Genomic DNA, 54,920 nt, shown 5'->3' with positions numbered 1-54,920 from the left:
ACTGTAGGGGGTGGCGTGTTCGGTCAGTTGGGCGTGATGCAGGATGGTGCGATTGTTCCAGGCGGTGGTCGAGATCGAGGTGCCTACCGCCCCGCAGAAGACCCGCACGAAGGACGACAGTCCGGCGGCGGCCGGGATGCGCTCCGGTGGCAGGCCCGAGAGCAACAGCACCGTCAGCGGCACGAAGAACATGGCCGTGGGGATGCCCTGCAAGAGCGTGGGCAGGATCACCGTCATTTGGTCCACCTGCAGGTTGTAGCGCGAGCGCAGCCAGAACACGATGGCAAAGCCGATAAAGGAGGCGGTGGCCACCTTGCGCGCATCCACCAGCGGCAGGAAACGCCCGATCAAGGGCATCAGGATCACCGCGAAGATGCCGATCGGTGCCGTCGAGAGCCCCGAGTCGATGGAGCGATAGCCCAGGTATTGCTGCAGCCATTGCGGTAGGATCACCAGGTTGCCGAAGAAGACGCCATAGCCGATCGAAATGGCAATCGTGCCGCCGGCGAAATTGCGTCGTCCGAACAGGCGCAGGTCCACCACCGGATGGTCATTGTTGAGTTCCCATACGACGAAGTAGGCAAACGCCACCAGCGCGATCAAGCCCAGGGTGACGATGGTGGGCGAAGCGAACCAGTCCAGATCCTTGCCCTTGTCGAGCATGATCTGGAAAGCTGCCACCCAGGTCACCAGCAGCGCCAGCCCGATCTTGTCGATGGGCAGCTTGTGGGTGGGGGTCTCGCGCGAGCGATAGATGGCCAGCGTGACGCCAGCCGCAATCAGGCCCACCGGGATGTTGATGTAGAAGATCCAGGGCCAGGTATAGCTATCGGTGATCCAGCCACCCAGCGCTGGCCCGGCCACCGGCGCCACCACTGCGGTCATGCCCCAGAGCGCCAGCGCGAAGGAGGATTTCGATTTGGGGTAGGCCCCCAGCAGCAGCGATTGCGACAAGGGCACCATGGGGCCGGCCACCAGGCCCTGCAACACGCGCGCACCCAGCAGGATGGGCAGCGTGGGCGCCAGTCCGCACAACCACGAGGCCAGCACGAACAGCAGCACCGAGGTGACGAACAGGCGCACCGCCCCCAGCCGCTGGGTGAGCCAGCCGGTCAGTGGAATGGAGATGGCGTTGGCGGCGGCAAAGGAGGTGATGACCCAGGTACCTTCATCGACAGACACGCCCAGGTTGCCCGAGATGGTCGGGATGGCGACGTTGGCAATGGAAGAGTCCAGCACGTTCATGAACACCGCCAGCGACACCGACAAGGTGCCCAGCACCAGGTTGGCGCCGCTCAGCGGTGGCGGCGGTGTGTAAGGCTTGGGGGGAGTAGGGCTGTTGGCCATGGCTTAAGTCATTGTCCAGTGAAGGCAGCGGTCGCCGATCAGGTGTGCGGCACCATCACCGGTGCGGCGCTGGCCTTGCCCTTGCGCGCCTGCGGCAGGCCGCTGGCGTTGTCGCTGATGATGCGCTCGACGATGGCGTCGGCCTGCTTGTCGAGGTCGTTGTAGACATTGGTCTGGTAATTGGTGGGCACCGCTTCCAGCGTGCGTCCGTCGCCATGGATGTCGACGGTGGCGGTAGTGGACAGGCCGATGCGCAGCGGATGGGCGCGCACCTGCTCAGGATCGAGGGCGATGCGCACTGGCACGCGCTGCACCACCTTGATCCAGTTGCCGGTGGCGTTCTGTGCCGGCAAGAGCGAGAAGGCGCCACCGGTACCGGCCGAGAAGCCGATCACGGTGCCCTTGTACTTGACGCTGGAACCATAGACATCGGCGATCACTTCCACTGGCTGGCCGATGCGGATGTGCTGCAACTGGCTTTCCTTGAAGTTGGCATCAATCCAGATCTGTTCCAGCGGCACGATGGCCATCAACGGATTGCCGGCGGCGATGCGCTGGCCGACCTGCACCGAACGCTTGGAGACGAAGCCCGAGACCGGCGCCACGATGTTGACGCGGGCGTAGTTCAGGTAAGCATTGCGCACGGCGGTGGCGGCCTGCAACACGTTGGGGTGTTCGGTCACGCTGGTGTGGTCGGTCAGGGCGCGGTTGGCGGCGGCAGCGGCACGTGCCTGGTCGAGGGCGGCGCTGGCGCTCTTGAGGGCATCGCGGGCGTGCGAGACGTCTTCTTGCGAGACGGCGCCGGAGGACAAGCCGGCCTGGCGGCGTTGCAGGTCTTCGCGGGCGCGCGCCAGGTTGGCGTCGGCGGCAGCCACGTTGGCCGCCAGCGTGTCATTGTTGAGGAACAGTTGGCGGGTCTGGCGCACTGCCTGGGCCAGCGCGGCCTGTGCCTGGTCCAGGGCCAGTTTGGTGTCGGCGGCGTCCAGCGCCACCAGTGGTTGGCCGAGCTTGACCAGTTGGGTGTCATCGGCCTTGACGGCCACGACCGTGCCGCCGACCTGGGCCGAAATCTGGACCACGTTGCCGCCCACGTAGGCGTCATCGGTTTCTTCGAAGAAGCGCGCGTGCAGGAACCAGTACAGGAAGCAGGCGGCGGCCACGATCACCAGGACCACGGTCAGCAGGATCAACTGGCGGGTGCGTTTGCCATTACCGTTGCCGTTGGCCTTGGCGGGCGGATTGTTTTGGGTGGTGCTGTCACTCATGGAGGACTCCGTTCTATCTCTTTGTAGGCGGTCAGTCGGCCTGGCTGTTGGAACAGGCGGCCGTCCCGGTCACCGGCGGCACGGTGGAGAGGCCGGTGGCGGGATGGATTGGGTTCAAAACTTCACTTCTGGCGCAAGCATTGGTGCCGAGCATGGCCCATCAGTGCGGCGGGGCGGCGCTGTAGGCCAACCCGGCCTGCTGGGCGTCGAAGCCGCCGCCCAGAGCCTTGTAGAGCGCAACCTGCTGCTCGCGGCGCTGCGCCTGCAGGGCTACCAGCGACTGGCGCTGGGCTAGCACACCGGTCTCCGCAGAGAGCAAGGTCAGGTGCGATATCAGGCCCAGCCGATAGCGTTCGCGTGCCAGGTCATGGGCGCGCTCGGCCGCTTGCAGGGCTTCGCGACGGATCGGCAACTGGCGCTCGGTCGAGTGGATCGCCGCGATCTGGCGTGCTACGTCGGCATAGGCATCGTTCAAGGTCTTGTTGTAGATGGCCACGGCCAGCTCGTAGTTGGCGTATTCCCCCTTGAGCCCGGCGCGCAGCGCACCGCCTTCGAAGATCGGCAGCGTGATCGCCGGGCCGAAGGCGATGCTCTTGCTGGCGGCGGTGAAGGGGTTGCTGTCCATGAGGCTGTCGAAGCCGATCATGGCGCTCAGGTTGATGTCCGGGTAGAAGCGGGCCTTGGCCACGTCCACGCCACGGCTAGCGGCTTCCACCTGCCAGCGCGCGGCCACGATGTCAGGGCGGCGACCCAGCAGGTTCAGCGGCAGCTCGGCCGGCAGGGCAGGGGTGGCCAGGTTCTGCAGGGTGGGCGGCGCCAGTTGCAGGCCGCGGTCGGGGCCGCGGCCGGTCAGTGCGCCCAGTTGCTGGCGCAGCAGCACGATCTGGCCGGCGCTCTGCTCCAGTTGGGCGCGCGCATCGGCGCTGCTGGTGCGCGACTGGTTGCGTTCGATCTGGCTGTCCAGGCCAGTCTTGAGGCGCTCGGCAGTGATGCTCTCCAGGGCGCTGCGTTGCTGTACGGTGCGCTGCAGGATGTCCTGCACGGCATATTGCGCAGCCAGTTGGCTGTAGACCGAGACGATGGAGGCGGTCAGCGCCAGGCGCGCTTCCTGTTCACTGGCCTGGGCGGCTTTTTCGCTGGAGATGGCTTGGGCCAGGGCGGCCTGGTTCTTGTTCCACAGATCCAGTTCGTAGCCGACGTTGAGTCCCGCCTTTTTCTCGTTGTACCAGTTGCCACCATAGGGCGGCGGGTAGATCGAGGTGCTGGAGAACTCGTTGCGGATCACCGAGGCTTGGGCATCCACACTGGGCAGCAGCGGTGCCCCGCGTGCTTCGACCAGGGCCGCGGCGGCGCCGATGCGGGCGCGCGCCTGTTGCAGGTTGGGGCTGGAGGCCAGGGCTTCCTGGATCAGCGCCGTCAACTGGGCGTCGCCGAACTGCTGGACCCAGTCGCTGCCCGGCCACTGGCCGTCGGGGGCGCCGGGATTGGGGTCAGACAGGCTGCGCTGGGTGTTGAAGTCGCGCGCCTGCGCCAATTGCTTGTCGCTGCCGATGCCGTCGAAGCTGGCACAGCCAGACAGGGCAAGCGCGCCGATCAGGGCGGCCAGCACGGCGTGGGTGGCGATCACCCGCGGCCGGGAGGCGGGCGACGTGATGCGTTTCATAGAGTTCTCCACGAAGAGTATTGGCGATACGAGTTCTTTTTTTGCGTTTCGCGACCCGCGCCCGGCTGGATGATGGGCAATCGGCCTAGAGGTCTTGTGGCACTAGCCTGATGCGGCGCAATGCGCGGGACCGGATTTACGAGTACTATCCTGGGGTCGGCGAGTAAAAACTCATCTTTCGTATTATACTTGGATATACGAACAATCACTCACGTTGAGAATTCGCATCGGGGGCGGGGCGAATTCCTTATCAAAGCTGCCAATGAAACTGCAACCCAGAAAAGAACCTCGCCAAGCACGTTCGCGGGCGATGGTCGATACCATCCTTGATGCCATGTCGCGCGTGCTGGTCGAGCGCGGTTATGCCAAGACCAATACCAATCTCGTGGCCGAATCGGCGGGCATCAGCGTCGGTTCGCTGTACCAGTATTTCCCGAACAAGGATGCCCTGATCTTTGCCCTGCGCGAGCGCCATGCCACCCGCATGTTGGCGTTGTTCGAAGACGTGGTGGCGCATATCGACGACTCCGGTACGCTCTCCAGCGACTTCGACAAGTTGATCAGCGCGCTGGTGGCGGCCCACCTGTTGGAGCCGGAATTGAACCGCATCCTGGAAGAGGAATTCCCGGCCTACAACCTGCCGGTTTCCACCGAGATTCGCCAGGGCTTCTTCGATGCCATCCGCCGGGTGCTGGAAAAGCATCGCCACAGCATCACCACGCCCGATATCGACGTGGCCACCTTCGTGGTGCAGCGCATGTTGAAGGCGCTCATCAAGGCCGTAGTACTGACCGGCCCGGGCGGGGTGTCGCCGGGCAGCGTGCGGCCGGAGATCCTGCCGGCGGTGATCGGTTATCTGACTGCGCAGCGCAGCGATGCTTGAAGAACTTCAAGAACTTTCACAGGCATAATTACCTAAGTGAAGGTTTGGGCGGCAAACGGCCAGGCGGCCCCGAGATTGGGTTGCCTGGCCGTTTGCGTGTATATTGCCGTGCAACAATTCAGAAACATCCCGATATGAAGGCCAAGGGGCTTGCGTATAGTGCAGGATGCATGATCTGCCTGCCATGCATCAAAGTCCTCGAACCCATTTTCAGTGACAGCAATATGCAGAAAAAGAACATGAGACACGCCGCCGCCAAGTCCGTTTTCCTGATCTGGGCGGCGGCCTGGAGCCTGGGGGCGCAGGCGGCGGAGGTGGCGGTGCAGGTACTGGATAACGCCGGCCAGCCGCTGCCCAATGCGGTGGTCTACGCCGAACCGGCAGGCGGGGCGCCGGCACCGGCCAAGCCGCGCCAGGTCGAGATCGAGCAGAAGAACAAGACCTTCATGCCGCTGGTTACGGTGGTGCAGACGGGGACGCCCATCCTGTTCCCCAATCATGACACCGTGCGGCATCACGTCTATTCGTTTTCGCCGGCCAAGACCTTTGAGCTGAAACTCTATTCCGGTGTGCCGGGCAGTCCGGTGCTGTTCGACAAGCCTGGTACGGTGGTATTGGGCTGCAATATCCATGATGAGATGGTGGCCTATGTGCAGGTGGTCAATACGCCTTATTTCGGCGTCACCGAGCGCAGTGGGTCGGTTCGCTTGGAGAGCTTGCCCAATGGCCGTTATACGCTCAAGGCCTGGTACTTCACCATGGGGCCGAACCAGGCGGCGCTGGAGCAGCCGCTGGAAGTGCAGGGCGATGGTCGGGCCGTCATCAAGCTCAATGTCAAGGCGGTGCCGCTGTAAGGCGCGCATCGCCCATCATCCAGTCAACAGGAAACGGGGCCCGGGTGCGTCTATACCGTTTGGAAAGCAAGATCGTCGCGCTATTCATCATCCTTATCGTGGTGGTGCAAGTGGCCGGCTTCGTGGCGATCAGAACCGCCATCGATCGCAATGCGCGCAGCGCCATCAGTGACGAACTGGTGATCGGCGAGCGCGTCTTCACGCACCTCTTGGACCAGAACGCCCAGAAGCTGACCCAGGGTGCGCGCCTGTTGGCCTCGGACTTTGGATTCCGCCAGGCCATCGGCACTGATGACCGCGACACCATCGCCTCGGTGCTGGCCAACCATGGGGCGCGCATCGGCGCCACCATCGGGATGCTGGTCGGCACCGATGGCCGCATCCATGCCTCCACCCTGGAGCTGGCCGACCCCGAGCTGCAGCGCGTGAGCCTGGAGCTGGTGCGCAAGGCTGGCAATGGCAACGCCAATGGCGCTGCTGAGAGCGCCGTGGTGGGGGACAAGCTGTTCCAGATCGTGGCCGTGCCGGTCAAGGCGCCGGTCACCATCGCCTGGGTGGTGATGGGCTTCCCGGTGGGGCCGGCGCTGGTCAATGACATGCGGGCGCTGTCGCAATTGCAGGTCTCGATCCTGGTGCGCCAGCGTGACAGCGGCAGTTGGGGCAGCGATGTCTCGACCCTGCCGGTTGCCCAGACGCAAATGCTGGCCAGCCAGGCCGGCCACACCGACATGGGCCTGGCCGGTGCCACCGACCTGCAGATTGACGACAACCAGTACCGCGCCCGCATCCTGCCGCTGGCGCGTGCCAGCAATGGCCAGGAAGCGGTGGCCGTGCTGCAGCGTTCGGTCAGCGAAGCCGTGGCGCCTTATCAGCGCTTGCAACTGATCCTGCTCAGCATCACGGTGCTGGGCGTGCTGGTGGCGGCGCTGGCCAGTGCCGTGATGGCACGCCGCATCACCAGCCCCTTGCGCGAGCTGGCGGCGGTGGCCAAGCGTCTGGGGGAGGGCGACTACAGCGAAGGTCTGTACCTGCGGCGCCAGGATGAAATCGGCCGGCTCGGCGCTGCCTTCGAGACCATGCGTTCGGAGATCGCCAACCGCGAACTGAAGATCAGTCGCCTGGCGTACCAGGACCATTTGACTGGCCTGCCCAACCGGGTGCAGTTTGCCGATCTGCTCAAGGAGGCGATTGCCCAGGTCCAGCGCAGTGGCGGGGGCAGTTGTTACATCCTGATGATGGATCTGGACCGCTTCCAGCAAGTCAATGACGTGCTCGGCCACAGCTTCGGCGACGATCTGCTGCGCCAGGTCGCGCTGCGCCTGTCCGGCCAGTTGCTGCACGCGGGCGCCAAGATGGCGCGCCTGGGCGGCGATGAATTCGCCATCCTGCTGCCCGAGGTCGATCTCGATGGTGCATTGGCCCAGGCCACGCATATCCTGCGCGTGCTGGAACAGCCCTTGTCGCTGCAGGAGCAGACGGTGGACCTGGGCGCCGGTATCGGCGTAGCCGGCTATCCCGCGCATGGCCAGACCAGTGGCGAGCTGCTCAGTCGTGCCGAGGTCGCGATGTACACCGCCAAGCGCAAGGGTAGCGGCGTGGTGATCTACGATCCGGCAATCGACCAGAGCAGCCAGGAAAGCCTGTCGCTGTTGTCCGAACTGCGGCGCGCGCTGGAACGCGATGAATTCATGCTATACCTGCAACCCAAGCTGGAACTGGGCACCGGCGCGGTGATCGGGGCCGAGGCGCTGGTGCGCTGGGTACACCCGGAAAAGGGCTTCGTCGGCCCGGACAATTTCATTCCCTTTGCCGAAACCACCGGCTTCATCCGCATGTTGACCCTGTGGATGATGGAAAAGGTGGCCGGCCTGTCGGCGCAATTGCAGGCGCAAGGCCTGTCCTTGAAATTCTCGGTCAATCTCTCCACCCGCGATTTGCTGGACCAGGAGTTGCCAGTCGCATTTGCCGCGATGCTGGAGCGCCATCGCCTGACGCCCGACGCACTCTGCCTGGAAATCACCGAAAGCGCCATCATGGATGATCCGGGACGCGCCCAGAACACCCTGGAGCGACTCTCGGCCATGGGCTTTGCCTTGAGCATCGATGATTTCGGCACCGGTTATTCCTCGCTGGCCTATCTGAAGAGCTTGCCGGTGGATGAACTGAAGATCGACAAATCCTTTGTCATGAAGATGGCGCAGGACCAGGATGACGCCAAGATCGTGCGTTCCACCATCGACCTCGGCCACAACCTGGGGCTGCGCGTGGTGGCCGAAGGGGTGGAAAGCGAGGAAGTCTGGTTCCTGCTGCGGCAGATGGGTTGCGACCAGGGGCAGGGTTATTTCATGGGCAAGCCGATGCCGGTGGAACACTTCCTGGAATGGCGGCAGCAATGGCGCGTACCGCACAGGTCGGCGTTGTCCGGTAACCTGGTCGGCTCAACGCAGCGTCCGGGCATAGCCGGGACGACATGATAATCCCAAGGGGTAGGGGCAGAATGAACAAGACCAACAACAGCGCCGGTTGGACGCTGCTGGCACCGACGCAGCCCGACGCGGTCACGCGTTAGAAAAATATTTTCCGGGGACGGGAATAAAGCTGGACCGCCCCTCGTATACGTCGGCATGGGTATGGCATGACGCGCAACCCGACCACGAAAGGAAATGACATGAGACTGCTCGCAACTTCCCTGCTGGCCTTGGCCTGTGCCTCGGCTTCGTTCACCGCATCGGCCCAGGGGGCAGGTGTCAAGACCATGGATGGCATCCTGGTTGATGCCCACGGCATGACCGTCTACACCTTCGACAAGGACAGTGCCAACAGCGGCAAGAGCGTCTGCAACGGCCCCTGCGCCAAGCTGTGGCCGCCCGTGGCGCCGATGGGCACGCCCGCCGCCCCTTATTCCACCGTGACCCGCGACGATGGCAGCGCCCAACTGGCCTACCAGGGCAAGCCCTTGTACCTGTACGAATCCGACAAGAAACCGGGTGACCGCACCGGTGACAACGTCAAGGACGTCTGGCACATCGTCAAGCCCTGAGGCACCCGGCGCTCGCCATGTTCGGACGTACCACCCGGCAACAGCGACAGCAGCACGAACGTCAGGCCGATGAGCAAGCCATGCTCGCCTGCCTGCCGCGCCTGCGTCGCTACGCCCGCGCCCTGACCGGCGCGCGCGATAGCGCCGACGACCTGGTGCAGGACACGCTGGAGCGCGCCTGGCAACGGCTGGACAGCTACCAGCGCGGCAGTGATATGCGCCCCTGGCTGTTTGCCATCATGCATAACCTGCACGCCGACCAGCGCCGCAAGCCCGCGCTGGCCACGGTGGAGCTGGAGCAGGCCGACGAGGCCAGCGCCACGCCCTTGCTGCCCGACCAAGGCTTGGCACTGGATATGGAAGCCGCACTGCAACGGCTACCGGCCGAACAGCGCGAAGTGCTGCTGCTGGTCGTACTGGAAGAAATGCGTTACGAAGACGTCGCGGTTACCCTGGGCATTCCGGTTGGCACCGTGATGTCGCGCCTCTCGCGTGCCCGTGAACGGCTGCGGCAGTCGATGGATGGGCCCGGTGGCCGTGGCGAAGCCGGCTCGACCCTGAAGGTGGTGAAATGAAGACCCCGGCTGTTTCCGAAGAAGAGTTGCACGCCTATGCCGACGGCCAGTTGCCGGCGGCGCGTGCCAGCAAGATTGCCGCCTGGCTGGAACAGGACCCGGCTCACGCCGACGATCTGCAACGTGTGCGCGCCTGGCGGGCGCAGAACCGCGTTTTGCACGCCCATTACGATCCGGTGCTGGAAGAAGCCCTGCCACCAAGGCTGGCCGCCGCCGTGCTGGCCGGTTCTGGCGACCCCGCGCAACATCGTCGCCAAGCGCCTGCCAATCATTCTTCCTGGTGGCGTTATGCGGCCATGCTATTGCTCACGCTGGCCGGTGGCCTGGGTGGCTGGGTTGCCCATGACCTGGCCGGCAGCGCCAAGGTGCGGGGTGCGCAGGCCTCGGCTCCGGTATTGCTGGCGCACCAGGCGGCGGTGGCGCATACGGTATTCAGCGCTGATATACGGCGGCCGGTGGAAGTTGGCGCTGACCAGGAGCAGGCCCTGGTGACTTGGCTCTCGCGCCGCCTGGGCGCCAACGTGCGCGCCCCCAAGCTGGCCCCGCTGGGTTACGACCTGATCGGCGGCCGTCTGCTGCCGGGCCAGAGCGGACCAGTGGCGCAATTCATGTACCAGGACGCAGCCGGTCAGCGGATGACCTTGTATGTCTCGCATGAGCAGGTACAGAACCGCGACACGGGTTTCCGCTTCGCCCAGGAAGGCAAGGTCAACGTCTTCTACTGGATCGATGGCCAGTTCGGATATGCACTGTCTGCCGGTATCCCCCGCACCGAACTCTCGCGCATCGCCAGCTCGGTCTACGAGCAATTGGCCCCGGTTAGCCCAGCGGTGCGCTGAACGTCGGGCCTTGGTTTACACATGCAAAAGCGGGTAAGGATGGGGTAATCACCGTCAAGAGGCGTCGCTGCCTGCCGCTAACACATTTACCCATGACGTAAAGCCTGATCCACCATGCTGGGGGGAATTGGGAAACATGGACGATCAGGCGGACATCTGGTTCGCGCCCTTCAGACAAGGAGTTTCATATGGAGTTAGCAACGTTGGCCAGCGGTGTGGCCACGGCCTGGTTGGCCGACAAGGCGGCGCAGTCGGTCGGCATCGACCTGGCCAAGGTGGCCAGGACGGCGATGGATGATGTGGTCGGCGCGGCCGCGACCGTGGCGCGCTTACCGGCCAATGTGAACATCGGTCGCATCATCAATACCATCGTCTAGGTGGCGTGGGCGTGTCGCATTGGCGCCTGTACGATCGCACCCCTTGGGGGGGGCGATTTTTTTGGGGTGGGCTTTGGTTCAGACGACCGTGAGCTTCAATTGTCCTACCGTAGCGGTAGCGGGGCACACCCGGATATCGATGTCATAACCCAGTCGATTCAGACAATCCATTAACTTGCGCTCGGAAAGATTGCTGAAGTCACCGCGCATCATGCCCGACACCTTCGGTTGCGGAATCCCCATGCGCTGTGCCGCCGCTTGCTGGGTAAGTCCAAGGGCGCGCATGGCCTTGCGGATTTCGATCACCAGCCCGGTCTTGATGCGCAGCTTGTCGGCCTGTGGCAATCCCAGGTCCGCGAAGACGTTGCTGGTGCTGCGAAGGACTTCGGTTTCTTCAACGATTCTTTTTTGCATGTTTCAATTCCTCGGCTCTTGCTGCGGCCACGTTGAGACGTGGCCGAACGATGTCCATCTCCGTGTGGGGAGTGGCGATGCCGCTTTTGCTCTTTTTCTGAAAGCAATGCAGCACGAACACCGCTTCTTCGAATTTCACCGTGGAGACCGCGCGGTAGGCATTGCCCATTTGGTATTCGACAACTTCCAATACCCCGGCACCGCCGAAACCTTTCAAGACCTTGGCCGTATCGTCGCGCTCTCCCATCTGGGCAAGCGACAGGGCAAAGCCGAAACGCTGACGAACCTCCGCAGGCAGCGCCATCAGATCCTTGTAGCTGCTCGCAATCCACTCGAGCGGCTTCTCATTGGTAAACATCCTAACAGGCTATACCTGTTCGGGTAAATAGCCGTTTCCAGTACTTATTGATCTGCAATCAATCGAAGATCATCGAGGTTTCTGTGGATAGAATTGTCTGTATCTCGAAAATTTTCTTGATTGATGTAAAGAAACAGAGTCCAATGCCGTAAATGAAGCACCGGGCGGCGCACCTTGTTGTCCGGTTTCCCCAAAAGGAGTGATCCATGGACGTCAATCAAATCGCATCGCTGGCTACCAACATGGCCTCGGCGCAGACTTCGGACTCGGTCAATGTGCTGATGCTGAAGAAGGCATTGAACACCCAGGCCGCAGCTGCCGTTGGTGTGTTGCAGGCATTGCCGCCGTTGCCGGCCAATCCGAATATCGGGCGCAACGTCAACACCACCGCCTGAGCGCTTCCACAGGCTTTTGAAAACCGCAGCCGGCCGCGTGCCTGGTTGCGGTTTTTTTCGTTTATGCCCGTGGTTCTGCTGAAGTTTCATTCAGCCATCCATCTTAAAAATAATAATAAATTGGTCAAAAAATAAAATGCCTAATAAATTGGTCTTGTATTTGATGTGATGCCTAATACAATAGTCATATCTAAAAAGAACCATTTAATTGGATCTTGTCATGACCAATCTGCAAGACATCGGCCACCGTATCCGTAGTGCTCGCAAGGCAAGAGGCTTGACCGCCATGGCCTTGGCCGAGCTGACCGGAATGCACCGCAACACCCTGCTGGCACTGGAAACCGGGCGCGGCAATATCGAGCTGGTCAAGCTGCTGGCCTTGTGCGATGCGCTGGACCTGGACCTGCTGCTGCTGCCGCGCCAGGCCGCACCCTTGCGCGCGGCCGAGACCCAGGGCAACGGCAGCCAGACCGAGCTGGGCCAGCGTCTGCAAGCGCTGATGGGGCCGGGAGGTGGCGCATGAGCATGTTGCGTTCGTTGCGCATCCGCCTGGGGCATTGCGAGGTGGGCTCGTTGTTCGCCCTCGATGATGGGCGCTGCTACTTCCGTTTCGACGATGCCTACGCCTTGCAAGGACCGCAGCGCCCGGTACTGTCGCAGCTCTACCTGGCCAGTACCGAAGAGCGCACGCGGGCCCAGTTGCTCGACCCGACACTGGCGGCCAATCGCGGCGATGGCCGGGGCGGCTTGCCGCCATTCTTCCAGAACCTGTTGCCGGAAGGGCAGTTGCGCAAGCACCTGATCCAGCGCGCCGGGCTGGCGCCGGATGATGAATTCGGCCTGCTGGCCTATTGCGGGCGCGACTTGCCGGGCGACGTCTCGGCCCTGGCCGAGGAGCTCGATGAGCGCGAGCTGGGCCGCTTGCTGGGCCAGGGACATGACAGCTACGAGATGAGCTCGGGCCAGTTGCCAGTGCCGGGCGGGGAATCGCTCTCGGGCGTGCAGCCCAAGCTGGCGCTGGTGCAGGAGCCGGGTGGACGCTACGTGATGCGCTCCAAGGATAGCCAGGGCAGCCATTTCATCGCCAAGCTGCCGGCCACCGATTACCCCAACATGCCGCAGGTCGAGTTCGCCGCGTTGACGCTGGCCGCCGCAGCCGGTGTGCAGACCTGTCGCTTCAGCCTGGAGCCGCTGTCGGCCATTGCCGATCACCTGCCATTCGGCTTGCGCAACGATGCCAGCCGCTTTCTGCTGGTGCAGCGCTTCGACCGCGATGCACCCACCCCGACCGGCCGGCTGCACATGGAAGACTTCGCTCAGGTCACCGGTACTGCGCCCGGGGCCAAGTATGTGGGCACCTATGCCGCCATCGGCGTGGTGCTGGCCGAACGCAGTAGCCGCGGGGTGGAGGATGTCTTTGAATTGCTGCGACGCATCAAGGTCAATGAATTGCTGGGCAACTTCGACGCCCACCTGAAGAACTTCAGCCTGCTGTATCACACCCCGCAAGCCGCCGCTCTGTCGCCGGCCTATGACATCGTGGCCTATGCCGCCTACGTGGGCGGGGATGGTCATGCCCTGGCCTTCGTGCCGGGGCAGAAGGGCAAGCAATTGTTGACGCCGGCCATCCTGCGCCAGCTGGCCAATCTGTGGCGCATTCCAGAACCCAGGCTGCAGGCCGTGCTGGTAGAGACGGTCGAGCGCGCCATGACGCAATGGCCGGCCCTGATCGGCGGCCTGCCATTGACCGAGGCCCAGCGTACTAGGCTGCTGGCGCACCTGGAGGCCAATGCCAGCGTGGCCGCCTGGCGCCGTCGTGCTGCGCGCAGAAAGCCCGCCAGCGGGGAGGGTGCATGAGGCCGACCCCGACCCTGCCGATGCGCGATGGTCTGTCGCCCAGTTATCTTTGGTTGCAGCCTGGGCCGTGGCGCGACATGCTGTCCTTCCTGGCCGAACACTTCACGGCGGTGCCGGCCGAGATCTGGCGCGAGCGCCTGTTGCGGGGGGAAGTGCGCAACCAGCGCGGCGAAGACCTGCGCCCGGATTCGGCTTATCGCAGTGGCGACTGCATCTTCTACTACCGCGAATTACCCCAGGGGGAAGAACGCATCCCGGTCGAAGAAAAGATCCTGCACCTTGATGAACACCTGCTGGTGGCCGACAAGCCGCATTTCCTGCCGGTCATCCCGACCGGCCGCTTCGTGCAGGAAACCCTGCTGGTACGTCTGAAGAAAGCTACCGGCCTGCAAGACCTGGTGCCCATCCACCGCCTGGACCGCGAGACAGCCGGGGTGATCGTCTTTTCCCACCAGCGCGCCAGCCGGGGTAAGTACCAGTCCATGTTCCGGGAACGCTCCATGTTCAAGGTATATGAAGCCATTGCCCCGCTGCGCCCGGAACTCCAGCTACCGCGGGTGCATCGCAGCCGTGTGGAAGAACTACCTGAACAATTCTTCAAGATGCACGAGGCCCAAGGTGCACCCAATTCGGAGACCCATATCTCCTTGCTGGAAGCGCGCGGGGAACTGGGTTTGTATCAGCTCGAACCGGTCACCGGCCGGCGTCACCAGTTGCGGGTGCATATGGCCGCGCTGGGTATTCCCATCCTCAATGACCTGTTCTATCCGCACGCCGTGCCGGTAGGGGTGGCCGATGACCTGGACAAGCCCTTGAAGCTGCTGGCGCGTTCGCTCTTCTTCATCGATCCACTCGATGGCAGCGAGCGGCATTTCGTCAGCCAGCGCAGCCTGTGAAGAACGCAAGCGTTTCAGCTTTATTTCAGGCGGCCGACTTCAGTTGATGCAGCGACGCCACCAGGTCGGCAAAGCGTTGGCCCTGGATCATGATGTGCTGGCGCAGCACCTCCACGATCCTCTCGGCGTCGCCGGCAATGATGGCGTCCACCGCGGCCTGGTGTTCATCGAAGGACATCTTGAGTCTGTCCCTGACGCGCAACTGCAGGCGCCGGTAGGGCCGCAGGCGGCGGTGCAGGGCCCGGGCCTGCTCGGCCAGGAAGCTGTTGTGGCTGCCGGCGTAGATATGGTCGTGGAAGGCTTCGTTGAGGTAGAAGTAGGCATCCGGGTCACTGGCGTCGCGCGCCGCCTGGCAGGCCTGGTGCGCCGCCAGCAGCTCGGCATGTTCGGCGGGCGTCATGCGGCGCGCGGCCAGACGGCCGCACATGGCCTCGAATTCGGCCATCACTTCGAACATTTCAATCAATTGCTGTGGACCGATCTCGGCCACGATGGCGCCGCGGCGCGGACGCATCTCGACGATGCCCATCGAAGCCAACTGGATCAGCGCCTCGCGAATGGGGGTGCGCGAGACACCGAACTGCTCGGCCAGCGAGGTTTCATCCAGGTGCTGGCCGGGTGCCAGCTTGCCCACGGCAATCATCTCTTCGATCGATTCGCGCAGGGTTTCAGAACGGGTCTTGGGGGTATCCATGATCAATTGCCTTTAAAGCAAGCATTGTAAAGCGGGGGCGATCCACAGGATTAATGCTTGACAATGTATGCGTTTCCTATGAAATTGTATACACGATGAGAGCATAAAAACACACGTAGTTCCATCAATCCTGGAGGAGACACCCAATGAACACCATGACCCGCCGCCATTTCCTCGGCGCCCTCGCCGCCGCCCCGCTTGCCAGCGCCGTTCCCTCGGTGTGGGCGCAGTCGGCCACGCTGAAGATTTCGCACCAGTTTCCCGGTGGCACGATCACCGAAGGCGACTTTCGCGACCGCCTGGTGCGTACCTTCGCCCAGCAGGTGAGCGAACGCACCAAAGGCGCGCTGAAATTCGAGATCTATCCCGGTTCTTCCCTGATGAAGACCAATGCCCAGTTCTCGGCCCTGCGCAAGGGCGCGCTGGACATGTCGCTGGTGCCGCTGAACTATGCCGGCGGCGAAGTGCCGGAAACCAATATCGGCCTCATGCCCGGCCTGGTGACGTCGTACCAGCAGGGCGCGTCCTGGAAGAATGCTGAAGTCGGCAAGGAACTGGCCCGTGTGCTGGGCGAGAAGGGCGTGGTCATCGTCAGCTGGATCTGGCAAGCCGGCGGGGTGGCCTCGCGCGGCAAGCCCATCGTCGATCCGGCCGATGTGAAAGGTATGAAGGTGCGCGGCGGTTCGCGCGAGATGGACCTGATCCTCAAGGAAGCGGGAGCGGCCGTGGTGACCCTGCCCTCCAATGAAATCTATGCCGCCATGCAGACCGGTGCCATGGATGCGGCCATGACGTCTTCGACCTCCTTCATGTCCTTCCGCCTGGAAGAAGTGGCCAAGGCCCTCACTACCGGACGCGACAAGGCCTACTGGTACATGTTCGAGCCGTTGATGATGTCCAAGGCCGTCTTCGAGCGCCTGCCCAAGGACCAGCAGGCCGTCATCATGGCGGTGGGCGCCGAGATGGAGCAGTTCGCCACCAAGGCCGCCCAGGCCGATGACATCGCCGTGGCCCAGGTGTACCAGAAGGCCGGCGCCAAGGTGGTGGACTTGAACGCGGAGGTGGTCAAGAAGTGGCAGGACATCGCCCGCAATACCGCCTGGAAGGACTTCGCCGGGCGTAATGCCAGCTGCGCCAAGCTGCTGGCCCTGGCGGAGAAGACCCTATGAGCCACGGTTTCGAGATGCCTGGCGCGGCTGCGGCGCGCCCGGTCGTTCCGGCCAGCGCTCCGGTGGCGTGGCTGGCGGCCTTTCTGCGGGCTTACCATCGCGTGGCCGTGTTCCTCGGGATGATCGCATTGCTGGTCACCTCCTGCATCCTGACCTATTCGGTGGTGGTGCGTTACTTCTTCCATCAGCCCACCGACTGGCAGGATGAAGCTTCGGTCTTCATGTTGGTGGGGGTGATCTTCCTGTGCTCGGCCTATGTGCAGTCGCTGCGCGGCCATATCGGCATCGAGGCGCTGGCAGGGCTGCTCTCGCCGCTGGCCAACCAAGTGCGCATGTTCATCGTGGATATGGTGTCCTTGCTGTTCTGTGCCTTCTTCACCTGGAAATCCTGGACCTTGTTCCATGAAGCCTGGGTGGAAGGGCAGACCACTTCCTCGACCTTCGCGCCACCGCTGTGGATTCCTTATTCCCTGATGGCGCTGGGCATGACCATGCTCACCCTGCAACTGCTGGTGCAGGTACTGGTGCGTATTACCGGCACCGTTCCCGCGCCGCAAGCCGGAGGTGCGCAATGAGTCCGCTGACCCTGGGTGTGCTCTATGGCGTGGTCACCATCCTGGTGATGTGTTCGGGAATGCCGATTGCCTTCGCGCTGGGCGTGGTGGCCACTGGCTTCATGTACTTTTTCATGCCGGAATCGTCGCTGGATACCATCACGCAGAACGTCTACGAGGAAATCGCTTCCATCACGCTGCTGTCCATTCCGCTGTTCATCCTGAAGGGGGCTGCCATCGGCAAGTCGCCTGCGGGCAAGGACTTGTACTCGGCCATCCATGCCTGGCTGAACAAGGTGCCGGGCGGCCTGGGCATCGCCAACGTGTTTGCCTGCGCATTGTTTGCGGCCATGGCTGGTTCCTCTCCTGCGACTTGCTCGGCCATCGGTTCGGCGGGCATTCCCGAGATGCGTCGACGCGGTTATTCGCCCGGGTTTGCAGCGGGCATCATCGCCGCCGGCGGTACCCTGGGCATCCTGCTGCCGCCCTCGATCACCATGATCCTGTATGCAGTGGCCGCGGAACAGTCGTTGGGACGCCTGTTCCTGGCCGGTATCGGGCCGGGTGTGCTGCTGGTGATCCTGTTTGCCGGCTATGCCGTCTTCCGTGCGCGCAAGGAGTACAAGCTGGCGCACGCGGTCTATACCGCAGGCGGCGCCAAGTCGGCCTACCTGGATGATGAGCATTTCACGCTGGCGCAGAAGGTGGAAATGCTGCCGCGCGTGCTGCCTTTCCTGATCCTCTTGATCGGTGTGATGGTGGCGCTCTATGGTGGTCTGGCTACGCCCTCCGAGACCGCCGGCCTGGGCGCGCTGCTGGCGCTGGTGTTGATCGCGGTGGTCTATCGCATCTACAAGCCGCGCGAGATTGCACCCTTTCTCAGTTCCACCATCAAGGAATCGGGGATGCTCTTGCTCATCATCGGCATGTCGCTGCTGTATTCCTACGTGATGAGCTATCTGCACATCAGCCAGTCGGCGGCGCAGTGGGTGGTCGACCTGCACCTGTCGAAGTGGCTGCTGCTGGCGGTGATCCTGGCCATGGTGATCGTGCTGGGCTTCTTCCTGCCACCGGTGTCGATCATCCTGATGACCGCGCCCATCATCCTGCCGCCGTTGAAAGCCGCCGGCTTCGACCTGATCTGGTTCGGCATCGTCATGACCGTGGTCATGGAGATGGGGCTGATCCACCACGCCGGTGGGGCTGAATCTGTTTGTGATCAAGAACATCGCACCCGATATCGCCTTGGGCGATGTCATCAAGGGTACGATTCCTTTCCTGGCGCTGATGTTTCTCGCGGTCCTGCTCTTGTGCATGTTCCCGGGCATCGCGACCGTATTGCCTGACCTGTTGATGGGAGCCAAGTAAATGAGCAGTAGCGAACGCGTGTGGAATGCGCGCCAGAAGAACCGTGAACAGCGGCTGGCGCGCGCCACCGCCGCATTGGGAAGCCAGTTGCAGGGCAAGATCGCGCCCGCCGATCAACTGGGCGAACTCCTGTATGCGGTGCTGGAAAACGGTGACCGTGTCTGTGTCGAGGGCAACAACCAGAAGCAGGCCGATTTCCTGGCCAAGGGGCTGGCCGCGCTCGACCCGGCACGGGTGAACGGCTTGCACATGCTGTTCTCGGTGCTGGCCTTGCCGGAACATCTGGACGTGTTCGAAAAAGGCATCGCCGACCGGCTGGACTTTTCCTTCTCCGGCCCGCAAGCCGGTCGCCTGGCCAAGCTGGCCTCGGCCGGCAAGCTTAACATCGGCGCCATCCATACCTACCTGGAACTGTTCGGGCGCTACTTCGTCGACCTGACCCCGCGCGTAGCGCTGGTGGCGGCACAGGCGGCCGACCGCCACGGCAACCTCTATACCGGGCCCAATACTGAAGATACGCCCGCCATTGCCGAAGCCACGGCCTTCTCCAGCGGCATCGTGATTGCGCAGGTGAACGAAATTGTCGATGAGCTGCCACGCGTGGATATCCCTGCGGATTGGGTGAGCTTCGCCATCAAGGCGCCCACGCCGCATTACATCGAGCCGCTGTTCACGCGCGATCCGGCGCAGATTTCCGAGATCCAGGTCTTGATGGCGATGATGGCCATCAAGGGCATCTATGCCGAATACGGCGTGCAGCGGCTGAACCATGGCATCGGTTTCGATACCGCCGCCATCGAGCTGATCCTGCCGACCTATGCCGAATCGCTGGGCCTGCGCGGCAAGATCTGCAAGCACTGGGCGCTCAATCCGCATCCGGCCTTGATTCCGGCCATCGAAGCCGGGTTTGTGGAGTCGGTGCATTCCTTCGGCTCCGAACTGGGCATGGAAGACTATATCCGCGCCCGTCCCGATGTCTTCTTCGTCGGCCCCGATGGTTCCATGCGCAGCAACCGTGCCTTCTCGCAGACGGCCGGCCACTATGGCTGCGACATGTTCATCGGTTCCACCTTGCAGATCGACTTGCAGGGCAATTCTTCCACGGCCACGCTGGGTCGCATCGCCGGATTCGGCGGTGCCCCCAACATGGGTGCGGATGCCAGAGGACGCCGCCACGCCAGCGAAGCCTGGCTCAAGGCTGGTCAGCAGGCGCGTGCCGGTCGCAATACCATCCCGCGCGGGCAGAAGCTGGTGGTGCAGACGGTGGAAACCTTCCGCGAACACATGCAGCCGGCCTTCGTCGAAAAACTCGATGCCTGGCAACTGGGCGAGCAAGCCAAGATGCCGATTCCACCCGTGATGATCTACGGCGATGACGTCACCCACATCCTCACCGAAGAAGGCATCGCCAACCTGTTGCTGTGCCGTACCGAGGAAGAGCGCGAGCAAGCCATCCGCGGCGTGGCTGGTTACACTGCCGTGGGCATGGGCCGCGACAAGCGCATGGTGGAAAACCTGCGCGACCGCGGCATCATCCGCCGCGCCGAAGATCTGGGCATCGACAAGCGAATGGCTACCCGCGACCTGCTGGCGGCCAAGAACATGAAAGATCTGGTGCGGGCTTCCGGTGGGTTGTACAACCCGCCCAAGCGCTTCCGCAACTGGTAAGCCATCTGCAATGAAAGCGACATTATGGAAACTTTGACTTTTCGCTTTGAGCACGGCTCGCGCCGCCTCAAGGCTGCGCCTGAACTGGTCGGTGTGGTTAGCTCCGGCAACCTGGAAGTGCTGATCGAAAACGCGTCCCTCAACGGCGCCTGCGCTATCGAGGTCAAGACCGCTGCGCGCGGCTTCGGCACCATCTGGGAAGCGGTGATGACCGACTTCCAGCAGCGCTGGCAACTGGCCGATACCCGCATTTCCATCAACGACATGGGCGCCACGCCCGCCGTGGTCAGCTTGCGTCTGGACCAGGCGGTGGAAGCCATGGTGGAGGAAGGCCAATGAGCGCGAGCTATCTGGAAGCCACGGCGCGCGAGCGCATCCTGGCGGTACTGGACGCCGGCAGCTTCAAGGAACTGCTGCCGCCGGCCCAGCGTGTGGTGAGCCCGCACTTGGGGCAACTGGACGCACCGGTCTCCTTTGACGATGGCGTCATCATCGGCGAAGGCTTGCTGGGCGGACGTGCCGTGATGGCGGCGGCGCAAGAGGGTGGTTTCATGGGCGGCGCCGTGGGCGAGGTGCATGGTGCCAAGCTGGTGGGCTTGCTCAAGCGCGCCATCGCCCGTCAGGCGGCTGGCGTGATCCTGCTGCTGGAAACCGGCGGGGTGCGGCTGCATGAAGCCAACGCCGGTCTCATCGCCGTCTCCGAGGTGATGCGCGCCGTGCTGGAGGCGCGCGCCGCTGGTATCCCGGTGATCGTGCTGGTGGGCGGCGCCAATGGCTGCTTCGGCGGCATGGGCATCGTGGCGCGCTGCGCCAATACCATCATCATGTCCGAAGAAGGACGGCTGGCCATGTCCGGTCCCGAGGTGATCGAGACGGCCAATGGCGTGGAAGAATTCGATTCGCGCGACCGTGCGCTGGTCTGGCGCACCACGGGCGGCAAGCATCGCTACCTGATCGGCGACTGCCAGCAACTGGTGGGCGATGACACCGAGGCCTTCCGCGCCGCCGCCATCGCTGCGCTGGCCCAGGCCGGCGACGTGCCCTTGACGTTGGCCGCGCTGGAAGCCGAACAGGACATGCTGCGCCGTCGCATCGCCGCCTTCGGCCATGCCGAGGATCCGATGGACATCTGGGCCGAGCTGGGCGTGTCCCAGCCGGAAGTGGTGCCGATGCTGGAAGCCGGCGCCTTCACCGCCATGGCCGAGCGCCTGCGCATTGCCGCCAAGGCCTGAGAGGAATCCATGAATCAAACTGTCACTCCCCCCCAGGTCGACTGGCGCGCGCTCGCGCAAGAGCTGTTCCCGCAAGGTCATGCCATCACCGAGCAGGAGTATTTCCTCTCCGGCACGGCCCAGGTCGACGGCAGCACCGTCACCGTGGTCGGCACCACCGGCCACACGCCCATCGGCATCGAGATTGCCCTGGCCCAGGCCAGCGTGATCCTGCAGACGGTGCGTGAGCATCCGGGCCGGCCCATCGTGATCCTGGTCGATACGCAAGGCCAGCGCCTGCGCCACCGTGATGAAATGCTGGGCATCAACAGCTACATGGCGCACCTGGGCAAGTGCGTGGAACTGGCGCGCCGCCAGGGCCATCGTGTCATCGGCCTGGTGTATGACCAGGCGCTGTCGGGTGGCTTCATCACCAGCGGACTCATCGCCGATGCCTGCTATGCCTTGCCAGCGGCCACCATCCGCGTCATGGGCTTGCCGGCCATGGCGCGCATCACCAAGGTGCCGCAAGAGCGGCTCACTGAACTGGCCAAGAGCAATCCGGTGTTCGCCCCCGGCCCGGAAAACTATCTGCGCATGGGGGGCGTGGCCGAGATCTGGAACGGCGACCTGGCCCAGGCCCTGTCGCAGGCGCTGGCCGTAGACCGCAGCGCCGACACCCGCGCCGCCATTGGCCTGGAGCGGGGCGGCCGCAAGTGGGCGCAGCGGGTCATCGAGGCGGTGGTCCACGACACACCGCTCAACGGATGATTGCGCCCGCGTCTTGCCTGGCGCAGTCACGCCACCACCTGCTCTGGTTGAGCGAGTCGGCCTGGGTGCGACTGCAGGCCCAGTGCAGCGATGCGCGCCAGGTGGCGGCACTGGCGCACTGGCAGCGGATGCGCTGGCCGGTCATCGTGCGACGTCTGGAGGGGGGCGTGGCAGACGATGAGATCTGCGTGGGCATTGCCCTGCCACCGGACGCCCAGGGCAACAAGCCGCGCATCGCCTTGCGCGTGCAGGCGCAAGAAGTCGTGGCGCGTCATGCGCCGTTCCTGTTGCGCGACATCGTGGCGGCGCATCTGTCGGGCTTGCCGTCGGCATGGCAGAGCGGCCTGGACCAGTTGCAGCAACACATGGCACGGGCCGGCATCACGCTGGCCGTGTTCGGTTCGCTGGCTTGGCAGGCGCTCACCGCCGAGCCCTATCTGCGCAGCAGTTCGGACATCGACCTGCTGTTCCAGCCACGTAGCCTGGCCCAGCTGGAAGCCGGCGTGCGTCTCCTGGCGTGGCAGGCGATGTTCCTGCCGCTGGATGTTGAAGTCATGTTCCCCGAGGGGGCTGCGGTGTCCTGGAAGGAGTGGCGCCAGGTCGCAGTCCTGGGCAATGGTGGCGAGGGCAGGGTGCTGGTCAAGCGCGCTGCCGGCGTCGCCCTGGAGCGGGTCGCCACCCTCATCGCCAGCCTGCCGCAAGAGGAGTCGCAGTCGTGCGCCGCCTGATCGATCACCCGGCGCTGCTGGCGCCGCCCCTGCCTCATCTGCAGCACAATGCGGCGCACGAGCACCGGGCATTCTGTCGCCTGCTGGCCCGGCTGGCGCTGCGCAGCCTGCATCAGGAACTGGTGCTCTATCCCAAGCCTGGCCTGGTCTCGCGCGTGGACAATGGCAGTCATGCCGACATGACCGCCGAGACCTTCCTGCGCAGTCTGTTCGCTCTGCGCCATTACTTCTTCCAGATCGCCACTGCCGGGCTGGAGGGCGCGCCCTTCCACACCCTGCAACGCCTGGCGGTACGCGCCGAAGAACGCATGTTGCGCGCCACGGGGGGCGTCAACACGCATCGTGGCGCCATCTTCGCGCTGGGCATGTTGTGTGCGGCCATGGCTTGTTGCCGGGGCCGGCGCTTGCCTTTGCAGCCGGCCACCGTCCGTGCCACCTTGCTGATCCAGTGGGGCGATGCGCTGGCGCGCCATAGCGCAGCCATTCCCGGCGAGTCCCACAGCCATGGCCAGCGCGTAGCTGCCCGACATGCCGTGGGCGGGGCGCGCGAAGAGGCGGCGCTGGGCTTTCCGTCCGTTTTCGAGGTGGCTTTGCCGCAATTGCAGGCCACGCTGGCACAGGGGCGCGATGCGTATCACGCCAGGATCGACACCCTGTTTGCCCTGATGGCGCAATTGAGCGATACCAATGTCTACCATCGCGGCGGGGCCGAGGGCGCCGCACTGGTGCGTGAGCGCAGCGCTGCCTTCCTGGCTGCGGGCGGCACGGCTCGCCCCGGTTGGCAAGAGGATGCTGTGGATTGTCATCGACTCTTCGTGGCCCGGCGCCTGTCACCGGGCGGTGCCGCCGACCTGCTGGCGGCGGCTTGCCTGGTACACCAGGCAAGCTCGCTGGAGGCCGAGGGGCGATGAGCATGAGGCTGGCCATTCTTTGTCCGGGGCAGGGGGCGCAGCACGCCGGCATGTTCGACCTGCTGCGCGAGGATGCCCAGGCCGCGGCCTTCCTGGCGCAGTGTCCATTGCGCGATCAGCTCCAGGCACCACTGGAACAGGTGCTCAATGATCCCGCCCAACGCTACGCCAACCGCAACGCCCAGCCGCTGATCGTGGCAGCGCAACTGGCGGCGTGGCAGGCGCTACGTGCGCCGTTAAGCGCCATCGCGGGCGCACCCACCCTGGTGGCGGGCTATAGCGTGGGCGAGTTGTCGGCCTACGCGGTGGCCGGTGTCATCGCCGCCGAGGACACCGTCGCGCTGGCCGCACAGCGCGCTGCGGCCATGACGCAGGCTGCCAGCGCATATCCGGGACAAGGGCTGATGGCCATTGGTGGTGTCGCCATCGATAGCGTGCAAGCCTGCCTGGCGCGCCATGGCGGCTTCGTGGCCATCGTCACTGGTGAGGACTCGCTCATCGCCGGTGGCTCCGATGCGGCCTTGCACGCGGCCGCCGCCGAGCTGGCCGGGCAGGGCGCGCGCAACTCGGCCTTGCCGGTCGGGCTGGCTTCACACACGCCATTGATGCAGGCTGCCGTAGCACCTTTCTCTGCGCACCTCGATGCACTGGCATTGCGTTCTCCCGCGCTGACCTTGCTGGCCGGTGTCACAGGGCACACCGTCAGCGACAGCGCCCAGGCGCAAGCGCTGCTGCTGCGCCAACTGTGCGAGCCCATCCAGTGGTCGGCCTGCATGGATGCCTGCGCCGAGCGGGGCGTGAACGTGGCGCTGGAACTGGGCCCCGGTGCGGCCCTCTCGCGCATGTTGCGCGAGCGCCATCCGCACATCGCCTGCCGTTCGCTGGCGGACTTCCGCAGCCTCAACGGGGCGCTGGCCTGGTTGCGTCGGCAAGCCGACTGAGCCGATGAGGTATATCAAGTCATCGACTCGATTGCCGACTTGCGCGCTGGCATCCGGGCGCTGCCGGTGCTATCTTGAATCCATATCTTCATATCTTCCCAAAGCGGCATGACCGTTTCTGTCAGATCAGGCTGACAGTGCAACACGCTTTATGCATTCCTTGACGACCACGCTGCGAACCAATGCCAGGTCGTCCAGTCGCATCTTCAAGCCATGCCTGGCCGGGTGTCGGGCATGGCCATTGATCAACCCGACCAGGAGGCCCCAGTATGAAAGTCGATGTGTACAAGCGCCCGGACGGCGACGGATTGTTTTCCTATCTTGTCCTGCCCCACGAAGAAGCCCTGCCGGATGAAGTCGCCAATACCGACTGGCTGCTCCATGAACAGAACGTGGACTTCGAGCGCGATGGCAAGCGGCACTTCACGCTGGAGGCGGAAGACGCCTTCATGCAGATCGGCGAGAAGGGCTATGCCATCACCCATCTGAACGAACGCAGCGAGGACGGTGCGGCCTGATAAGCAGGTTTAAGCAGGCCTCGGCTGTCAGCAAGGAAACACGAGGAGAGCATCATGCCAACCGAACAAGTAGGCGATTATGAAGTCGAGTATGCCGGTGTGCGCCTGATCGGCGGTGAGGAGTGGGTGGCGCAGGTGGCCATCTTCGGCCACTCCACCAATCCCATGCACCGCAACCCGGTCTTTCCGGTGCAACGGGTCTTGCCCGACCAGACCTTCGAAGATGAAAAAGCGGCCGAGGAGGGCGCGCGCCAGGCCGCCCATGAGCTGCTGGAGAAGCAAACTCACCACTGAAGAGCGCTGTTGAGAATCATCAAGCCCGGCCGGCGCCGGGCTTTTTCACGCCAGGTGGCATGGAATTCGCATGAGAGAAGCACAACTGCCGCCATGCGATATCGGCTCAATGGTCGGTTTCGCCATAGAATGGCGATCATTGCGTTTTACTTCATATCCCTCTTCATCCTCGTTTCGCCAGGCCCGCCATGAAACCGCCTCTACTCGTTTTGATTCACCTTTCCGAAGAAAGCACCGCTACCATCGCCGCCCACTACGACATCCTCTACGCGCCGGATCGCCCGCGCCGCGATGCGATGATCGCCGGCCCTGCCAAGAAAGTGGCGGTGGTGCTGACCAACGGTTCGACCGGACTGACGGCCGATGAAATGCGCGCCTTGCCGCACCTGCAACTGGTATGCGCCCTGGGCGCCGGCTTCGAAAACATCGACGTCGCCCACGCCCAGGCCCACGGTATCGAGATCGCCACCGGTGCCGGTACCAACGAGGATTGCGTAGCCGATCACACCCTGGGCCTGCTGCTGGCCATCCTGCGCAATATTGCCGTGCTGGACCGCTACACCCGCGAGGGTGGCTGGCGCGAGACTCTGCCCTTGCAGCCGCAACTGGCGGGCAAGCGGGTGGGCATCGTCGGCATGGGCAACATCGGCAAGAAGATCGCCCGCCGTGCTGCTGCCTTCGATGCCGAGATCGCCTATTGCAACCGCAAGAAGCGCGATGACGTCGATTACCACTACTTTTCGGACGTGGCCCAACTGGCCGGCTGGGCCGATTGCCTGATCGTGGCCGCCCCGGGCGGCGCCCAGACCTTGCACCTCATCAATGCCCGGGTGCTGGAAGAACTTGGCCCCAAGGGTTATCTGGTCAACATCGGTCGCGGCAGTGTCGTCGATACCGAAGCGCTGGCCGCCGCGCTGTCCTCCGGTCGCCTGGCCGGAGCTGGCCTGGATGTCTACGAGGGTGAACCCAAGCCGCCGGCTTCTTTGATCGGCTTGCCCAACGTGGTCTTGACGCCGCACATTGCCGGCTGGTCGCCCGAAGCCATCAGCGCCTCGGTGCGCCAGTTCCTGCGCAATTGCGAGGAACATTTTGCCGCCGCCGAGCCGGTGGTACGGGCTTGAACGCCGCCATACCGCGCATCAATGCGAGTTTTTTTGCCATAGCCGGGCTGGCTGGCCGATAATACGGCCGCGGTCGGGGTGCTCTCCTCCACGAGAGCCCCGGCCGGTCGCCAGCGTACTCGGGGGAGTGCCTGCGGCCGGACCCGCTGACCAAGATCAACCTATCGCCATCCCACTACATACAGAGAGAGCCACGCACCATGGATCTGCCATCTCACCAACTCACCATGACGGTCCTGATGACCCCGGACATGGCCAATTTCGCCGGCAACGTGCACGGCGGCACCATCCTCAAGCTGCTCGACCAGGTCGCCTATGCTTGCGGCAGCCGCTATGCCGGCCAGTACGTGGTGACCCTGTCGGTGGACCAGGTGATGTTCCGCCAGCCCATCCACGTGGGCGAACTGGTGACCTTCCTGGCCAGTGTCAACCATACCGGCAAGTCGTCCATGGAAATCGGCATCAAGGTGGTGGCCGAGAACATCCGCACCCAGGAAACGCGCCACGTCAACAGTTGCTTCTTCACCATGGTGGCGGTGGATGACCAGCGCAAGCCGATCCCGGTGCCGCCGCTGCGCCCCTTCTCGCAGGAAGAAAAGCGCCGCTTCGACGCCGCCGTGATCCGCAAGTCGCTGCGCCAGGAACTGGCGCGCCGCTATGAGGAATTCAAGCCGGGCGTGGAGAAGGCCAACTGATACGCCGGCGCAGGTAGCCAAGCAAAAATCCAGCCGGCCAGGGGCGCGGATCAGGCCGTCAGCGGCCCGAGTGCGCCGATGGCAATGGTCAGCAGGCCCAGGCCCAGGTTGATGCCCACCAGCAGCCGCACTTGGCGCAGCGCGCGCGAGGCGCGGTCCCAGTCCTGCTGGGCGCTCGCCAGCTTGAGGCGGCGGAACGGGGCGAAGAAGATGTGGGCGAAGATCAGCATCATCACCACGCCGATGCCGGTCATGGCGTGTACGTAGGGCGGCAGCATGGTCGCTCCGGCGCTCATGACGCCCATCATGTGCAGGCCGCTGCCCAGCACCAGCGCAATGGCCACCCACACCCAGATGAAGAAATTGCCCAGCACCGCCGCCATGAGGCTCAGTCGCTGCTCTGGATGCAGCACGGCCAGGGCCGGACGCAGGGCCATGTGGGCGAAGAACATGCCGCCGACCCACACGGTCAGTCCCAGCACATGGATGAATTTGGCAAACAGCATGGCACTCCCGTCAGGAAATTCGCGAAAAAGGTGTGCGCATTGTCGCATGAGCGGCGACCCGGCGTAGCTCTTCCCCTTGCATCCCCCACGGCCGAGCTTGTGGTAAGGTCTCGCCGCAACGTCATCTTCGGGGCCGCCACATCATGTCCAGTACCAGCACAAGCACCCTCAGTGCCATCTACTTCTATCCCATCAAGTCCTGCGGTGGCCTGTCGCTGGCGCGCGCCGAGATTGGGCCGCTGGGTCTGGCGCTGGACCGCCACTGGATGGTGGTGGACCGCCAGGGCCAGTTCCTGAGCCAGCGCAGCCATCCACGCATGGCCTGCATCACGCCGGCCTTCGAAGAGGATGCTCTGGTCCTGCGCGCACCGGGCATGGAAGACCTGCGACTGGCCGCCGCCGGCCAGGATGGTGCCACCTTGGCGGTGCAGGTGTGGAACAGCCCGCTCGAAGCGCTCGACCAGGGCGAGCAGGCGCGCATCTGGCTATCGGATTACCTGCACGATGCAGTGCGCCTGGTGCGCTTCAATCCGGCCATCATGCGCGCCTGCAGCACGCGCTGGACTGGGGATTACCGCGCCAGCACGCAGTTTTCGGATGGCTATCCGCTGCTGGTGATCGGCCAGTCCTCGCTGGATGACCTGAATGCCCGTCTGGCGGCCAAGGGCGCGCCGGCCCAGGGTATGGAGCGCTTCCGTCCCAACCTGGTCATCAGTGGACTGGAAGCCTATGAAGAGGATTACATCGATACCGTAAGGATCGGCGCTGGTGGGCGGGCGGTGCAGTTGAAGCTGGTCAAGCCCTGCGCCCGTTGCCCCATCCCCGGTATCGACCAGCGCACCGGGCTGCGTGATGCGCAATGGCCCGACGAACCGCTTGCCACGCTCTCCACCTACCGCGCCAATCCGCGGGTGGACGGTGGTCTCACCTTCGGCCAGAACGCCATCGTCATCGGCGGGGAGGGCGGTGTCATTGAGGTCGGTCAGGCCTGCGAATGGGAACTGAATTTTTGAGAATCCCAAAAACAATGCCGCCCGGACGGAACCGGGCGGCATAGGCAATCAGCTTTCCTGACGGATTACTTCTGGCTTACTTCTTGGGGCGACCGACCTTCAGCGGGGTCAGGCTGCCGAGGATATCCTTGAGTTCAGCGATCTTCAGGTTCTTGATCAGCGACACGCCAATGCGCAGCAGGTCGCTCTTCTTGATCTCGACACCGGCCTTCAGGCAGGACTTCTTGACCTGGGCCAGCACTGCGTATTCGTTCTCGGGCATGGTGAAGCTGTCGCGCACCTGCTTGACCTTCTTGGCCTTGGGGGCTTTCTCTATCTTTTCTACCTTCTCCACCTTTTCGATCTTGGCCGGCTTGTCAGCCTTCTCGACCTTCTTTTCCAGCTTGGGAGCGGCTGCCGCAGCCGGGGCCGGCTTGGCCGGTGCTGCTGTCTTGGCGGCCGGACGGGCGGCCGGTTTTGCTGCGGGCTTCTTCACCACGGCGAGCTTGGGTGCTGCCGCCTTGGCGACGGGTTTCTTCTTTTCGGTCGGTACTGCTGCAGCTTGAACTCTGGTGGCCATGAACGCTCCTGTGAAAATTAATATAAACAATATATATTTTTTGCGCCTTTGCCGCAATCGGTCCCGACAATTGGTAACGATTTTATCCTGCTTTTTTGATCTGCAAACGTTTACAAGTGGCGTGCGATGACCACAAGCTGCGTGGCCTGACCGTTTGCGACGAACTACTTCGTCCCGGGCGAAATGAACTTCTCCAGATTCATGGCCGCGATGCTAACAAGTCCAGGTTAAAACTCTGTGACAAAGGTCAAAACAATTTATACGCAACGTACCCACGAAAAAAAAGCAGCCCGACCCTGAAGTCGGACTGCAATCAACAACGCTCTCTACCGGGGACTTACATGACACTACGGGCGACTGCTGGCTGCTGGTCGGTGGTGGCGGCGCTGGCAGGCTGGTTGCCAGCGGCTGGCTTGAGGGGAGTGACAGTGGCCGGGCCCTTGGGCTGGGCCGCTTGCGTCAGGTCGTGCTGGCTGGTGAACTCCTGCAGGAACTGGGCGAAACCGCTGCCCACTTCCTTGTGCTTGAAGCCCATGGCCACGGCGGCTTTCAGGTAACCGAGCTTGGACCCGCAGTCGAAGCGCTGGCCTTCGTAACGATAGGCCAAGATCTGCTCCTGTTGCAGCAGGGCCGAGATGGCGTCGGTCAACTGGATTTCGCCGCCGGCACCGGTGCCGATGTTTTCCAGACGCTCGAAGATGGCCGGGGTCAGCACATAGCGGCCTACCACGGCCAGGGTGGAGGGGGCTTCTTCCGGTGACGGCTTTTCGACGATGCCGCTCAACAGCTCGGTGCGCTCGCCATAGGGGCTGCCGCTGACGATGCCGTATTGGCGGGTTTCGGGACGTGGCACGTCCTGCACCGCTAACAGGCTCTTGCCTTCGCGTTCATAGAGGGCGGTCATCTGCGCCATCACGTTCTTGTGACCGGGGGCGGCGTCCATGAAGTCGTCGGCCAGCAGCACCGCAAAGGGTTCATCGCCCACCAGCGGCTTGGCCAGCAGCACGGCATGGCCCAGCCCCAGCGGCTCGGCCTGGCGCACGTAGACGCAGTTGATGTGCTTGGGGATGACGTTGCGGATGGTTTCCAGCAGCTTGACCTTGCCGGCGGCTTCCAGCTCGCTCTCCAGTTCATAGGCCTTGTCGAAGTGGTCTTCGATGGCACGCTTGTTGCGGCCGGTGATGAAGATCATCTCGGTGATGCCGGCCTCCACCGCTTCTTCCACGGCGTACTGGATCAGCGGCTTATCGACAATGGGCAGCATTTCCTTGGGCTGTGCCTTGGTGGCAGGCAGGAAACGGCTGCCGAGACCGGCGACGGGGAAGACGGCTTTGGTAATTTTTTTCATGGTAGGTCCAGGTTGAGTGAATGGAAGGACGTGGCACCTTCATGGCGTGATGCTTCAGGCCTGTTTGTTGTTCTTGAACATCTTGGGTTGCAACAGCAGCGTCACGCTTGCAAGTGTGCGGTGGCAGAACCTGGCGATGGCCTGCAAGAGGCCAGCTCCGCATACACCCGGCTCGGTGCCGGCCGATGGCTGCGCCAGGTCGATCTTGCGCGGCAGGCTGCCTTCATTGAGTTGCTCCAGCACCGCAGCCAGTTGCGGCGCCTTCATCGAGATTTGCTGCATCAGTTGCGCCGACTCGCGGGCATAACGCGCATAGTGCTCGGCAAACTCGGCGCCACCCTGGTCTTGCGCTGCCGTGCCAAATGCATGAAGCGCAAAGGAGTTGGCGAAGGAGGGCGTCTGGCGGGCGCTGGATTCGGTGCTGGGCATGATGGGCGGCTCTCTCTGAAAGTCGGGCGGCAAATGCGGCGATGACACTGCTGCCCGGTCGGGGCTGCGCTGTGCCGCACGCTGTCGTATGCCGCACTGCGCCTATGGAAAGCAAGATTAAGAAAACTCGCGCTTCCTCTCTATAGGAATGGCTCTTTTTGCCATGTAGGAAAAGAGGAAGATTCGACGGTACCCACGGCCATCCACGGTCGCCTCGAGAGCCGCATATGCCGGGCTTTTCCTACAAGGAAATGGGCCGCTGTCCGATAGCTTGCGCCGGCCTGTTTTCCTACCATGACCTCATCTGTTGCGCCCGGCGCTTGCAGAGAAGAGGCGGCAGCGTACTTGGCCCGGTCAGGGTCGTGCGCTGTTTCCGACATCCATCCAAGAACGACAGAACGATAGGAAAGGGAACATCATGGAACACGGACTCATCGCATGGCTGATCATTGGCGCCGTGGCCGGCTGGCTGGCCGGGGTGCTGGTCAAGGGCGGCGGCTTCGGTCTGCTGGCCGATATCCTGATCGGTATCGTCGGTGCCGTCATCGGTGGCTGGCTGGCCGGTCTGCTGGGCATCGCCGTGGGCGGCGGCATCCTGGCCTCGATCGTTACCGCAACGCTGGGTGCCATCGTGCTGCTGGTGATCGTACGCGCCTTCCGGCGAGCCTGAACGGTCCGGCCCAGCGTCGCGCCGTACTTGGTCGTATCCCATGCGTCCGTGGCCTTGCCCGGGCGCATTTTGCATTGCCAAGCGCCAACAACTCCCCTGATCTCCAGCAATATTCTTGCAAGATTTGCGATCTTCATGCTGCATTGCGCAATGATGGCGTTACAATGCCTGTGAGATTGCAAAAAGATCAAGCTTTGCTGGGCGCCGCCGCTATCATGCTAGTCGCCGCAAGATGGTGCGTTGAGTGTGCTGCTGCGTCCTGTTCGGTTTTCCATCATCCAGAAAAGACATCATGAGTAGCGTCCATTCCCTCGCCGGCAAACGTGCCGCGCCTTCGGCCCTGGTGAACCTGCCGGTGCTGCTGTCCAACTACTACAGCCTGCGCCCGGACGTGGCCCAAGCCAGCCACCGGGTGGCCTTCGGCACCTCCGGTCATCGCGGCAACGCCAATGCCCACAGCTTCAATGAGTGGCATGTGCTGGCCATCACCCAGGCCATCTGTGACTATCGCAAGCAGCAGGGCTTCAAGGGACCGCTGTTCCTGGGTATCGATACCCATGCCCTGTCGGAACCGGCCTGGCATAGCGCGCTGGAAGTGCTGGCTGCCAACGAAGTGTTGACCATGCTGGCTAACGGCAGCCCCTATGTGCCGACCCCAGCCGTTTCGCACGCCATCCTCACGCACAACCGCGTACACCGCGACAAGCTGGCCGATGGCATCGTGGTCACGCCCTCGCACAACCCGCCCGACAATGGCGGCTTCAAGTACAACATGCCCAATGGCGGCCCGTCGGACTCCGACGTCACCGGCTGGATCGAACAACGCGCCAACGCCTACCTGGAGCAGAAGCTGGCAGGCGTGCGCCGGGTGACGTTCGAACAGGCGCTCAAGGCCGACACCACGCGCCGCTACGACTATCTCGACAACTATGTGGGCGACCTGCCCAACATCATCGACCTGGCCGCCATCGCCGGTGCCAACGTCAAGATCGGCGTCGATCCGTTGGGCGGGGCTGGTCTGCATTACTGGTCGGCCATTGCCGAGCGCTACAAGTTGAATCTGGAAGTGGTCAACACCGATGTCGATGCCACTTTCCGCTTCGTGCCGCAGGATTGGGATGGGCAGATCCGCATGGACCCGTCCTCGCCCTACGCCATGAGCGAACTCATTGCATTCAAGGATCGCTTCGACGTGGCCATGGCCTGCGATACCGACCACGACCGCCACGGCATCGTCGCCAAGAGCAGCGGCCTGCTACCAGCCAATGACTACCTGTCGGTGGCGGTGTACTACCTGTTCCGCCATCGTCCGTCCTGGCGTGCCGATGCTGCGGTGGGCAAGACCCTGGTGTCGAGCCAGATGATCAATCGCGTGGCCGATCACCTGGGTCGCAAGCTGCTGGAAATGCCGGTGGGCTTCAAGTGGTTCGTCGATGGCCTCTACGATGGCAGCCTGGCTTTCGGTTGCGAGGAAAGCGCCGGCGCGTCCTTCGTGCGCTTCGATGGCCAGCCTTGGAGCACCGACAAGGATGGCATCACCGCCGCCTTGCTGGCCGCCGAGATGACCGCCCGCACCGGCAACGACCCCGGCCGCCTCTACCAGGAGCTGACCCAGCAACTGGGCGCACCGCTCAATGGCCGCAAGGAAGCCGCCGCCAGTCCCGAGCAGAAGGCCCGCCTGTCCAGGCTGTCGCCGGACGACGTGAGCTCCACCGAGCTGGCTGGCGAAACCATCCGCACCGTGATGACTACCGCTCCCGCCAACGGCAAGGCCTTCGGCGGCCTGAAGATCGTGACCGACAATGGCTGGTTCGCCGCCCGTCCATCCGGTACCGAAAACATCTACAAGATCTACGCCGAAAGCTTCCGCGACCAGGCGCACCTGGACAAGATCTTTGCCGAGGCCCAGGAGATCGTCACCCGCGCGCTCAAGGCCGGCTGATCCACTCGCCTGCCATCCCACGCCGCCGCCCGTCAGGCCGGCGGCGTTTTCATTTCGTGCCTTCCTACAGGCGAATGGGCCGATGTCTGGCTGAGGGTAGGGCACCATCTTCGTAAGATGGGTCATTGCATTCCACCCTTGGCCAGGAGGACCTCCATGCCAGATCGCCAGCCCCCATCGCCCGCCGAACCAGCCGCCGCCCTGTTGCGGCCACCCGGCACGCCGCCGGTGCTGCCGCGTGCCCCGCTTGTCGGCGTGGGCGATCACCCCTCGCCGGTAGTCGAGCCAGACGGTACCGAAGATCCCTGGGCCAATGCCGATGACGGCGTGGTGCCAGGGCAGGGCCATGCCCCCCACCCTTTTCAACAGGAGAGCTCCATGCACAAGCCCCAAGACACCCCACCGGTAGAAGTGCCGCCACTGGACCCGACTCCACCGCAGGATCCGATCCCTCATCAGAACCCCAGCGCTGGCTCGCGCTGAGCGCAGCCGATCGCGCCGCTATCCCGGATGCACCACAGGAGACTGGATTGAACATCGCTTCACATACCCTACATACCCCGCAAGAAACCCCTCCCACGCATGAGCCCAGTCTGCCGCCCCCGGAGTTGCCGGACGACGATCCGGTCCCGGTGGAGGATCCGCCGATCAATCCACGGCCTTCCGACAAGCCATTGCGCATGTGAGCGGAGGACAGGCGGACCCCAGGGGCCGCCTGAATGCAGGGATTTTCAGCAGGTCAGGCTGGCGACAAAAATCTCCTCTCCACATTCAGAGTTTTCCGATATGAAGCGCCTTGCATTTGTGAAAACATCCCGATTTGGCGCCGGGCGCTGACATATTGGGCAGGAAACTTCATATCGCGCCAAGCGCACCACTCCCTCCTAGCTTGTTTACCGGCATTTCATTCCCGTTTCTTCACAGGAGTGCAGTCGGTGAACTCTCCCACTTTCCCTCACGGCGCGGACGCCGCAGGTCGCCCCGGCGCTCTTCAGCAGCCACACGTGCAGGTGCTCGCGCCGCTCTACGTGCTGGTGAGCCAGCAGGCTGCCCAGCCCGGTCCCACGCCTTGCCGGGTGCTGTGCGAGCCCATCCGCCTCGGCCAGGCCGCCGGCACCGACGCCATGGTGGTTTATCTGTCGCCCCTCCAAGCCTGCATCGACGCCGCCTTTCTCTCCTTGCCCGCGGAGCAATACCAGGTCGTGCCGGCATCATCCTTCCACCCCGACCAGATGATCGAGCAGCATCACGGCCGTTTGCCGTATTGCCTGCATTTTGCCTGGGCCGCCAGCAACGGCTGCCTGGTGGTGCGCCCCGAAGGCGGACTGGTGCGGCTGTCTACCTCCAGGATGGGACGCATGTCCAGCCTGCTTGATGCCATTCCTCTGCATATCGAGCTCAGCGAACTGGACTGCTATGAACGCATGTGGGAATACGCCGGCCTGTTCGCCCATGCCGAGTGCCATGCGCGCGACCTGGTCATGAGCGAGCCGGAGCGCAAGCGCCACGCGGCCCGCGCGTTGGCGCGCATCCCCGGCGTCTGTCTGCCGGTGGGGCCGATCAACCAGTTGGCCCTGTATGACCTGGAGTCGGCACATTGGCATTTCGTCGGACTGGACCTGTTTTCCGAGTTCCTGGCCGCAGATCCCGCCAGTCCTTGACGCCTTGCCTCGCCCCACAGCGGCCCAGGCAACTCCCAAAGCAGGCAATTCGACGGCCCCAGTGACATTCTTCGACTATTCATTCAGAGTTTTCTGATATGAAACGACTTTCTCTTCTGCAACGATGATAGCAAGCAGGGGGCTTGGAACCTCACAGAGACGCCCCTTCCTGTCGTTTGTTCGAGGAGCTGCGTGTGACCCGCTGGCTTGCCACTGTTTGTTGCTGGAGGCTATTGATGACGCGTTATGTGCCATTGGTCTTGCTGTTTGTCTGCCTGGTGGCAAGCCCTGACTCACCCTCCATGCCCGATGCGGTACTGGAGGTCTGCCTCACGGTGGACCAGGCCGACCAGCTTGGTCGCCTCCCGGTGAGCATCGACCCGGTGGCCGGGCGGGTGCAGGTGATGGAGCGCGGACCGTTGTCGCCCTACGACCTGTTCCTGCCCGATGGCGACAACCGCGTGCTGCGCATCGGCTTTGCCAGCGGCAACCCGGCCGGTGGCGATTATCTGTTCGTCAATTCCCACCGCGGCTACCTCGACCATGCCATCCTGCTCAGTCCGGAAGCCACGCCACGCCTGCAACGCCCGCGTCAGGCTGCCTTCGCCACGCTGGGCTATCACGGCCAGCGCTACCTGTGCCTGATGGAAACCCATGGCCCGCGCCAGCGCTCGGTCTTCGTGGCGCGTATTCCCGCGCGCATGGGAGCCGAACTACGGCTCTTTTACAAGCAGATGGTGCTGCCATCAGGATCAGCCGGCACCCCCTGATGTCTTGCCGGTAGGGCGGTCTGGCAAGCACAACCGACATTGCCGTTGCCCAACCGCTCCCCCGCCTTTATACTTCGCCCCTTAGCATTGCTTCTGGTATCCCGCGCGCAGCCGCGTTCGGGATTGAAACGGGAAGCCGGTGCGGTCGGCGCAAACAGCGTCGCCCCAAGCCGGCGCTGCCCCCGCAACGGTAAGCGAGCCAAGACAGGCAAGACGCCACTGTGCCAAGTGCATGGGAAGGTGCCTGTCCCGAAGCCCAGGCTTCAGCTCGCCAGCCCGGAGACCGGCCAGTGGCAACTCTTGAATGCATCGCGGAGGGCGATCATGCGGAAAGCTTCCATCATTTCCCGTCACTGTGACTCGGTGCTGCCCGCTGCGATGGGCGGCGGGATGATGCATGGGCGCTGCCGTGTGGCGTACTTCGTTCCCATCAACCGCCCAAGGAAAACGCATGTCCCATACTTCCGGTCTCCAGACCAGCCCCAGCATCGACTCCACCGCATCGGCCAGCCAGGTCTGGCGCGACCGCATCGCGCCCGCGCTGCTGGCCTTCGCGCTGGGCGTGGCACTGATCTACGGCGCCGGCTTCGCCTCCAAGGTCGAGCTGCATAATGCCGCCCACGATGGTCGTCACTCGGCCGGCTTCCCCTGCCACTGAGGAGCGCCTGATGAACTGGACCGTATTCAGACGCATGGCCTCGGCCGTGGTCATCGCAGGCGCCTTGTCGGGCGTGCTGCTCTCGGGGGTGCAGCAATTCCAGGTCGAAAAGATCATCTTCAAGGCCGAGGAATATGAAAAGGCTGGCGAGGCTGCTGCCGCCCAGGCACAGGAGCACGACCATGATCATGATCAGGCCACCGCCACCAGTGCCCACGCCCATGAACATGCCCACGACGCCGACGCCTGGGAGCCCGCCGATGGTGCCGAGCGCACCGGCTACACCGTGCTGGCCAACGTCAGCATGGCGGTGGGCTTTGCGCTGATGCTGGTCGCCGCCTTTGCCCTGAGCGGTCGCACCATCAGCTGGCGTAGCGGCCTGCTGTGGGGCCTGGCCGGTTACGGCGTGTTCTTCGTCGCCCCTTCGCTGGGCCTGCCCCCGGAAGTACCCGGTACCCTGGCCGCCCCGCTGCACGCACGCCAGTTGTGGTGGGTGATGACGGCCGCCATGACGGCTGCCAGCCTGGGCCTGTGCGTCTTTACGCGCGGCTGGCCCTACAAGCTGGTGGGCGTGCTGCTGCTGGTGGTGCCGCACCTGGTCGGCGCGCCCCAGCCCGAGGTCCATGGCAGCGTGGCACCGGAAGAACTGGCACAAGCCTTCATCCACGCCACCGCCCTGGCCAATGCCGTATTCTGGCTGGCCCTGGGCGGCCTGACCGGTTTCTTCTATCGCCGGTTCGGCTGAGCAACTTCGGCGTCGCGGCGCCTTTGAAAGAGAAGTCATGAGAACTCATCACCGCCACGTACTGATGTGCGTGGGCCCGCGCTGCACCGACAATGGGGTGCTGGCCGAAGCCATGTTCGGCGTGCTGGGCGAACAGATCGATGCCCGTCCTGAGCTGCGCGTCAAGCGTACCCGCACTCATTGCATGGTGGCCTGCAAGGCGCAGGCTCCGGTGGTGGTGGTCTATCCCGAGGGCGTGTGGTATCGCTGCGAAGATGCCAGCGCCATCGAACGCGTGGTGGTGGAGCATCTGGAAGGCGGGCGCGAAGTCACGGACCTGATCTTCCACCGCCTCGGTAGCGGCGATGTCCACCCTGAGACGGAGGCCAGCGATGTCTGACGCCCTGGCCCTGGCTCGTATTGTGCTGCTCACGCACGCGCCCACCGACCTGGCCATGCTGGCGGCAGCACGCGGCCAGTTGCCGGTCGATTTCCCGCCCGTGGCCGGCTACGACCTGCAAGGACTGCAAGCCCACACTGATGAAGACGGCCAGCCGCTGCACACGCTGGCGGCCCTGCTGCGCACCGAACTGGCCGGTGCACAGGTGATCGTGCTGCGCATCCTGGGGCGCCTGGGCGCAGTATCCGGTTTCCCCGAACTGCTGCGCCTGGCGCGCGCCCAAGGACGGCAACTGATTGTGCTGTCCGGCACCGGCGAGCCCGATGCCGAACTGGCGGCCGCTTCCACCGCCCCGGCCGACGTGCAGCAACAGGCGCTGGCCTATTTCAACGGCGGTGGCAGCGTCAATCTGGCGCAGTTGCTGCGCTGCCTGTCGGACCGCCTGCTCTTGAGTGGTTATGGCTATGAACCGGCGCAAGCCTTGCCGGAACACGGCCTCTACCATCCCGACCTGGAGCAGGGCGCCGGCGTCGCCGACTGGCTCGCCCTGCGCGCACAGGCACCCAGCGGCAAGCCGGCGGTGGGCATCATCTTCTATCGGGCGCACTGGCTGTCGGGCAATACCGGCTTCATTGATGCGCTGGTGGCGGCGCTGGAAGCGCGTGGCATGGACGTACTGCCGGTGTTTACTTCCTCGTTGCGCGTCTCGGCTGCCGGTGCCCAGGCCTTGCCGCCGGCGCTGGCGTATTTCGCCACCGGGCAGGTCGATCTCATCCTCAATACCACCTCCTTTGCCATGGGCGAGATCACCGCAGGCGGCGTCACCCCCGCTGGCTGGTCGGTCTCGGTGCTGGAACAACTGGACATCCCGGTGCTGCAAGCCATCACCAGCGGCATGAGCCAGGCACAGTGGCAACATTCCACGCGCGGCATGAATCCGCTGGACGCCGCCATGAACGTGGTCCTGCCCGAGTTCGATGGACGCATCATTGGCGTGCCGCTGTCCTTCAAGCAGAGTACGCCAACCGGCGCCGTGCATTACCAGCCTCTGGCCGACCGCGTGCGCCGCATCGCCGGTCTGACGCAGCGACTGGTGCGTTTGCGCCGCACGCCCAATGCGCAAAAACGTATCGCCTTCATCTTCACCAATTCCAACAGCAAGGCCGCGCAGATCGGCAATGCCGTAGGCCTGGATGCGCCCGAGTCCCTGATGGCCGTGCTGCGCGCCCTGGCCGCAGAGGGTTATGCCATTGACGAACTGCCCGCCAGCGGCACGGCACTGATCCACGAACTGGTGGACCGCTGCTCCTACGACGATATCCTGCTCACCGAAGACCAGTTGCGCCGCGCCGCCGCGCGCATCCCGGCACAGCGCTATGCGCAATGGTTCGCTGCCTTGCCGCCCGCCTTGCAGGCGCGGATGCAACGGCAGTGGGGCGCCGCCCCAGGGCAAGCCTACGTACATGATCAGCATCTGGTCATCGCCGGTCTCGACCTGGGCAATGCCTTCGTGGTGCTGCAACCGCCGCGCGGCTATGGCATGGACCCGGACGCCATCTACCACCAGCCCGACCTGCCGCCGACCCATCACTACTACGCCCTGTATCGCTGGCTGGATGAAGAATGGGGCGCGGATGCCATCGTCCATGTCGGCAAACACGGCACTCTGGAATGGCTGCCCGGCAAGGGCGTGGGATTATCTGAAGAATGCTTCCCGGATGCCCTGCTGGGCGACGTCCCGCTGTTCTATCCCTTCATCATCAACGACCCCGGCGAGGGCTCGCAGGCCAAGCGTCGCGCCCATGCCGTGGTGGTAGACCACCTGACGCCGCCGATGACCACCGCCGACAGCTACGGTGCATTGGCGCAGTTGACGCAACTGGTGGATGAGTACTACCAGGTCGAGGTGCTGGACCCGTCCAAGCTGCCGCTGCTGCAACAGCAGATCTGGGAACTGGTGCGACAGACCAATTTGGATACTGATCTGCAGTTCAAGCTGCTGCATCACGATCATGACCATGATCATGACCACGGGCATCACCATCATGGTCATCACCACCATCATGACCACGGCGCGCATGATCATGCGCATCACGACCATGCGCATGACGCAGACCAGCTGCCGCACGCCCTGACCGAACTGGACGGTGCCGGCGTGGCTCACCTGATCGAGGATCTGGACGGCTATCTGTGTGAACTGGGCGCGGCCCAGATCCGCGACGGCCTGCACATCCTGGGCCGCACGCCCGATTCGCAGCAGATGCCCGACATGCTGGTGGCCTTGACTCGCCTGCCCAACCAGGACCTGCCGGGCTTGCAGGAAGAACTGGCCAAGCTCTTCGGCCTGTCGCTGGACATGCTGCTGGAACACAAGGGCCGTCGCCTCAATATCGACGATACCCTGGCTCGTGTTGCCGGTCGTGCCATCGTCACCCGCGCCGATGCGCTGGAAGCCATCGATGCACTGTGCCTGGCCCTGATGCAGGCACTGCAACAGCATGGCTTTGCCGTGACCGCCATCGACGACGTGCTTCAGAGCGTGCTGGGCTCATTGCAAAACACCCCGGCAGAGCAGCAGCCACGCCTGCAACCGGCCCTGGCCAAGGGGCCGGGCAGTGTGCTGGGGGCCATGCGCAGCCTGTCGCGTCCCGCCGCCGCGCCCGCTGCTGCACCCGCTGCTGCACCCGTCAAGCGCACCGCTGCGCAGATCCAGACCAAGGCTAGCGACACTCGCGCCTTGCGTCGCGTGCTGGTTTTCACCTGCGAACAACTGGTGCCGCGCTTGCTGCGCACCGAGGAAGAAATCAGCAATCTCCTGCATGGCCTGCGCGGCGGCTACATCCCGGCCGGCCCCAGCGGTTCGCCCACGCGTGGCATGGCCCATATCCTGCCTACCGGTCGCAATTTCTATTCGGTCGATCCGCGCAGCGTGCCTTCGCAATCGGCCTGGCGCGTGGGCCAGCAACTGGCGCTGGAAGTGCTGCAACGGCATCACCGCGAGAGCGGCGACTATCCCGAGAGCGTGGCCATCAGCATCTGGGGTACCAGCGCCATGCGTACCCATGGCGACGATGTGGCGCAGATCCTGGCGCTGATGGGTGCGCGCCCGATCTGGCGCGAGGGTAACCGCCAGGTGGCCGGGGTCGAACTGGTGCCGCTGGCGCAGTTGCAGCGTCCGCGCATCGACGTCACCACTCGCACCAGCGGCTTCTTCCGCGATGCCTTCCCGCAGTTGATCGAACTGATCGACGATGCCGTGCAATTGGCCATCGCCGCCGATGAACCGGAGCACATGAACTTCGTGCGCAAGCATTACCTGCGCGACCTGCAAGCGGCGGTGACGAGCGGCATGGGCCAGGCCGAGGCAGCCGCCCAGGCCGCCTATCGCGTCTTCGGCGCCAAGCCCGGCAGCTATGGCGCCGGCATCCTGCCCCTGATCCAGGAAAAGAACTGGCAGGACCAGGCCGACTTCGCCGAGGCCTACATCAACTGGGGCGGCTATGCCTATGGCCGCAAGGTGCAGGGCGCGGACCAGCGCGAGGCGTTCCGCCAGCGCCTCTCGGGCGTCCAGGTCGCCTTGCACAATCAAGACAACCGCGAGCACGACATCTTCGACAGCGACGACTACCTGCAATACCACGGCGGCATGATCGCCACCATCCGCGCCTTGTCCGGCCAGCAGCCGCGCCATTATTTCGGCGACAGCCACGACCCGCAGCGCGCCGCCGTGCGCGACCTCAAGGAAGAAACTCTGCGCGTCTTCCGCGCCCGCGTGGTCAATCCCAAGTGGCTGGCCAGCATCCGCCGCCACGGCTACAAGGGCGGCCTGGAACTGACGGCCACCGTCGATTACCTGTTCGGTTACGACGCCACGGCGCAGGTGCTGGAGGACTGGATGTACCAGCAACTGGCCGAGACCTACGGTTTCGACCCGGAGATGCGCGCCTTCCTGGAACAAGCCAATCCCTGGGCCCAGAACGCCATCGCCGAACGCCTGCTGGAAGCCGCCAGTCGCGGCATGTGGCAAACACCACCGGCACAGACCATCCAACAGTTACGCACACTTTACCTGCACAGTGAAGCCCTGCTGGAAGCTCGCGGCGAGACCGTGCGCGGCAGTGAACATACCAAGGACATGCAATGACGGCCGTGAATGCCTATCCCTTTGCGGCCATCGTCGGCCAGCCCCTGCTGAAGCAGGCGCTGCTGCTGTGCGCGGTCGATCCCGGCATCGGCGGCGTGCTGGTGCGCGGCGACAAGGGCACGGCCAAGAGTACTGCTGCCCGTGGCCTGACCCAGGTACTGCCATCGATTGCGCTCAACCAAGGCTGCGCCTTCCATTGCGCGCCGGGCCAGCCAGCTGCGGCCTGTTCAGTCTGCAATGCGGAAACTGTACCGGTACAGCACCAGGCCAGCGTACCCTTCGTGACCTTGCCCTTGGGCGCCACTGAAGACCGCGTGTTGGGTTCGCTCGATCTGCAACAGGCCCTGCAAGGCGGCCAGCGTGCGTTCCAGCCGGGCCTGCTGGCCGCTGCCCATCGCGGCATTCTCTACATCGATGAAGTCAACCTGCTGGCCGATCACCTGGTGGATGTGCTGTTGGATGTGGCCGCCATGGGTGTCAATTCGGTGCAGCGCGAAGGGCTGTCGGTGAGCCATCCGGCCCGCTTCACGCTGATCGGCACCATGAACCTGGAAGAGGGGGACCTGCGCCCGCAACTGCTGGACCGCTTCGGCCTGATGGTCGAAGTGACTGCGCCCACCGACAAGACCGTGCGCGCCGAGGTGGTACGCCGACGCATCGCCTTCGAGGCCGATCCCGCCGCCTTTGCCGACCGCTGGCAAGCGCAACAGGACGCCTTGCGCACCGAGGTCGCCCAAGCCCAGCGCCTGCTGCCTGAGGTCGCGCTGGACGATGCCATGCTGGAACTGATCAGCCATCTCTGCTGCGAGTTCGAGGTGGCCAGCCTGCGCGCCGACATCGTCATGCACAAGACCGCCCGCGCCATCGCCGCCCTGGCCGCGCGCCAGCGCGTCACGCCCGATGACGTGCGCGCGGCGGCCATGTTGGTATTGCCGCATCGCCGTCGCCGCAAGCCCTTCGAGCAGACCGGCATGGACCAGGATCAGCTCGATGAACTGGTGGACCAGGCACGCCAGCCCCAGCCGCCTGCCCAAGCGCAGCAGGGCGATGAGCAGAAGGGCGATGAGCAGCAGCCACCGCAACAGCAGGATCAATCGCCGGATCAACCACCGGAGCCACCACCAGACCAGGAAGGCGAGGGCGGCCAGCAGACCTTTGCCGTCGCCGCCAGCGGTAGCGCGCGCAAGATCAGCGTGGTTGCCACGCCCGCGACCGCGGCCCATCTTCCCAGTGGCCGTCGCAGCACCATCGCCGACGCCAGCCGGGGCAGCGCCCTGCGCGCCGTGCCCGACCCCAATCCAGAGCGTCTGGCCGTCGGTGCTACACTGCGCAGCGCCGCCGTGCGTGCTGCACTGGCAGAAGACCCCGGTGCGGCCGGCGAACGCCTGAGCGTGCAGCGTGAAGACCTGCATCGCCAGGTGCGCAACGGTCGTGGCGCCAACCTGATCGTCTTCGTGGTCGATGCGTCCGGCTCCATGGCTGCGCAACGGCGCATGGAAGCCGTCAAGGGCGCGGTAATGGCGCTGCTGACCGATGCTTACCAGCGGCGTGACCAACTGGCCGTGATCGCTTTTCGTGGCGAGCAGGCGCAGTTGCTGCTGGCGCCCACCCGCAGTGCCGACCTGGCCGAGCAGGGCTTGCGCGAACTGCCCACCGGTGGCCGCACGCCCTTGCCGCACGCGCTGCAATTGGCCGCGCAACTGCTGCAACAGTCGCGCCAGGAAGCGCCGCCGCTGCTGGTGATTCTCTCGGACGGCAAGGCCAATGTGGCCCTGCCCGGCAGCAGTGGCGATGCCTGGGCGCAGACGCTGGCCGCAGCCCACGCGCTGGCCGCGCAAGGCGTGCCGGCGCTGGTGCTGGATACCGAATCAGGTTACTTGCGCCTGGGCCGTGCGGCCCAACTGGCCGAGGCGCTGGGTGCGCCTTGCCTGACCCTGGAACAATTGACCGGCGACGCCCTGGCGTTGACCGTGCGTGCGCAACTGGGCGCGCGCTGAAAGGAAAGAACGTGATCATCTGTATCGGTGCCGGCCCCGGCGACCATTCCTATCTCACCATGCGCGGCGCCGAGCTCATCCGCAATGCCGACGTGGTGGCCGGTTTCAATGCCGTGGTGGACGTGGTCCAGGAACTGATCCCGCCGACCGCACAAGTGGTGTTGATGGGCTACCGTGACCAGGTCGCCAAGCTCGATGAAGTGGCGGCCCTGCATCATGCCGGCAAGCGCTGCGTGGTGGTCTTCATGGGCGATATCCACTTCAGCGGCTTCCAGTACCTGGAGCGCGTGGAGCGCGCCTGCGGCCACCGCGTGGAAACCCTGCCGGGCATTTCTTCGGCCCAGATCCTGGCTTCCAAGGCGCGTGTGTGCTTTGATGAAACTACCTTCATCACCTTCCACCGGCGCGGCGATCTGGAGCCCTTCAAGCGCCATTTGGTGAACGTATTGAACGATGGTCGCAATGCCATCGTCATCCCCTGTCCGTGGGATGCGGCACGTTCCTTCATGCCGCGCCATATCGCCAGCTATTTGCTGCAACAGGGCGTCAGTCCCGACCACCCCACCGAGGTCTGGGAAAACCTGACCCGCGGCGACGCCGAATGGCACGGCAAGCTGGCCGACTGCGCCGGCATCGAATTCAGCGACATGAGCATCATGCTCATCCGCACCTTGACGCCCATGGCCAGCCAGATCGAACCGCCGCCACAGACGGCCAGTGGAGTGCCGGCATGAGCAGTGCGCGCAAGTCAGCCGTGGTGATCGCCGGCCACGGCAGCCGCGACCCCGATTCCCTGCGCCAATTCGAGGCGCTGGTGGAACTGGTGCGCGAGCGTGCGGGCGAGCGCATCGTGCGCCATGGCTACCTGGAATTTGCCGCTCCCACCATCGCCCAGGCGGCCGTGGCCTGCATCGAAGATGGCGCCAGTGAGGTGGCCGTGGTGCCCGGTGTGCTGCTGGGGGCACGCCACGCCAAGAACGACCTGCCGGCCGAACTGCTGGCCCTGGCGCGTGATTATCCGCAGGTCGATTTCCACTTCGGCGCGCCGATGGATCTGCACCCGCTGCTGCTGCAACTGGTGCAGCAGCGCGTGGTGGAGGCCGAGGCCGGCTCCGAGGAGATCATCCATCGCCAGGACAGTTGCCTGGTACTGGTCGGTCGTGGCACCACCGATCCCGACGCCAATGGCGAGATTGCCAAGCTGGCGCGCATGGTGCAGGAGGGCATGGGCTTTGGCGGCGTCAAGGTATGCTTTTCCGGTACCGCTACGCCGCTGGTGCGCGAGGGGCTGTCACAGGCCGCCGGCGAAGGCTGGCAGCGGCTGGTGGTGCTGCCGTTCTTCCTGTTCGATGGCGTGCTGGTCAAGCGCATCTATGCCGCCGCCGACGAACTGGCGCAGCGCGAACCGGGCGTGGAAGTGCTCAAGGCCTCCTATCTGGGGGTGCACGCGCATGTGGCCGACGTCATGCTGGAACGCGCGTGCGAAGCGGCCGAAGGCCGCGCGGCCATGAACTGCACGCTGTGCAAGTACCGGGTGCAGATCGTCGGTTTCGAGCAGCAGGTGGGCGAGCCGCAACGCGCCCATCATCTGCCGGTGCGCGACTTGTCGGCGCGCGAGCAGGCCGCGTCGCTACCCGCACGTACCGCACCTTATGTGCCGCATCCGATCGAAGCCGAGAGCATGGAGATCATCCAGGCCGGGCGCGACTGGAGCGGCTTCCCGCCCGAGCAACTGACCGTCTTGCAGCGTCTGGTCCATACCAGTGGCGACTTCGCCGTGGCCGATGAAATCTATTTTTCCGCTGGCGCTGTACAGGCTGGCATGAAGGCGCTGCTGCGCACCAAGCGAGTAGTAACGGATGTGACCATGGTGCAGACCGGTCTCAAGCGCGCGGTGCTGGAACAACTAGGCGTAGAGACATGGTGCGGCGTACACGACCCCGAATCGCACCTGATGGCGCAGAACCTGGGCGTGACGCGCTCGGCCGCCGGCATCCGCCGCGCCTGGCAAAAGTTTGGCAACGACTTGGTGCTGGCCATCGGCGATGCGCCTACTGCCATCACCGAAGCGGTGCGCTTGATCCGTGAACACGGCTGGCGGCCGCAACTGGTGATCGGCTTGCCGGTGGGTTTTGTCGGTACCCGCGAGAGCAAGGACGAACTGCGTCGCTGCCTGCAAGTGCCGCGCATTACCAACAGCGGCACGCGCGGCGGATCGCCCTGGGCGGCCAGCGTGGTCAATGCCTTGATGATCGACGCCATCGCCTGGATGGTGGCGCAGGAAACCTCCGTCGAAGGCGTGCAGTGATGCAGGCCGCCAGCGAGCTGCAACGGGCCGAGTATGACCTCGCCGTGCTCGCCCCCAATGGCCTGCGCCGTGGACGCAGCACCGGCAGTTGCGCTACGGCGGCGGTGCGTGCGGCGCTCTATCGTCTGCTGGGCGGCATGACGGTGCAGCACACCGAAGTCAGCCTGCCGGATGGCCTGCATTACCTGAGCCTGCCCATCAAGACGGTCGCGCTGATCGATGCCGATACAGCCCAGGCCGAAGTGCTCAAGGATGGCGGCGATGATCCCGACAACACCCACGGCGCCACCATCGTTGCCCAGGTGCGTCGCAACGCGGCTGGGGAAATCCGTTTCTTTGCAGGCGAGGGCGTGGGCACGGCCACCATGCCGGGACTGCGCGTGGCCGTGGGCGAGCCGGCCATCAATCCGGTGCCGCGCGCCATGATGCGTGCGGCCGTGGCCGAAGTGCTGGCCGAGTTGCAGCCCGGTGAGCCGGCCTGTGGTTTCGATCTGACCATCGGCTGCCGCGAGGGCCTCGCCATTGCGCCCAAGACCTTCAATCCCAAGCTGGGCATCGTCGGCGGCATCTCCATCCTGGGTACCTCGGGCATCGTGGAGCCGATGTCGATGGCCTCCTGGATCGCCTCTATCGAGGTCTACATCCGCGTGGCCCTGGCCGCCTGCGCAGCGGGCGATGCGCTGGCCTACTTGCCGGGCAAGATCGGTCGCGTCTTTGTGGCGCAGCAGCTGGGCCTGCCGGACAAGCGCAGCGTGCAGATCGCCAATTTCCTGGGCGACGCGCTGGACTTCACCCAACAGGCCCTGGCCGAGGAAGGCCGCACGCTGCCGCTGCTGTGGCTGGCCGGCCATCCGGGCAAGCTGGCCAAGGTGCTGGATGGGGTGTGGGATACGCACTCCAGCAAGAGCAATATGGCCATGCAGGGCGTGGCCCGCGTGGCTGAAGAAATGAACGCGGCAGGGCAGGGCGTGCTGTTTGACGCCACCCTGCTGCAGCAGATGAAGGAAGCCAATACGGTGGAAGCAATCATAGAACTGGTCCGCCAGCAGGATGCCGGACTGTCGCGCCGCTTGTGGTGCGAGATCGAAGCGCGCATCGCCGCGCTGGCGCACACCCGCGTACCGGCAGTCGAACGCATCGAAGTGCGTTTGTTCGACCTCGACGGTCGGCAACTGGGAGCCGGCGCATGAGCGGGCGTTTGACCGGCATCGGCGTCGGCCCCGGCCCCGCTGGCTACCTGCCGCTGGCCGCCATCGCTGCGCTGCGCAGTGCCGACCTGATCTACATCCCGCGTGCGCGCGGCGCCGATCTGTCGGTGGCCCTGCAATGCCTGGAGGGCGTGGAGTTCGACCGCAGTCGGCTATGCGAGATCGAGTTCAACATGGACCCGGACCGCCAGGTGTTGCAGGAGCATTACGCCCAACTCGGCCAGCAACTGGCGGCGCAATTGCGCCAGGGCTTGCAGGTGGTCTATCTCACCATCGGCGATGCCTTGACCTATTCGACCTACGGCTACGTGCTGGCGGCGGTGCGCGACCTCTATCCCGAGTGCGACTGCCTGACCTTGCCCGGCATCACCAGCTATGCCGCGGCGGCCGCCGCACTGGAATGGCCGCTGGGCGTGGGCAAGGAGCGCACGCTGATCCTGCCTTGCCCGGAAGACGCCGCGACGCTGCGCGCCGAGATCGAGCACCACGACATCGTGGTGCTGATGAAGGTGGGCGCACGCCTGCCCTGGGTGCTGGCGCTGCTGCGCGAGATGGACATTGCACAGCACTGCGGCTTTGCCCGCCGCATCGGCCTGGAAGGCGAAGTGCTGGCCACCGACCTGAGCACGCTGGATGCGGCACAAGCCAGCGGCTACCTGGCCGTGCTGCTGATCCGCAAGAGCGCGCAGGCGCTGCGTCATCGCGCGCCGCAAGAGAATCTGAAAGGAAACGCATGAAAGTCTATTTCGTCGGCGCCGGTCCCGGTGCGGCCGACCTCATCACCCTGCGCGGCGCGCGTCTGCTGGGGCAGGTGCGCATGGTGCTGTATGCCGGCTCGCTGGTGCCCACCGCCTTGCTGGAACACTGCCATGCCGAGGCCGAGATCATCGATACCGCCGCACTCGATCTTGAACAGCAGCAGGCCTGCTATGTGCGTGCGTACGAGCAGGGCATCGACGTGGTGCGCCTGCATTCGGGCGACCCGGCCATCTATGGCGCCACCGCCGAGCAGATGCGCCGGCTCGATGCCTTGGGTATCGCCTATGAAGTGGTGCCGGGCGTATCGTCCTTCACCGCTGCGGCTGCGGCCGTGTCGGCCGAACTGACCAAGCCGGAAGTCTCGCAGAGCGTGATCCTGACCCGTGTGTCGGGCCGTGCTTCGGCCGTGCCCGAATCGGAATCGATTGCCTCGCTGGCCGCGCACCGCGCCACCATGTGCATCTTCCTCTCCGGCCCGCATTTGAAGAAGATCGTCACCGACCTGCTGCTGCACTATCCGCCCGAGACGCCCGTCACGCTGGTCTATCGCGCTACCTGGCCCGAGCAGCGCGTCTATCAGGGGCAGCTCGACAAGGTGCTGGAAGAGAACAAGCGTGGTGAGTGGAATCTCACCACCATGATGCTGGTCGGTGCGGCCTTGAACAAGGAGCAGGTGGTCGAATCCAGTCTCTATTCCAAGGACTTCACGCACCTGTTCCGGGTGGTGAAGAAGAACAAGGACGCCGCATGAACCCGCCCGTCGCCCCGGCAGACCTGGGCCTGTGGCCGGTGCGCGCCGAGGCGGCGGCGCTGGCCATGCACTTGCAGGACTGTCTGGGCGGTGAACTCTACCAACCCTGGCTCAATGCCGAAGGCAGCCTGTCGCAGCGCCAGCAGTTTGCGCTGGCCTACCGGCGTCATCGGCAGTGGATCATGATCGGCGCCACCGGCATCGCCGTGCGCTTCCTCGATGGCCTGCCGCAGGACAAGCACAGTGACCCGGCGCTGGTGGTGCTTGATGAAGCGGCGCGCTTTGCCATTGCCTTGCTGGCCGGCCACGAGGGGGGCGCCAATCATCTGGCCTATCGGGTGGCCCAACTGACCGGTGCGCAGCCGGTGGTGACCACTGCCACCGAAGCGCTCAAGCCGCTGGTGCTGGGCATAGGCTGCCGCAAGCTGGCCTCGGCCGAGCAGATCGGCCGCGCCGTGACGCAGGCGCTGGAACAATGTCCCGGTGCTGCGCTGACCCAGGTGCGCGAAGTGGCCACCATCGACATCAAGGCCGAGGAGCCCGGTCTGCTGGCCTTCTGCGCTACCCACGGCTTGCCTGTGCGAGTGATCTCGCGTGAGCAGATCGCCCAGCGCGCCTGGGTCGGCAAGCCCTCGGACTGGGTGCGCCAGAACGTGGGCGTGGAGGGCGTGTGCGAGCCGGCAGCGCTGATCGCCAGCCCGCGTGGCCGGCTGTTGCTGGGCAAGACCGCACTGGACGGCGTGACCGTGGCCATTGTGGACGATGCCCAGGGCTGGCGCAGTGCTGTAGAAAATCCGTAAATCATTTATTTGCAGGAAACCCGATGCAAGCAGTCAAGAAAAAAGGCGTATTGAACCTGGTCTCGGTGGGCCCCGGTTTCGAAGAGATGATCATCCCGCGCGCCATCGAGGCCTTGCGCGAGAGCGAGGTCATCGTCGCCTACGAGTTGTATCTGCGCTGGATCGCTGCCCATATCGAGGGCAAGGAAATCCACACCCCGCCGCTGACGCAAGAGCGCGAGCGCGCCTTGCTGGCCATCGAACAGGCCCGCGCCGGGCGCCGCGTGGCGCTCATCTCCAGCGGCGACATCGGCATCTATGCCATGGCCGCGCTGGCCTTCGACGATATGCGCGAGGACGATACCTTTGATGTCAACATCATCCCCGGCGTGACCTCGGCCAATGCCTGCGCCTCGCTGCTGGGCTCGCCGCTGTCGCATGACTTCGCCACGCTGTCGCTGTCCAATCTGCTGTGCCCGTGGTCGTGGATCGAGCAGCGCGCCAGCCACATCGCCCAGGCCGACCTGGCCTGCGTGCTCTACAACGTGCAAAGCGCCGGACGTCAGGAGGGTGTCTATCGCATCCTGCAACTGATGCTGCAGCACAAGGCTCCTCATACCCTGTGCGGCGTGGTGCGCAATGCCTATCGTCCCGGCCAGCAGGTCGCCATCCATAGGCTGGATGAATTGCCGGGCTTGCAGTTCGACATGCTGACTTCGATTGTCATCGGCAACCGCTTCACCCAGCGCAAGCGCGACTGGATCTTCACGCCCCGTGGTTACAACGACTGGAGCGAGGAGGCGCAGGCGCCGGCCGTGGCGCAGTTGCCGCAGCAGGCGGTATGGGTGTTCGCCGGCACCAGTGACGGCAATGCCCTGGCCGCCGAGCTGGCCGGGCAGGGCAGGCGCGTGGTGGTGTCCACCGCCACCGATTATGGTGGTGAACTGGCGCGCGATGATTGTCCGGGCGCCGTGGTCTGGTCCGGCCGTCAAGGCGTGGAAGCGCGCCGCCAGGCGTTGCGCGACAGCCAGGCCTGGGTGCTGGTGGATGCCACCCATCCGTTTGCGGTGCAGATGTCGCAGCAGTTGATGAGGCTCTCGCAGGAACTGGGCATTGCCTACCTGCGCTACGAACGTCCGGGCGAGCTGGCCGCGGACGATCCCCACAGTTGCGCCGACATGCAAGAGGCCGCCGGCAAGGCTATCGCCATGGGGCGCCGCATTTTCCTGGCCACCGGCTCCAAGGATCTGGCCAGCTTCCTGCACGCCCCCGGCGCGCCGGCGCGCCAGTGGTTCGCCCGCGTCACCGCCGACCCCGATTTCATCGGCCGCGCGCTGGAGCTGGGCTTGCCGCGCGCTCACCTGTGCGCCATGCAGGGACCGTTCTCGCAAGGGTTCAATGAAGCCTTGTGGCGCGACTGGGGTATCGATTGCGTGGTCACCAAGGATTCGGGGGAGGCCGGCGGCTATCGGGCCAAGCTTGAGGCGGCCCGCGCGCTGGGCATCCCGTTGCTGACGGTGCGTCGTCCACCGCTGGATTATCCGCGAGTGGCGCATGACTTCGCGGATGTTCATGCGCAACTGGCGGCGCTGAGCGGAGCCTGAGCATGGCGCTTCTCAACCCGGACCTGGCGTCCGCTTTGCCTTCGGTATTGCCTCCCGCATTGCCTCCGATCCCGGTCACCGTAGTCACCGGTTTCCTCGGTGCGGGCAAGACCACCCTGCTGCGCGGCCTGGTGCAGCGTCGCCAATCGCGCCGGCTGGCCTTGTTGATCAATGAGTTCGGCGAAGTCGCCATCGATGGCGAGCTGCTGCGCGCCGAGGGCGATGCCCAGGGCCAGGTGCAGATCCAGGATTTCGCCCATGGCTTGATCGCCTATGGTGATGATGAACATTTCGTCCCGGCCATGCTGGCCCTGGCGGCGCGGCGGGCGCAGATCGATCATGTACTGATCGAAACTTCCGGCTTGGCCTTGCCCAGCGCGGTGATGGAAGTGCTGCAATCGCCCGAACTGGCCCCGCATTTCGTGCTCGATGCCACCCTGGCCGTGGTCGATACCCCGCTGTTGCTGGAAGACGCCTTCGCCAGTGGCAATGCCGCCGCCGATGCCACCGCCCAGCTATTCCGCCAGCAACTGGAATGCGCCGACGTGGTGGTCTTGAACAAGATCGATGGCATGGAAGAAGCGCCGCTGTTGCAGGCCGAACATACCGTGCGCGCGCTGGCACCCAATGTGCGCTTCCTGGAACTGGCCTACGACGCCCGGCTGGACATCCGCCTGGCCCTGGGCCTGCGGCTGCACCAGGCGGGCGCGACCGTGCATCATCACTACACGCCGGTGGCCATGCCCGGCGAGCGCGCCACGGTGGCCGCCGACCAGTGGCGCTTCAATGGTCACGCTCATTCCGGGCTGGGGGCGCACAGCCACGGGCTGTCCACCCACAAGCACTTCCACGAACAGGATCCGGGCTGGCAATCCTTCACCCTGCGCAGCGAGCAGCGCCAGGATGGCGACACCTTGCGCCGCGCCGTGGCGGCGGCCGCGCTGGACCAGCCCATTCTGCGCACCAAGGGTTTCATTGTCACGGGCAGCGAGCGGGCGCAACTGCTGCAAGCCGTGCGTGCGCGGGTGGTGGTGGCCGAGGCCCAGGCGGGCAAGTTCGGTACGCAATGCTCGGAACTGGTCTTTATCGGCTACCATCCCAGCCGCGCCCGTGTGGTGCAACTGCTCTCGGCGCTGACGGCGACCGAGTGGAAATGATTATCTGGCAGCATCAGGAAAGAACATCGTGAAAACCGATCCCCAATCGCACAAGCGCATGACCCAGCGCCACAAGGAAGGCTTCGAAAAGAAGAAGGCCGCAGCCCAACTGGAAAAGGGCTTGCTGATCGTCAACACCGGTACCGGCAAGGGCAAGTCCAGCGCTGCCTTCGGCATGGGGATGCGCATCCTCGGCCATGGCATGAAGCTGGGGGTGGTGCAGTTCATCAAGGGCGCGCTCTATAGCGCCGAGCGCGACTTCCTGGGCAGTCACGCCAATTGCGACTTCCACGTGGTGGGCGAGGGCTATACCTGGGATACCCAGGACCGCGCCGCCGACATGCGCACCGCTGCACGCGGCTGGGCCGAGGCAGTGCGCATGATCGGCGACCCCAGCTATGACATGGTGATCCTGGACGAACTCAATATCGTGCTCAAGTACCAGTATCTGGAGCTTGAGGAGGTGTTACGCACCTTTGCCGCCCGGCGTGAGATGCTGCACATCGTGGTGACCGGCCGTCATGCGCCGGAGGCCTTGATCGAACAAGCCGACCTGGTCAGCGAAATGCGGCCCCTCAAGCATCCCTACAAGGAGCAAGGCGTGAAGGCGCAGAAAGGTGTGGAGTTCTGATGTCAGATATCAATTATCGCTGCCCGGCCCTGTTCATTTCGGCCCCGGCTTCCGGTCACGGCAAGACCACCATCACCGCCGCCCTGGCGCGCCTGTACCGGCAGCAGGGCAAGCGGGTGCGGGTCTTCAAGACCGGCCCCGATTTCCTCGATCCGATGGTACTGGAACAGGCCAGCGGCCAGCCGGTGGTCAACCTCGACCTGTGGCTGGCGGGCGAAGACCATTGCCGGCGCCAGGTGGCGCTGGCGGCGGCCGAGTCCGAAGTGCTGCTGGTGGAGGGCGTCATGGGCCTCTACGATGGCGAACCCAGTAGCGCCGACCTGGCGCAGTTGCTGGGCATTCCAGTGGTGGCGGTGATCAATGCACGCGGCATGGGCCAGACCATCGGCGCGCTGGCGCAGGGCCTGCTGGCCTATCGCCCCGAACTGAAGTTTGCCGGCGTGCTGGCCAATGGCGTGGCCAGCCCACGCCATGCGCAGATGCTGCGCCAAGGCTTGCGCAATGCGCGCCCGGCGATGCCGTTGCTGACCGGTCTGCAGCGCGACATGCAGTTCGCCTTGCCGGAGCGCCACCTAGGCCTGGTGGCCGCGCCCGAGGTGGCCGATCTGGAGGCGCGCCTGGATGCTGTGGCCGAGCGCATGTCAGCCACTTCACTGGCCGAGCTGCCGGCGCCGGTCGATTTTGGAGCTCCACCCGCCGAGCGCGTCTTTCCGCGCCTGCTGGAGGGCAAGACCATCGCGGTGGCCCGTGATGTGGCGTTTTCCTTCATCTACACCTCCAACCTCGAGCTGTTGCAGCTGATGGGCGCGCGCCTGGTCTTCTTCTCGCCACTGGCCGACGCGCCCCTGCCCGAGTGCGACGCCGTATGGCTGCCGGGCGGCTATCCCGAACTGCACCTGGCTAGGCTGCAGGCTGCGCAGGTCACGCAGTCCAGCCTGCGCGCCCATGTCGCTGCCGGCAAGGCGCTCTATGCCGAGTGTGGCGGCATGTTGTTCCTGCTCGACACCATCATCGGCATGGACGGTGCCAGTGGTCAGATGTGCGGCGTGCTGCCCGGCCAGGCCTCCGTGCAGCCGCGCCTGCAGGGGCTGGGTTACCAGACCCTGCAACTGAACCTGCCGGGCGCGGTGGGCGAACACCTGCGCTGCCACACCTTCCACTATTCGCGCGCGGTGGTGGGCGCGCAGTTCATGGCACGCGGCGAGCGCCTGTTCGATTCTTCCGAAGGCGAGGTGGTGTATCGCCGCGGCCAGGTCACGGCCAGCTACCTGCACGCCTATTTCCGCTCGGCTCCGCGCACGGTGGCGGCCCTCTTCGGAGGCGCCAGCGCATGAGCCAGCCGGCTTGTCATCGTTATCCGCAGGAACAGATCGAGGCCCTCTATCGCGTCATCCGCGAGCGCCGCGACATGCGTCACTTCCTGCCCGATCCGGTCGATCCAGCCCTGCTGGAGCGGCTCTTGCAGGCCGCGCATGACGGCCCCAGCGTGGGCTTCA

Annotated in this window: 58 protein-coding genes, 1 pseudogene and 1 riboswitch (2 of these 60 running past the window's edge); of the genes and pseudogenes, 48 read left to right on the top strand and 11 right to left on the bottom strand. The window is 64.4% G+C overall.

The window, feature by feature from the left end:
* The 4 genes in view from RC54_RS14925 to RC54_RS14915 are tightly spaced (at most 38 nt apart) and all read right to left on the bottom strand, a layout consistent with a single transcriptional unit that may run on beyond the window.
* Positions 1-1,347 carry the 5' portion of a DHA2 family efflux MFS transporter permease subunit gene (locus tag RC54_RS14925; protein ID WP_058895887.1) on the bottom strand. 228 nt of this gene lie to the left of the window's left edge, so 1,347 of the gene's 1,575 nt are visible here — the first part of the coding sequence; its start codon is at positions 1,345-1,347; its stop codon lies off the left edge, out of view.
* 38 nt (positions 1,348-1,385) lie between these two features.
* Complete coding sequence (locus RC54_RS14920) at positions 1,386-2,612, bottom strand: HlyD/EmrA/EmrK family protein (protein ID WP_061789513.1); 1,227 nt, start codon at positions 2,610-2,612, stop codon at positions 1,386-1,388.
* Between the two features lie 31 nt (positions 2,613-2,643).
* On the bottom strand, positions 2,644-2,766 hold the full coding sequence (locus tag RC54_RS25890; protein ID WP_255220993.1) for a hypothetical protein: 123 nt from the start codon (positions 2,764-2,766) through the stop codon (positions 2,644-2,646).
* Between the two features lie 6 nt (positions 2,767-2,772).
* On the bottom strand, positions 2,773-4,275 hold the full coding sequence (locus tag RC54_RS14915) for an efflux transporter outer membrane subunit (RefSeq protein WP_061789514.1): 1,503 nt from the start codon (positions 4,273-4,275) through the stop codon (positions 2,773-2,775).
* 262 nt (positions 4,276-4,537) lie between these two features.
* On the opposite strand from RC54_RS14915, the gene RC54_RS14910 reads away from it, so the two are divergent.
* From RC54_RS14910 to RC54_RS14880, 7 genes are all read left to right on the top strand, one after another.
* Positions 4,538-5,158 carry a TetR/AcrR family transcriptional regulator gene (locus tag RC54_RS14910; RefSeq protein WP_058895884.1) on the top strand — a complete coding sequence of 207 codons (621 nt, stop codon included), beginning with the start codon at positions 4,538-4,540 and terminating at the stop codon, positions 5,156-5,158.
* A gap of 170 nt (positions 5,159-5,328) precedes the next feature.
* On the top strand, positions 5,329-6,012 hold the full coding sequence (locus RC54_RS14905) for a methylamine utilization protein (RefSeq protein ID WP_061789515.1): 684 nt from the start codon (positions 5,329-5,331) through the stop codon (positions 6,010-6,012).
* Positions 6,013-6,056: 44 nt separating this feature from the next.
* Positions 6,057-8,486: a putative bifunctional diguanylate cyclase/phosphodiesterase gene (locus RC54_RS14900; protein ID WP_061789516.1), complete on the top strand. Its 2,430-nt coding sequence runs from the start codon at positions 6,057-6,059 to the stop codon at positions 8,484-8,486.
* 194 nt (positions 8,487-8,680) lie between these two features.
* A complete protein-coding gene (locus RC54_RS14895; protein WP_017450282.1) occupies positions 8,681-9,052 on the top strand; it encodes a COG4315 family predicted lipoprotein in 372 nt (123 codons plus the stop codon).
* A gap of 17 nt (positions 9,053-9,069) precedes the next feature.
* Entirely contained in the window at positions 9,070-9,627 is a 558-nt protein-coding gene (locus RC54_RS14890) for an RNA polymerase sigma factor (protein ID WP_058895881.1), read from the top strand.
* On the top strand, positions 9,624-10,466 hold the full coding sequence (locus tag RC54_RS14885) for an anti-sigma factor family protein (RefSeq protein WP_061789517.1): 843 nt from the start codon (positions 9,624-9,626) through the stop codon (positions 10,464-10,466). The genes RC54_RS14890 and RC54_RS14885 overlap by 4 nt, the downstream gene beginning before the upstream one ends.
* A gap of 188 nt (positions 10,467-10,654) precedes the next feature.
* The gene (locus RC54_RS14880) at positions 10,655-10,843 is read left to right on the top strand and encodes a hypothetical protein (RefSeq protein WP_017450285.1); all 189 of its coding nucleotides are present in this window, start codon (positions 10,655-10,657) and stop codon (positions 10,841-10,843) included.
* Between the two features lie 78 nt (positions 10,844-10,921).
* Here RC54_RS14880 and RC54_RS14875 read toward each other — a convergent pair whose 3' ends face one another.
* Both RC54_RS14875 and RC54_RS14870 read right to left on the bottom strand, forming a co-directional pair.
* Positions 10,922-11,257, bottom strand: a complete 336-nt coding sequence (locus RC54_RS14875; RefSeq protein WP_017450286.1) for a helix-turn-helix domain-containing protein — start codon at positions 11,255-11,257, stop codon at positions 10,922-10,924.
* Positions 11,238-11,615 carry a type II toxin-antitoxin system RelE/ParE family toxin gene (locus RC54_RS14870; RefSeq protein WP_061789518.1) on the bottom strand — a complete coding sequence of 126 codons (378 nt, stop codon included), beginning with the start codon at positions 11,613-11,615 and terminating at the stop codon, positions 11,238-11,240. Before RC54_RS14870 ends, RC54_RS14875 begins: the two co-directional genes overlap by 20 nt.
* 206 nt (positions 11,616-11,821) lie before the next feature.
* Here RC54_RS14870 and RC54_RS14865 point away from each other — a divergent pair, with 206 nt between their 5' ends.
* The 4 genes from RC54_RS14865 to RC54_RS14850 all read left to right on the top strand — a co-directional run bounded on the left by RC54_RS14865 (position 11,822) and on the right by RC54_RS14850 (position 14,763).
* Positions 11,822-12,010 carry a YjfB family protein gene (locus tag RC54_RS14865; protein ID WP_058895878.1) on the top strand — a complete coding sequence of 63 codons (189 nt, stop codon included), beginning with the start codon at positions 11,822-11,824 and terminating at the stop codon, positions 12,008-12,010.
* 220 nt (positions 12,011-12,230) lie between these two features.
* Positions 12,231-12,533 (top strand): helix-turn-helix domain-containing protein, encoded by a 303-nt coding sequence (locus RC54_RS14860; RefSeq protein WP_058895877.1) that lies wholly within the window; start codon positions 12,231-12,233, stop codon positions 12,531-12,533.
* A complete protein-coding gene (locus RC54_RS14855; RefSeq protein WP_061789519.1) occupies positions 12,530-13,867 on the top strand; it encodes a type II toxin-antitoxin system HipA family toxin in 1,338 nt (445 codons plus the stop codon). Before RC54_RS14860 ends, RC54_RS14855 begins: the two co-directional genes overlap by 4 nt.
* A complete protein-coding gene (locus tag RC54_RS14850; RefSeq protein WP_017450291.1) occupies positions 13,864-14,763 on the top strand; it encodes a pseudouridine synthase in 900 nt (299 codons plus the stop codon). The genes RC54_RS14855 and RC54_RS14850 overlap by 4 nt, the downstream gene beginning before the upstream one ends.
* 25 nt (positions 14,764-14,788) lie before the next feature.
* On the opposite strand, the gene RC54_RS14845 is transcribed toward RC54_RS14850, so the two are convergent.
* On the bottom strand, positions 14,789-15,457 hold the full coding sequence (locus tag RC54_RS14845; RefSeq protein WP_061789520.1) for a GntR family transcriptional regulator: 669 nt from the start codon (positions 15,455-15,457) through the stop codon (positions 14,789-14,791).
* Between the two features lie 146 nt (positions 15,458-15,603).
* On the opposite strand from RC54_RS14845, the gene dctP reads away from it, so the two are divergent.
* The 14 genes and pseudogenes from dctP (at position 15,604) to RC54_RS14775 (ending at position 27,406) form a co-directional block, all read left to right on the top strand.
* Positions 15,604-16,626: a TRAP transporter substrate-binding protein DctP gene (gene dctP, locus RC54_RS14840; RefSeq protein WP_058895874.1), complete on the top strand. Its 1,023-nt coding sequence runs from the start codon at positions 15,604-15,606 to the stop codon at positions 16,624-16,626.
* On the top strand, positions 16,623-17,201 hold the full coding sequence (locus tag RC54_RS14835) for a TRAP transporter small permease (RefSeq protein ID WP_061789521.1): 579 nt from the start codon (positions 16,623-16,625) through the stop codon (positions 17,199-17,201). The genes dctP and RC54_RS14835 overlap by 4 nt, the downstream gene beginning before the upstream one ends.
* Positions 17,198-18,548: pseudogene (locus RC54_RS14830) on the top strand (TRAP transporter large permease). Before RC54_RS14835 ends, RC54_RS14830 begins: the two are co-directional and overlap by 4 nt.
* A complete protein-coding gene (mdcA, locus tag RC54_RS14825; RefSeq protein ID WP_058895872.1) occupies positions 18,549-20,216 on the top strand; it encodes a malonate decarboxylase subunit alpha in 1,668 nt (555 codons plus the stop codon). It begins immediately after the preceding pseudogene.
* Positions 20,217-20,240: 24 nt separating this feature from the next.
* Positions 20,241-20,555, top strand: coding sequence for a malonate decarboxylase acyl carrier protein (gene mdcC / locus RC54_RS14820; protein WP_017450297.1), 315 nt, complete (start codon positions 20,241-20,243; stop codon positions 20,553-20,555).
* Entirely contained in the window at positions 20,552-21,448 is an 897-nt protein-coding gene (locus tag RC54_RS14815; RefSeq protein WP_058895870.1) for a biotin-independent malonate decarboxylase subunit beta, read from the top strand. The genes mdcC and RC54_RS14815 overlap by 4 nt, the downstream gene beginning before the upstream one ends.
* 9 nt (positions 21,449-21,457) lie before the next feature.
* A complete protein-coding gene (gene mdcE / locus RC54_RS14810; RefSeq protein ID WP_058895869.1) occupies positions 21,458-22,198 on the top strand; it encodes a biotin-independent malonate decarboxylase subunit gamma in 741 nt (246 codons plus the stop codon).
* The gene (gene mdcG / locus RC54_RS14805) at positions 22,195-22,926 is read left to right on the top strand and encodes a malonate decarboxylase holo-[acyl-carrier-protein] synthase (protein ID WP_061789522.1); all 732 of its coding nucleotides are present in this window, start codon (positions 22,195-22,197) and stop codon (positions 22,924-22,926) included. The genes mdcE and mdcG overlap by 4 nt, the downstream gene beginning before the upstream one ends.
* Entirely contained in the window at positions 22,914-23,837 is a 924-nt protein-coding gene (mdcB, locus tag RC54_RS14800) for a triphosphoribosyl-dephospho-CoA synthase MdcB (protein WP_061789523.1), read from the top strand. Before mdcG ends, mdcB begins: the two co-directional genes overlap by 13 nt.
* Positions 23,834-24,778, top strand: coding sequence for an acyltransferase domain-containing protein (locus tag RC54_RS14795; RefSeq protein ID WP_061789524.1), 945 nt, complete (start codon positions 23,834-23,836; stop codon positions 24,776-24,778). The genes mdcB and RC54_RS14795 overlap by 4 nt, the downstream gene beginning before the upstream one ends.
* 269 nt (positions 24,779-25,047) lie before the next feature.
* Entirely contained in the window at positions 25,048-25,296 is a 249-nt protein-coding gene (locus RC54_RS14790) for a DUF6139 family protein (protein WP_058895865.1), read from the top strand.
* A 54-nt stretch (positions 25,297-25,350) separates the two neighbouring features.
* Positions 25,351-25,590, top strand: coding sequence for a hypothetical protein (locus tag RC54_RS14785; RefSeq protein ID WP_017450304.1), 240 nt, complete (start codon positions 25,351-25,353; stop codon positions 25,588-25,590).
* Between the two features lie 188 nt (positions 25,591-25,778).
* Positions 25,779-26,711 carry a 2-hydroxyacid dehydrogenase gene (locus tag RC54_RS14780; protein WP_058895864.1) on the top strand — a complete coding sequence of 311 codons (933 nt, stop codon included), beginning with the start codon at positions 25,779-25,781 and terminating at the stop codon, positions 26,709-26,711.
* Between the two features lie 200 nt (positions 26,712-26,911).
* A complete protein-coding gene (locus RC54_RS14775) occupies positions 26,912-27,406 on the top strand; it encodes an acyl-CoA thioesterase (protein WP_058895863.1) in 495 nt (164 codons plus the stop codon).
* 50 nt (positions 27,407-27,456) lie between these two features.
* On the opposite strand, the gene RC54_RS14770 is transcribed toward RC54_RS14775, so the two are convergent.
* The gene (locus RC54_RS14770) at positions 27,457-27,912 is read right to left on the bottom strand and encodes a CopD family protein (protein WP_061789525.1); all 456 of its coding nucleotides are present in this window, start codon (positions 27,910-27,912) and stop codon (positions 27,457-27,459) included.
* Positions 27,913-28,055: 143 nt separating this feature from the next.
* Here RC54_RS14770 and RC54_RS14765 point away from each other — a divergent pair, with 143 nt between their 5' ends.
* On the top strand, positions 28,056-28,925 hold the full coding sequence (locus tag RC54_RS14765) for an MOSC domain-containing protein (protein WP_061789526.1): 870 nt from the start codon (positions 28,056-28,058) through the stop codon (positions 28,923-28,925).
* Between the two features lie 76 nt (positions 28,926-29,001).
* Here the strand turns inward: RC54_RS14765 and RC54_RS14760 are convergent, their stop codons facing one another.
* The 3 genes from RC54_RS14760 to RC54_RS14750 form a co-directional block, all read right to left on the bottom strand.
* Positions 29,002-29,484: a hypothetical protein gene (locus RC54_RS14760; protein ID WP_061789527.1), complete on the bottom strand. Its 483-nt coding sequence runs from the start codon at positions 29,482-29,484 to the stop codon at positions 29,002-29,004.
* A gap of 337 nt (positions 29,485-29,821) precedes the next feature.
* Positions 29,822-30,832 (bottom strand): UTP--glucose-1-phosphate uridylyltransferase GalU, encoded by a 1,011-nt coding sequence (gene galU, locus RC54_RS14755; protein ID WP_058895859.1) that lies wholly within the window; start codon positions 30,830-30,832, stop codon positions 29,822-29,824.
* A gap of 54 nt (positions 30,833-30,886) precedes the next feature.
* The gene (locus RC54_RS14750) at positions 30,887-31,261 is read right to left on the bottom strand and encodes a hypothetical protein (protein ID WP_058895858.1); all 375 of its coding nucleotides are present in this window, start codon (positions 31,259-31,261) and stop codon (positions 30,887-30,889) included.
* A gap of 418 nt (positions 31,262-31,679) precedes the next feature.
* Between RC54_RS14750 and RC54_RS14745 the strand changes: the two genes are divergently transcribed.
* From RC54_RS14745 to bluB, 22 genes are all read left to right on the top strand, one after another.
* Complete coding sequence (locus tag RC54_RS14745) at positions 31,680-31,931, top strand: GlsB/YeaQ/YmgE family stress response membrane protein (protein ID WP_017450312.1); 252 nt, start codon at positions 31,680-31,682, stop codon at positions 31,929-31,931.
* Positions 31,932-32,223: 292 nt separating this feature from the next.
* The gene (gene pgm / locus RC54_RS14740) at positions 32,224-33,873 is read left to right on the top strand and encodes a phosphoglucomutase (alpha-D-glucose-1,6-bisphosphate-dependent) (RefSeq protein ID WP_058895857.1); all 1,650 of its coding nucleotides are present in this window, start codon (positions 32,224-32,226) and stop codon (positions 33,871-33,873) included.
* Positions 33,874-34,029: 156 nt separating this feature from the next.
* Positions 34,030-34,356, top strand: a complete 327-nt coding sequence (locus RC54_RS14735; RefSeq protein WP_061789528.1) for a hypothetical protein — start codon at positions 34,030-34,032, stop codon at positions 34,354-34,356.
* A gap of 47 nt (positions 34,357-34,403) precedes the next feature.
* Positions 34,404-34,559 carry a hypothetical protein gene (locus RC54_RS25320; RefSeq protein WP_017450314.1) on the top strand — a complete coding sequence of 52 codons (156 nt, stop codon included), beginning with the start codon at positions 34,404-34,406 and terminating at the stop codon, positions 34,557-34,559.
* 249 nt (positions 34,560-34,808) lie between these two features.
* Positions 34,809-35,534: a hypothetical protein gene (locus RC54_RS14730; protein WP_231738649.1), complete on the top strand. Its 726-nt coding sequence runs from the start codon at positions 34,809-34,811 to the stop codon at positions 35,532-35,534.
* A 236-nt stretch (positions 35,535-35,770) separates the two neighbouring features.
* Entirely contained in the window at positions 35,771-36,304 is a 534-nt protein-coding gene (locus RC54_RS14725) for a hypothetical protein (RefSeq protein WP_058895854.1), read from the top strand.
* A 77-nt stretch (positions 36,305-36,381) separates the two neighbouring features.
* Positions 36,382-36,610, top strand: a riboswitch (cobalamin riboswitch).
* A gap of 145 nt (positions 36,611-36,755) precedes the next feature.
* A complete protein-coding gene (locus RC54_RS14720) occupies positions 36,756-36,962 on the top strand; it encodes a CbtB domain-containing protein (protein WP_058895853.1) in 207 nt (68 codons plus the stop codon).
* Between the two features lie 10 nt (positions 36,963-36,972).
* The gene (locus RC54_RS14715; protein WP_061789529.1) at positions 36,973-37,707 is read left to right on the top strand and encodes a CbtA family protein; all 735 of its coding nucleotides are present in this window, start codon (positions 36,973-36,975) and stop codon (positions 37,705-37,707) included.
* A 37-nt stretch (positions 37,708-37,744) separates the two neighbouring features.
* Positions 37,745-38,086 carry a (2Fe-2S) ferredoxin domain-containing protein gene (locus RC54_RS14710; protein ID WP_026051898.1) on the top strand — a complete coding sequence of 114 codons (342 nt, stop codon included), beginning with the start codon at positions 37,745-37,747 and terminating at the stop codon, positions 38,084-38,086.
* A complete protein-coding gene (locus RC54_RS14705; protein WP_061789530.1) occupies positions 38,052-42,230 on the top strand; it encodes a cobaltochelatase subunit CobN in 4,179 nt (1,392 codons plus the stop codon). Before RC54_RS14710 ends, RC54_RS14705 begins: the two co-directional genes overlap by 35 nt.
* The gene (locus RC54_RS14700; protein ID WP_061789531.1) at positions 42,227-44,227 is read left to right on the top strand and encodes a putative cobaltochelatase; all 2,001 of its coding nucleotides are present in this window, start codon (positions 42,227-42,229) and stop codon (positions 44,225-44,227) included. Before RC54_RS14705 ends, RC54_RS14700 begins: the two co-directional genes overlap by 4 nt.
* Positions 44,224-44,961, top strand: a complete 738-nt coding sequence (locus tag RC54_RS14695; RefSeq protein ID WP_244216492.1) for a cobalt-precorrin-7 (C(5))-methyltransferase — start codon at positions 44,224-44,226, stop codon at positions 44,959-44,961. Before RC54_RS14700 ends, RC54_RS14695 begins: the two co-directional genes overlap by 4 nt.
* Positions 44,958-46,535 (top strand): precorrin-8X methylmutase, encoded by a 1,578-nt coding sequence (locus RC54_RS14690; RefSeq protein WP_061789532.1) that lies wholly within the window; start codon positions 44,958-44,960, stop codon positions 46,533-46,535. Before RC54_RS14695 ends, RC54_RS14690 begins: the two co-directional genes overlap by 4 nt.
* Positions 46,535-47,725: a cobalt-precorrin-5B (C(1))-methyltransferase CbiD gene (cbiD, locus tag RC54_RS14685; RefSeq protein ID WP_061789533.1), complete on the top strand. Its 1,191-nt coding sequence runs from the start codon at positions 46,535-46,537 to the stop codon at positions 47,723-47,725. Before RC54_RS14690 ends, cbiD begins: the two co-directional genes overlap by 1 nt.
* Positions 47,722-48,480 (top strand): precorrin-2 C(20)-methyltransferase, encoded by a 759-nt coding sequence (gene cobI, locus RC54_RS14680; protein WP_061789534.1) that lies wholly within the window; start codon positions 47,722-47,724, stop codon positions 48,478-48,480. The genes cbiD and cobI overlap by 4 nt, the downstream gene beginning before the upstream one ends.
* Complete coding sequence (gene cobM, locus RC54_RS14675; protein WP_058895845.1) at positions 48,477-49,253, top strand: precorrin-4 C(11)-methyltransferase; 777 nt, start codon at positions 48,477-48,479, stop codon at positions 49,251-49,253. Before cobI ends, cobM begins: the two co-directional genes overlap by 4 nt.
* Positions 49,250-50,053, top strand: coding sequence for a cobalamin biosynthesis protein (locus RC54_RS14670; RefSeq protein ID WP_061789535.1), 804 nt, complete (start codon positions 49,250-49,252; stop codon positions 50,051-50,053). The genes cobM and RC54_RS14670 overlap by 4 nt, the downstream gene beginning before the upstream one ends.
* 23 nt (positions 50,054-50,076) lie before the next feature.
* Entirely contained in the window at positions 50,077-51,636 is a 1,560-nt protein-coding gene (gene cobJ / locus RC54_RS14665) for a precorrin-3B C(17)-methyltransferase (RefSeq protein ID WP_061789536.1), read from the top strand.
* Positions 51,637-51,638: 2 nt separating this feature from the next.
* Positions 51,639-52,793 (top strand): CobW family GTP-binding protein, encoded by a 1,155-nt coding sequence (locus RC54_RS14660; RefSeq protein ID WP_058895842.1) that lies wholly within the window; start codon positions 51,639-51,641, stop codon positions 52,791-52,793.
* Between the two features lie 28 nt (positions 52,794-52,821).
* A complete protein-coding gene (gene cobO / locus RC54_RS14655; protein WP_017450330.1) occupies positions 52,822-53,424 on the top strand; it encodes a cob(I)yrinic acid a,c-diamide adenosyltransferase in 603 nt (200 codons plus the stop codon).
* The gene (locus RC54_RS14650) at positions 53,424-54,758 is read left to right on the top strand and encodes a cobyrinic acid a,c-diamide synthase CobB (RefSeq protein ID WP_061789537.1); all 1,335 of its coding nucleotides are present in this window, start codon (positions 53,424-53,426) and stop codon (positions 54,756-54,758) included. The genes cobO and RC54_RS14650 overlap by 1 nt, the downstream gene beginning before the upstream one ends.
* Positions 54,755-54,920 carry the 5' portion of a 5,6-dimethylbenzimidazole synthase gene (gene bluB / locus RC54_RS14645; protein WP_061789538.1) on the top strand. 506 nt of this gene lie beyond the right edge of the window, so the window shows 166 of its 672 coding nt (coding positions 1-166); it begins with the start codon at positions 54,755-54,757; the stop codon falls past the right edge of the window. Before RC54_RS14650 ends, bluB begins: the two co-directional genes overlap by 4 nt.

This window comes from Herbaspirillum rubrisubalbicans, assembly GCF_003719195.1.
Taxonomy (GTDB): Bacteria; Pseudomonadota; Gammaproteobacteria; order Burkholderiales; family Burkholderiaceae_D; genus Herbaspirillum; species Herbaspirillum rubrisubalbicans.
The sequence above is the reverse complement of the archived record's forward strand: the minus strand, read 5'-3'. Positions and strand labels throughout refer to the sequence as shown.

What these genes read in the sequence shown, in the direction of transcription:
- RC54_RS14920 (WP_061789513.1), bottom strand. Translation starts at nt 2,612, where the DNA reads ATGAGTGACAGCACCACCCAAAACAATCCGCCCGCCAAGGCCAACGGC.
- RC54_RS25890 (WP_255220993.1), bottom strand. Translation starts at nt 2,766, where the DNA reads ATGCTCGGCACCAATGCTTGCGCCAGAAGTGAAGTTTTGAACCCAATC.
- RC54_RS14915 (WP_061789514.1), bottom strand. Translation starts at nt 4,275, where the DNA reads ATGAAACGCATCACGTCGCCCGCCTCCCGGCCGCGGGTGATCGCCACC.
- RC54_RS14910 (WP_058895884.1), top strand. Translation starts at nt 4,538, where the DNA reads ATGAAACTGCAACCCAGAAAAGAACCTCGCCAAGCACGTTCGCGGGCG.
- RC54_RS14905 (WP_061789515.1), top strand. Translation starts at nt 5,329, where the DNA reads ATGATCTGCCTGCCATGCATCAAAGTCCTCGAACCCATTTTCAGTGAC.
- RC54_RS14895 (WP_017450282.1), top strand. Translation starts at nt 8,681, where the DNA reads ATGAGACTGCTCGCAACTTCCCTGCTGGCCTTGGCCTGTGCCTCGGCT.
- RC54_RS14890 (WP_058895881.1), top strand. Translation starts at nt 9,070, where the DNA reads ATGTTCGGACGTACCACCCGGCAACAGCGACAGCAGCACGAACGTCAG.
- RC54_RS14885 (WP_061789517.1), top strand. Translation starts at nt 9,624, where the DNA reads ATGAAGACCCCGGCTGTTTCCGAAGAAGAGTTGCACGCCTATGCCGAC.
- RC54_RS14880 (WP_017450285.1), top strand. Translation starts at nt 10,655, where the DNA reads ATGGAGTTAGCAACGTTGGCCAGCGGTGTGGCCACGGCCTGGTTGGCC.
- RC54_RS14875 (WP_017450286.1), bottom strand. Translation starts at nt 11,257, where the DNA reads ATGCAAAAAAGAATCGTTGAAGAAACCGAAGTCCTTCGCAGCACCAGC.
- RC54_RS14870 (WP_061789518.1), bottom strand. Translation starts at nt 11,615, where the DNA reads ATGTTTACCAATGAGAAGCCGCTCGAGTGGATTGCGAGCAGCTACAAG.
- RC54_RS14865 (WP_058895878.1), top strand. Translation starts at nt 11,822, where the DNA reads ATGGACGTCAATCAAATCGCATCGCTGGCTACCAACATGGCCTCGGCG.
- RC54_RS14860 (WP_058895877.1), top strand. Translation starts at nt 12,231, where the DNA reads ATGACCAATCTGCAAGACATCGGCCACCGTATCCGTAGTGCTCGCAAG.
- RC54_RS14855 (WP_061789519.1), top strand. Translation starts at nt 12,530, where the DNA reads ATGAGCATGTTGCGTTCGTTGCGCATCCGCCTGGGGCATTGCGAGGTG.
- RC54_RS14850 (WP_017450291.1), top strand. Translation starts at nt 13,864, where the DNA reads ATGAGGCCGACCCCGACCCTGCCGATGCGCGATGGTCTGTCGCCCAGT.
- RC54_RS14845 (WP_061789520.1), bottom strand. Translation starts at nt 15,457, where the DNA reads ATGGATACCCCCAAGACCCGTTCTGAAACCCTGCGCGAATCGATCGAA.
- dctP (WP_058895874.1), top strand. Translation starts at nt 15,604, where the DNA reads ATGAACACCATGACCCGCCGCCATTTCCTCGGCGCCCTCGCCGCCGCC.
- RC54_RS14835 (WP_061789521.1), top strand. Translation starts at nt 16,623, where the DNA reads ATGAGCCACGGTTTCGAGATGCCTGGCGCGGCTGCGGCGCGCCCGGTC.
- mdcA (WP_058895872.1), top strand. Translation starts at nt 18,549, where the DNA reads ATGAGCAGTAGCGAACGCGTGTGGAATGCGCGCCAGAAGAACCGTGAA.
- mdcC (WP_017450297.1), top strand. Translation starts at nt 20,241, where the DNA reads ATGGAAACTTTGACTTTTCGCTTTGAGCACGGCTCGCGCCGCCTCAAG.
- RC54_RS14815 (WP_058895870.1), top strand. Translation starts at nt 20,552, where the DNA reads ATGAGCGCGAGCTATCTGGAAGCCACGGCGCGCGAGCGCATCCTGGCG.
- mdcE (WP_058895869.1), top strand. Translation starts at nt 21,458, where the DNA reads ATGAATCAAACTGTCACTCCCCCCCAGGTCGACTGGCGCGCGCTCGCG.
- mdcG (WP_061789522.1), top strand. Translation starts at nt 22,195, where the DNA reads ATGATTGCGCCCGCGTCTTGCCTGGCGCAGTCACGCCACCACCTGCTC.
- RC54_RS14795 (WP_061789524.1), top strand. Translation starts at nt 23,834, where the DNA reads ATGAGCATGAGGCTGGCCATTCTTTGTCCGGGGCAGGGGGCGCAGCAC.
- RC54_RS14790 (WP_058895865.1), top strand. Translation starts at nt 25,048, where the DNA reads ATGAAAGTCGATGTGTACAAGCGCCCGGACGGCGACGGATTGTTTTCC.
- RC54_RS14785 (WP_017450304.1), top strand. Translation starts at nt 25,351, where the DNA reads ATGCCAACCGAACAAGTAGGCGATTATGAAGTCGAGTATGCCGGTGTG.
- RC54_RS14780 (WP_058895864.1), top strand. Translation starts at nt 25,779, where the DNA reads ATGAAACCGCCTCTACTCGTTTTGATTCACCTTTCCGAAGAAAGCACC.
- RC54_RS14775 (WP_058895863.1), top strand. Translation starts at nt 26,912, where the DNA reads ATGGATCTGCCATCTCACCAACTCACCATGACGGTCCTGATGACCCCG.
- RC54_RS14770 (WP_061789525.1), bottom strand. Translation starts at nt 27,912, where the DNA reads ATGCTGTTTGCCAAATTCATCCATGTGCTGGGACTGACCGTGTGGGTC.
- RC54_RS14765 (WP_061789526.1), top strand. Translation starts at nt 28,056, where the DNA reads ATGTCCAGTACCAGCACAAGCACCCTCAGTGCCATCTACTTCTATCCC.
- RC54_RS14760 (WP_061789527.1), bottom strand. Translation starts at nt 29,484, where the DNA reads ATGGCCACCAGAGTTCAAGCTGCAGCAGTACCGACCGAAAAGAAGAAA.
- galU (WP_058895859.1), bottom strand. Translation starts at nt 30,832, where the DNA reads ATGAAAAAAATTACCAAAGCCGTCTTCCCCGTCGCCGGTCTCGGCAGC.
- RC54_RS14750 (WP_058895858.1), bottom strand. Translation starts at nt 31,261, where the DNA reads ATGCCCAGCACCGAATCCAGCGCCCGCCAGACGCCCTCCTTCGCCAAC.
- RC54_RS14745 (WP_017450312.1), top strand. Translation starts at nt 31,680, where the DNA reads ATGGAACACGGACTCATCGCATGGCTGATCATTGGCGCCGTGGCCGGC.
- pgm (WP_058895857.1), top strand. Translation starts at nt 32,224, where the DNA reads ATGAGTAGCGTCCATTCCCTCGCCGGCAAACGTGCCGCGCCTTCGGCC.
- RC54_RS14735 (WP_061789528.1), top strand. Translation starts at nt 34,030, where the DNA reads ATGCCAGATCGCCAGCCCCCATCGCCCGCCGAACCAGCCGCCGCCCTG.
- RC54_RS14725 (WP_058895854.1), top strand. Translation starts at nt 35,771, where the DNA reads ATGACGCGTTATGTGCCATTGGTCTTGCTGTTTGTCTGCCTGGTGGCA.
- RC54_RS14720 (WP_058895853.1), top strand. Translation starts at nt 36,756, where the DNA reads ATGTCCCATACTTCCGGTCTCCAGACCAGCCCCAGCATCGACTCCACC.
- RC54_RS14715 (WP_061789529.1), top strand. Translation starts at nt 36,973, where the DNA reads ATGAACTGGACCGTATTCAGACGCATGGCCTCGGCCGTGGTCATCGCA.
- RC54_RS14710 (WP_026051898.1), top strand. Translation starts at nt 37,745, where the DNA reads ATGAGAACTCATCACCGCCACGTACTGATGTGCGTGGGCCCGCGCTGC.
- RC54_RS14705 (WP_061789530.1), top strand. Translation starts at nt 38,052, where the DNA reads ATGTCCACCCTGAGACGGAGGCCAGCGATGTCTGACGCCCTGGCCCTG.
- RC54_RS14700 (WP_061789531.1), top strand. Translation starts at nt 42,227, where the DNA reads ATGACGGCCGTGAATGCCTATCCCTTTGCGGCCATCGTCGGCCAGCCC.
- RC54_RS14690 (WP_061789532.1), top strand. Translation starts at nt 44,958, where the DNA reads ATGAGCAGTGCGCGCAAGTCAGCCGTGGTGATCGCCGGCCACGGCAGC.
- cbiD (WP_061789533.1), top strand. Translation starts at nt 46,535, where the DNA reads ATGCAGGCCGCCAGCGAGCTGCAACGGGCCGAGTATGACCTCGCCGTG.
- cobI (WP_061789534.1), top strand. Translation starts at nt 47,722, where the DNA reads ATGAGCGGGCGTTTGACCGGCATCGGCGTCGGCCCCGGCCCCGCTGGC.
- cobM (WP_058895845.1), top strand. Translation starts at nt 48,477, where the DNA reads ATGAAAGTCTATTTCGTCGGCGCCGGTCCCGGTGCGGCCGACCTCATC.
- RC54_RS14670 (WP_061789535.1), top strand. Translation starts at nt 49,250, where the DNA reads ATGAACCCGCCCGTCGCCCCGGCAGACCTGGGCCTGTGGCCGGTGCGC.
- cobJ (WP_061789536.1), top strand. Translation starts at nt 50,077, where the DNA reads ATGCAAGCAGTCAAGAAAAAAGGCGTATTGAACCTGGTCTCGGTGGGC.
- RC54_RS14660 (WP_058895842.1), top strand. Translation starts at nt 51,639, where the DNA reads ATGGCGCTTCTCAACCCGGACCTGGCGTCCGCTTTGCCTTCGGTATTG.
- RC54_RS14650 (WP_061789537.1), top strand. Translation starts at nt 53,424, where the DNA reads ATGTCAGATATCAATTATCGCTGCCCGGCCCTGTTCATTTCGGCCCCG.